We start from the raw sequence: 57,671 nt of genomic DNA, 5'->3' as shown, positions 1-57,671 counted from the left end.
ATAAAAACTGAACATCATCAATAATTAAAACGTCTATTAACTGGTAAAAGTGAATAAAATCATTACGATTATTTTTCTTGACCGAATCTATATATTGTTGTGTGAAAATTTCAGCAGAAATATATAAAACGGTTTTTTCAGGATATTTGTCTTTTACTTCAACACCAATAGCATGTGCTAAGTGTGTTTTTCCTAAACCAACTCCACCAAAAATCAATAAAGGATTAAATGAAGTCCCCCCAGGTTTGTTGGCAACAGCCATACCAGCAGAACGTGCCAGACGGTTCGAATCTCCTTCCAGAAAATTGTCAAAACTATAGTTAGCATTTAACTGCGATTCAATTTTTAAATTTCTGATTCCGGGAATTACAAACGGATTTTTAAGTTCAGGATTTAAGTTCTTAAACGGAGCGTCAACCTCTTGAGGTTTCATTGGCACTCTATTGGAACTTGGCAACTGTTCGGTAAAAGGTTGTTTGTTTCCATAAGTGTTCTCCATTTTAATTTTATAGAGTAACTTTGCGTTTTTTCCCAGTTCTTTGGTAAGCGCAACTTTCAATAATTTTACGTAATGCTCTTCGAGCCATTCGTAGAAAAATTTACTTGGAACCTGAATGTATAACGCGTTGTCGGTTAGCTCAACTGATTTGATTGGTTCAAACCAAGTTTTGTAAGCTTGATCTTGAATATTGTCTTTTATAAAGGACAAACAGTTTTCCCATACCGATTGAGCAGTTTTAGTCATAAATTCAGATAAATTTTTTTTATTATTGATAAAGATTCTCCTAATAAAAGGAGGTAATTTTATTCCTTATTTCGGGATAACAAATATGTGAACAAAATTCTGTAAAAAAAAATATTTTGAACTCTAATTTTATAAAATAATGTTGTAAGCATACTTTAAGAACTTAATTTTTTTAATATATAAATAATGAAAAATCATCAAACGCAAGTGCGCGTTCGTTACTCTGAAACTGATCAAATGGGGGTTGTTTATCACGGGAATTATGTCCCGTATTTTGAGATAGGTCGCGTGGAATGGCTTAGAAATAAAGGAGTTTCGTATAAAAGCATGGAAGAAAGCGGAATAGGATTGCCAATTGTTTCGATGCAGATAAATTATAAAAAATCGGCGCGTTATGATGAGCTTTTAACAATTCATACCACTTTTAAAAGTCAGTCTTCAGTCAAGATTGAATTTGACTGCGAAATCTACAATGAAGCAAATGAGTTATTAACAACGGCAGTGTTTATTTTAGTATTTATTTCGTTAAAAACGGGTCGGCCAATAGCTCCTCCGGATTATATTTTAGAATTATTTAAAACACTTGAATAATTGTTAAAATGACATGCGTTTTTATATCGATTTATATAATTTTTATATCGATTTCAAACATTAAATCAAAAGTGCTGAATATAGATTCAGCATTTTTTTTTCTGGTTTTGGTCATTATTTTTCCAATTGGCAAGTCGGAATCTTCGTCAATTTCCATTTCCTGAGAAGTTATTTCCAGCTTTTTTTCCTTAATTACCCGCATGACCTTATTCATGTTTTTATAATCAAAAGAGATTAAAAAATGTACATCAATCGTTTTTTCGACAATTTCACAAACTTCAAGTGTCATTTGTGCGGTAGTTTTATAAGCTGCTATTAATCCGCCAACCCCCAATTTTATTCCACCAAAAATTCGAACCACTACCACAAGAACGTTGGTCAGTCCAAAAGATTGTATCTGACCATAAATTGGGGCTCCTGCTGTATTGCTTGGTTCTCCGTCATCATTTGCACGATAAGATATTTTTGGAGCTGTACCTAATTGATAGGCATAACAATGATGGACAGCATGAGGGTGTTGTTTTTTTAAGTTTTCAATAATCGGTTTTACTTCATCTTCAGTTTCTATCGGAAAAGCATAGCCAAAGAACTTACTTCCCTTTTCCTTAAATAAGACTTCTTCAGATTCAAAAGCGATGGTCTGGTACGTATCGTTATATTCCAAAGTTAAATTCTAAAGTATTTTTTTCTCAAATAAATCAACAACATCTTCCTGGCCAACCTGCAAGTTCCAAACATTAAAACCTAAAGAGGCAGCAGAATCAGTATTTTCTTTTTTATCATCTACAAACAAAGTGCGTTTGGGTGACAGTTCGTGTTTGTTGATTAAATATTGAAAAGCATTGGCGTTTGGTTTTCGCATTCCGATTTCAAATGAAAAGTAAACTTTTTCAAAACATTGATAAAAATCGCTGTAAAACGAAATTCCGCTTTTATTTTCGAAAGTTTCAATATGAATAGAATCAGTATTACTCAATAAAAACAATCGGTATTTTTTAGAAAGCATTTGCAGGAATTCTAATCTGTATAAAGGGAAATCTGCCAAAACAGCATTCCAGGCTTCTAATATTTCTTCTGTTGAAGCATTTGGTAATTCTTTTTGAAAACCTGCTATAAATTCATCATGAGAAATATCTCCTGTTTCAAACAAAAGATTCAAACGGTCAAATTCCGAATTCCATTCTCTCATGCCTAGTTTCTCTAATCCGGAAATAGTGGCTTGTTTATCCAGATTGATAAAAATATCTCCAAAGTCAAAAATTATAGTATCAATCATGATTTCTAAGGTATATTAATTCGTCTTTTTGGATGTAAGTTCTCAATGCATTTTTTCTTGGTAAAACAGGGGCTTTTGTTCCTTTTTTTATAGAATTTTGTCCAGTAAAAATTCGTGCTTCGTCCCAAATATTTTCATCTATAAAAGATTGTAAAGTTTGTAAACCACCTTCAATAATAATAGACTGTATTTGATTTTGATACAAAACCGCCAAAATTTGCGGAATTATATTTTGATTAAAATTAATTACTTCAAAGGTAGTGTTTTCTGCTGATAAGCTAATTTCAGATTTTGTAAATATGATAGTTTTAACGCTGTCATCAAAAATAAAACTACTTTTTGAAATACGGCTATTTTGATCCAAAACCACTCTTGTAGGGTTATTGCCACTCCAATCACGAACATTTAATTTAGGATTGTCATCAATTACGGTCTGTGTTCCTGTAAAAATTGCTTGTTCTTCACTACGCCATTTATGAACCAGTTGCCGTGAATACTGATTGGTAATCCAAACGGGTTTACGTTCCTGATTAATGTGTTTTTCAGGTGACAGAAAACCATCTTGACTTTCTGCCCATTTTAATATAATATAAGGTCTTTTTTTATTGTGAAAAGTAAAAAAACGTTTATTGAGCTCGTAGCATTCGTTTTCTAAAATGCCTACTATAACGCTGGCACCTGATTCGATTATTTTTTTTATTCCTCTTCCAGCTACTTTTTCATTGGGATCAACGGTTCCTACTACTACAGTCGGAATTTTATGTTCAATAATCAAATCGCAACACGGAGGTGTTTTTCCAAAATGGCTGCAGGGCTCTAAACTTACATAGATAGTAGCGTTTTTAAGAAGCGATTTGTCTTTTACAGATCGAATCGCATTTACTTCGGCATGTGGTTCTCCGGCTTTTTTGTGCCAGCCTTCTCCGATAATTTTATCCTCATAAACGATTACACTTCCTACCATTGGATTTGGGTATGTGTTTCCAAAGCCATTTTGGGCCAGTTCTATGCATCGTTTTATGTATTTCTCATGTATGTTCACGATACAAAAGTAATTATTTTTGAGTTTTGTCCCCAGAGTTATTGGGATAGTTATGAAACTATCAAAAAAGTATTTCTATTTTTGTAATGTATCAGACTGTAATGTAAAATGGAAAATTGGTTTATCAGAAAAATTAAAAAAGAAGACAATCAGGCAGTTGCTCAATTAATAAGATCAGTTTTTGATGAAATGAAAATTCCAAAAACAGGAACAGCTTATGAAGATCCGTATTTAGATTTCATGTTTGAAGAATATAATAAATCGCAAGCGGTTTATTTTGTAGTTGAAAATGAGGGCGAAATTGTGGGATGTTGTGGAATTGCACCTTTAGAAAACGGTGATCCAAAGATTTGTGAACTACAAAAGATGTATTTTTTGCCTAAAACCCGCGGATTAGGAATAGGAAGTGAAATGATGAAAAAATGTTTGGAAGAAGCTAAAAACTTTGGTTTTGAAAAATGTTACATAGAAACAATGCCATTTATGCATGCCGCTCAAAAGTTATATAAAAAATCAGGATTTGAGTATTTAGATGCTCCATTGGGATGTACGGGACATAATTCCTGTCCAGTCTGGATGTTGAAAGGATTGTAAAATAACATTGTAACAAAATTTACTTTACGATACTTATCTGTAAAATGTAATTGCATTTAGTCTAAAAATACTGAAAAGCCCTTAAATGAAAATCAAACAATACAGAACTCAATTTATTAAGGAACTTTCTTCTTTATATGACGCATATGAAGCAGAGAGTTTTTTTTATTTGATATTAGAAAATAAACATAAGCTGAGGCAAATTGATTTGGCGCTGAATCATGAACTAACTTTTACAGATGCTGATTTGGTTGTTTGGAGTACTTTTTTAAATCGATTAAAAAAAGAAGTTCCGATTCAGTATTTACTAGGCAAAACGAATTTTTACGGTTTGGATTTTGAAGTAAATGAAAACGTTTTGATTCCGAGACCCGAAACGGAAGAATTAGTAGAATGGATTATTAATGAAAATAAGATTACTGATAAAACCAAGAAACTGAAAATTCTGGATATAGGAACAGGAAGTGGCTGCATTGCGGTTTCGCTTGCCAAAAATCTTCCTAATGCTGATGTTTATGCTATCGATGTTTCGAAAAGGGCAATAGAAACTGCAAAAAAAAATGCCAGAAGCAATAATGTAAAAGTAACTTTTATGTTTAAAAATATTTTAGAATTAGATATTTTAAAATATGATTATGATATTATTGTTTCGAATCCACCTTATGTTCGTAATTTAGAAAAACTGGAAATCAAAAAAAATGTCCTGGATTACGAACCCCATTTGGCTCTTTTTGTAGATGATAATGATGCCTTGGTTTTTTATAGAAAAATTGCAGGACTGGCTCATAAAAGTCTTTCAGAAAACGGGCAGTTGTACTTTGAAATCAATCAGTATTTAGGAAAGGAAATGACTGAATTATTAGAGAAAATGGATTTTAAGAATATTGAACTTCGAAAAGATATTTATGATAATGACAGGATGATGAAGGGAATAAAAGGTGATTTATAACATAAACTTCTAATCTAGCCCCGATAGAAGAGAAAACCTTTTGTGCCGGGGTTCGGCGCAAAAGTTTGAAACGGATAGCGGGACAATTGGTCTTTTGAGAGAAGTGAATTCTGCTTCTAATAAAACTACTCGTAACGCAAAGCCTCAATAGGATCTAATTTTGAGGCTTTAATAGCAGGGTACAATCCTGAAACAATGGCCACCATAAAGCTGGTTCCAAAAGCGATGATGATAGCAAACCACGGAACTACAAAAGCAAAACTCATGGCAGTTGCAATACCAAATCCTATTAACATTCCTAATATAATTCCAACTAATCCGCCAATTTGTCCAATTAATAAGGTTTCAATGAAAAATTGAAAGGCAACGGTTGCTCTTGTTGCTCCCAATGCTTTTCGGACACCAATTTCCCGGGTACGTTCTGTAACCGAAACTATCATAATATTCATTAAAGCGATCGATGATCCTAATATTGTAATTATACTAATAATAGCAGAAGCCCAATCTAAATATTGTGTAATTCCGAGAATTCTGTTAATTAAATCGTCACTTCGGCCAATACCGAAATTATTGTCACGAACAGGACTTAGTTTACGAACTCTCCGCATGGTGCTTGTCGCATTATCAATGGCCTGATCTAAAAGTTCTTTTTTAGAAACCATTACACTCATGGTGTAATTGATGTTTGGTGCGGTAAACAAAGAACGCGCTACCTGAATTGGAATCAGAACGCGTAAATCCTGGCTGTTTCCAAATGTTGATCCTTTTTCTTTTAAGACTCCGATAACTTTAAAACGAGCTCCGCGAATAGAGATTATTTTGTCAATTGGATTAATGTCTTTTAATAGCCCTTTTTCAAAATCTGAACCTACTACGCACGAATACGTATTGTTATCAATATCAAATTGATTAAAAGAACGTCCCAGGTTAATTTCTAAACCCGAATTAGAAATAAAATGCTCGTCGACCCCCAAAATTTTAATTTCAGGATCTGTTTTTTGGTCCAAATATTTAACTTCAGCGGTTGAAGTTGCCGTAAAAGAAAGAGAAGTTTCTGTAAAAGGGTATTTGTATTTATTTTTGAAAGCAACGGCCTCCGGATAGGAAATGATTGGATTTACGATTTCGCGCTCGTTTCCACCGCGGTTTTTAACGGAGTTTGCATATTGGTTAATGTTAAAAGTATTCGCACCCATGGAAGCAAAATTGGTCGAAACTGTATTCTCGAGTGCTGTTACAACTGTCAGGATTCCGACTAAAGCTGTGATTCCGATTGCAATAATTAATACAGTAAGAATCGTTCTCAACAATTGTGTTTTGATGGAGCCAAAAGCAATTCGGATATTTTCTTTAAATAATTTTAGCATCATAACCAATTTGACACGAAAATACGTTTTTTGTTACAAGTTTGTTTTCGAAGCTGTATTATTTATTTTAAAAAGTAAGATATTTGCAGACGATTAAAAAATTAAAGAAATAATGTCAAAAGGGTTTTAGAATTAGTAGCAATGAAAATCTAAATCTAACAATCCCGAAAATCTAAATAATCTAAAAAGATGGCTTCAAAACCAAGCGTGCCAAAAGGGACAAGAGATTTTTCACCTTCAGAGGTGTCAAAGCGCCAGTATATTATACAGACTATAAAAGCTAATTTCGAGAAATTTGGTTTTCAGCCAATTGAAACGCCTTCATTTGAAAATTCAGATACGCTGATGGGGAAATATGGCGAAGAGGGAGATCGTTTGATTTTTAAAATATTGAATTCAGGTAATTTTTTCTATGATAAAAAAGAAAAAATTGAATTACCGGAATCTATAGAAGCTCTGCAAGTTAATTCTGCTGAAACAATTGATGTTAAACAAAGAATTGAGTTGAATAAATTTACTGGAAAAATTTCAGAGAAGGCATTGCGATATGATTTGACAGTTCCGTTTGCAAGATATGTTGTACAGCACCAAAATGATATTGTATTTCCTTTTAAAAGATATCAAATCCAGCCGGTTTGGAGGGCAGACAATCCTCAAAACGGACGCTATAGAGAGTTTTACCAATGCGATGCAGATGTTGTAGGTTCAAAATCGTTATGGCAGGAAGTAGAATTGGTTCAATTGTACGATACTGTTTTTAGTTCTTTAGGTTTAGAAGGGGTGACCATCAAAATCAATAACAGAAAAATATTGTCTGGAATTGCTGAGGTAATTGGTGCTTCTGATAAGTTAATTGATTTTACAGTTGCTCTTGATAAATTAGATAAAATTGGAGAAGACGGTGTTAAAAAAGAAATGATTGAAAAAGGTATTTCTGAAGAAGCTTTGGTAAAAGTGCAGCCGCTTTTTAGCTTCTCAGGAACTTTTGCAGACAAAATTGCACAGCTTTCAGAATTATTAGTTTCTTCTGAAGAGGGAATGAAAGGTGTTGAGGAATTGAAATTTATATGTGACAATGTTGCAGATTTAGGATTGTCAACTGCAATTTTAGATTTAGATGTGACTTTAGCCCGAGGACTAAATTACTATACAGGAGCTATTTTTGAAGTTGCAGCGCCAAAAACTGTTTCCATAGGTTCTATTGGCGGCGGCGGAAGATACGACGATTTGACAGGTATTTTTGGTTTAAAAAATATGAGTGGTGTTGGAATTTCTTTTGGGTTGGACAGAATTTATCTGGTTTTAGAAAAATTACAATTATTCCCGGAAACTGTTGCTGCAACTTCGAAAGCTTTATTTGTGAATTATGGTGATAAAGAAGCTTTGTATGCTTCTCAGGCAATCCAGAAATTACGACAAGAGAACATAAAAGTAGAATTGTATCCTGATAATGTAAAAGTTGGAAAACAATTTCAATATGCAGACAAACGTTTGATTCCTTTTGCAGTAATTGCAGGCGATCAGGAAATAGCTTCCAATACTTATGCACTTAAAAATTTAGTTACAGGTGAGCAGATTTCTGTTGACTTAGAAGGATTGAAGAATGCTTTATTGGCATAATTTGAATGTAAAGTGTTTTGGCATAGATCAAAAAAAGCATTTTATAGATTTTTCTTTCACTCAGATTTTTGCAGATTTCAGTAGATTTAATTTGATTTTCTAATTTAAAAAATCTGAGCACATCTGCTTAAATCTGCAAAAATCAGAGGAAACAGCTTGATATAAATTTGCATTTTTTTTGTTACAGATTTAAAGATTAAATGATTTGTTTTATGCTGATTTTGCGAATTTTAGCAGATTTAGATTGTTTTTTTATTAAAATAATCTGCACTCATCAGGTTAAATCTTTTAAAATCGGCGTGAAATAATTTGCGGGGCAAGAAAAAAACCGTTTAATTTGCGGCCTTAAGTTACGGGCGTAGTTCAAGGGTAGAATAGCGGTCTCCAAAACCGTTGATGGGGGTTCGAATCCCTCCGCCCGTGCAAAATACTAAATTATTACCGAAGATTTCAATTGAAGTTAAAAAGGTAAAAAAAAGCATAAAAAAAGCTTCGTCAATTAGGCGAAGCTTTTTTTTAATATAAGGTAAACTTGAATTAATAATTTATATAAGCCGAGGCTAACCCTTAAATTCAAACTTTGATAGGTAATAATACTGATTTTGTTTTCAGGTTCAAATATAGGGCAAACGAAAACGTAATAGTCTTAAAATTATACTAAATTTTTCTTTAAGAATTTTTAGCCTGAAAATATTTGGTCATTTTCAAAAAAAAGTGACAATTTGACATTTTAGAAGATTTGGCAGTACTTTTGCAATCCAACAGAAAGAATTAAAAATGAAGTTTAAGAATATTTTTAAAAATATAAATAATATGACTACGGAAAATACAGAATTCGATCAGGAATTAGATGATGTAACGTTAGAGAACAATGCAAACGGAGAGCAGTTAATTGTTGAAGAATTAAGTGTTGAAGAGCAATTGACTCAAGACTTGGCAAAAGAAAAAGATAAGTTTTTGAGATTATTTGCTGAATTTGAAAATTACAAAAAAAGAACTTCAAAAGAGCGTATCGATTTATTCAAAACTGCCAATCAGGAAGTTTTGTTAGCAATGTTGCCAGTTTTGGACGATTTTGACAGAGCTGCTGTAGAAATTAACAAGTCTGAAGATGAAAATTTGAAAAAAGGGGTAGAGTTAATTCACGAAAAACTAAAAAGCACATTGGTTTCTAAAGGGTTAGAGCAGGTAGAAATACAGGCTGGTGATGCTTTTAATGCTGATTTTGCAGAGGCTATTACTCAAATCCCGGCGCCTTCTGATAAACTGAAAGGTAAAATAGTTGATGTTATTGAAAAAGGATACAAATTAGGAGACAAAATTATTCGTTTTCCTAAAGTGGTTATCGGAAACTAAAAAATGCAAACAGAAGTTTCAAACGCTAGTTTTAAAATTGGCTTTTGGAATTTTAAGATTTGGAATTTAACCTTAATTATGAAAAAAGATTTTTACGAAATACTTGGCATTTCAAAAAGTGCCGATGCTGCCGAAATTAAAAAAGCATACAGAAAAAGTGCGCTAAAATATCACCCTGATAAAAATCCGGGCGACAAAGAGGCAGAAGAAAACTTCAAATTGGCAGCAGAAGCTTATGAAGTTTTAAGTGATCCTCAGAAAAAAGCGAAATACGATCAATACGGGCATCAGGCATTTGACGGTTCCGGCGGATTTGGCGGTGGTCATGGCGGTATGAATATGGATGACATTTTCAGCCAGTTTGGGGATATTTTTGGTGGTGGATTTGGTGGATTTGGTGGTGGCGGAGGTGGTCCTCGTCGTGCTAAAGGAAGCAATCTTCGAATTAAAGTAAAACTAACTTTAGAAGAAATTGCAAATGGTGTTGAGAAAAAAGTAAAAGTAAAACGTAAAGTTCAGGCTAAAGGGGTTACCTACAAAACTTGTTCGACTTGTAATGGTCAAGGACAAGTAATGCGTGTAACTAACACTATCTTAGGACGAATGCAATCTGCATCAACATGCCCTGCTTGTGGTGGTTCTGGTCAGATTTTAGATAAAAAACCTTCTGAAGCAGATTCGCAAGGAATGGTTCAGGAAGATGAAACGGTATCAATCAAAATTCCTGCCGGAGTAGTTGATGGAATGCAGTTGAAAGTTTCTAATAAAGGAAATGATGCTCCCGGTAATAGTATTCCGGGTGACTTAATTGTTGCAATTGAAGAAATTGAGCACGAATTGTTAAAACGTGAAGGAGAAAATATTCACTATGATTTATACATAAGTTTTCCTGAAGCTGTTTTAGGCGTGTCTAAAGATATCGAAGCAATTAACGGAAAAGTTCGTATTAAACTTGAAGAAGGAATTCAGTCCGGAAAAATCTTAAGATTAAAAGGAAAAGGTATTCCAAGTATCAACGGTTATGGAAACGGGGATTTATTGGTTCACGTAAATGTCTGGACACCAAAAACGTTAAATAAAGAGCAAAAACAATTTTTTGAAAATGCTTTAAATGACGAACATTTTATTCCAAGTCCTGAGAAATCAGAAAAATCATTTTTTGAAAAAGTAAAAGATATGTTTTCATAATCTAAGCTTCTTTTTAAATGTAGAAATAAATCCAAACCCATTCTAATGTAAATTTTAGAATGGGTTTTTTATGTATTAACGCTTAGATTCGCTCCGAATTATTTACTTTTACAGTCGCAAAAACATAATGGTCAAACTGACGCAGAAAATCCTGAAAACAGCATGAGCAACTTACTCGAAGTACATAAAGTCGTAAAACAATACGGCGATTATGTAGCGCTTAACGAAGTTTCATTAAATGTGCCAAAAGGCAGTATATACGGATTATTAGGTCCGAATGGAGCCGGAAAAACTTCCTTAATCAGAATTATCAATCAAATCACGCTGCCAGATAGCGGTGAAATTATTCTGGATGGAGAAAAATTACAGGCAAAACATGTGCAGACTATTGGTTATCTTCCTGAAGAAAGAGGTTTGTACAGTTCGATGAAGGTGGGTGAACAGTGTTTGTATCTGGCTCAAATGAAAGGACTTTCGAAAGCTGAAGCTAAACGACAGTTAGACTACTGGTTCGATCGTTTGGGAATTCAGGGATGGTGGAACAAGAAAATCCAGGAACTTTCTAAAGGAATGGCACAGAAAATTCAGTTTGTAGTTTGTGTTTTGCACAAACCTAAATTACTAATTTTAGATGAACCTTTTTCAGGTTTTGATCCTGTAAATGCCAATGTAATCAAAGACGAAATTTTGGCTTTGAAAGAACAAGGTTCGACAATTATTTTCTCTACCCATCGAATGGAAAGTGTAGAAGAACTTTGTGATTATATTTCTTTGATCCATAAGTCAAATAAATTAATCGAAGGCAAGGTTGGTGATGTAAAACGTCAATTTAGAACAAACAGTTTTGAAGTCGGAATTTTAACGAATAATGTTGAAGGTCTGATGTATGACATCACACAAAAGTTTACTGTTTCTCCTGCAAACTTTAAATCGCTGAATGATGATTTAAAACTAAATATACAAATTGGAAATGCAACTCCAAATGAATTATTGAACATCTTAACGCAGCGTGGACAAGTCACTCATTTCGTAGAAAAAATACCAAGCATAAACGATATTTTTATTCAGACAGTAACAGATAAAAAATAAAATTTCAAAAAATAAATTTCAAATTCCGAATTAGAGCTTTTAAATTGGAATTTGGAATTTGAAAATTAAAATATTTATGAGCATCATTTCGTTGATTATTAAAAGAGAATTTATTGCAAAAGTGCGTAATAAATCTTTTGTTGTCATGACTTTTTTAAGTCCGTTATTGTTTGTAGCAATTGCGGGGTTTATTGGCTATCTGAGTTCAATGAAGGCTGAAACCAAACGAATTGCCATTCATGATGAAACGGGCTTATTTGTTGCAGATTTTTTAAAAGAAAATAAGAAGGGTGCTGAATTTAAATATCTTAATTTATCTGAAATTGATGTAAAAGCTTTAAAAGACAGTATTACAAAAGAAAATTTCAGCGGATTAATCGTTATTCCGAAAACCAGTGAAAACAAAGACTTAGAAAGTAAAATTGAATTTATTTCTAATAGCAGTCCCAGTATTTCTTTTATAGAAAACACTCAGGATATCATTGGTAATAAAATTACGAAACTAAATCTGGAAGAAGCCAAACTGGATACTTTGGCAATTCAAAAAGCACAATCAAAAGTTAATATTCATTTGGTTAAAGCTTCCGGAGAAGAAAGTTTAAAAGGCCTGAACGAAATTAAAATCGGAATTGGAGGTGCTTTCGGATACTTAATCATGATGTTCATTATCATTTATGGAAATATGGTCATGAGAAGCGTAATTGAAGAAAAAACAAGCCGGATTATTGAAATTATCATTTCATCGGTTAAGCCATTTCAATTGATGATCGGTAAAATTGTGGGGACTTCGCTTGCAGGATTGTTGCAATTTATAATCTGGGCTATAATTGGTTTAGGATTGATGTTTGCTGCATCGGTATTTTTTGGAGTAAATGTTGGACCAACGGCTAGAATTTCTCCTGAATTAATGCAATCAGCACAACACGAGCTCTCAGGCTCTGCGCAAATGTATATAACTGAATTATGGAATTTACCAATTGCCAGCATCTTAATTGGTTTTGTGATTTATTTCATTGGAGGCTATTTTCTATATAGTTCCTTTTATGCAGCAATTGGAGCAGCAGTCGACAATCAAACGGATTCACAGCAATTTCTTTTACCTATCATGATGCCATTGATTTTGAGTGTTTATATCGGTTTTTTTACCGTTGTAAATGACCCTCACGGAACTGTGGCAGTTGTATTTTCAATGATTCCGCTAACGTCTCCAATTGTTATGTTAATGAGACTTCCGTTTGGCGTGCCTTGGTGGCAAATCGCAATTTCGGTATCATTATTGTTTGCAACCTTTTTCTTTGTGGTTTGGTTTGCTGCAAAAATTTACCGTGTAGGGATTTTAATGTATGGTAAAAAACCAACATGGAAGGAATTGTACAGATGGCTTAAATATTAATTGAGGGCGCTAAGATACTAAGGTTCTGAGACGCTAAGATTTTAGCTGTCAGAAAAAAACTTAGAAACTTAGCAGCTTAGAATCTCAGAATCTTAAAAATATATGAGTAAAATACTAATTATAGAAGACGAAGCAGCTATCAGAAGAGTTTTGGTAAAGATTTTATCAGAAGAAAATGATACATATCAGGTTGAAGAGGCAGAAGATGGTGTTACCGGACTTGAGAAAATAAAAAACAATGACTATGATTTGGTTTTGTGTGATATCAAAATGCCAAAAATGGACGGTGTTGAGGTTTTAGAAGCGGTAAAAAAGATCAAACCTGAAATCCCGATGGTGATGATTTCCGGTCACGGCGATATGGAAACTGCGATTCAAACAATGCGTTTAGGCGCATTTGATTATATCTCGAAACCACCGGATTTAAATCGTTTGCTAAATACGGTCCGAAATGCTTTAGATAAAAAACAGCTCGTTGTTGAAAATAAAATTCTGAAGAAAAAGGTCAGTAAAAACTACGAAATGGTGGGAGAAAGCGAAGCTATTAATCATATAAAAGTAATGATTGATAAAGTAGCTCCAACTGAAGCCAGAGTTTTAATTACGGGACCTAACGGAACAGGAAAAGAATTGGTAGCCCATCAATTACACGAGAAGAGCGAACGTGCTAATTTTCCATTAATTGAAGTAAATTGTGCTGCGATTCCGAGTGAATTGATTGAAAGTGAATTATTTGGTCACGTAAAAGGTGCTTTTACATCAGCCGTGAAAGATCGTGCCGGAAAGTTTGAAGCAGCTGACAAAGGAACTATTTTCCTGGATGAAATTGGTGACATGAGTCTCTCGGCGCAAGCCAAAGTATTACGTGCTTTACAAGAAAGTATGATTACCAGAGTTGGAGCAGAAAAAGATATTAAAGTGGATGTTCGGGTAGTTGCAGCGACCAATAAAGATTTAAAAACAGAAATTGCAGAAGGTCGTTTCCGTGAGGATTTGTACCACCGTCTGGCTGTAATTTTAATTAAAGTTCCCGCATTAAATGACAGGCGTGATGATATTCCGGCCCTGATTAAACATTTTTCTGAGAAAATTGCTTCGGAACAAGGGAACGCCCTGAAAGTGTTTTCGGCGCAAGCCATAAAATTATTACAGGAATATGACTGGACAGGAAATATTCGTGAACTTCGAAATGTGGTTGAGAGACTTATTATTTTAGGTGGAAACGAAATCTCAGAAACCGATGTTAAAATGTTTGCAAGTAAATAAATTTAATGATTTAAAAATTTGAGAATTTGGCCTGAGCTGAAATTTTTTAATTTTTAAATCTTTTAATCATTAATAATGAAACTAAAAAAAATAAACGAAAAGCTACAAGATGCACTCATTGAAAATGGTTTGACAGAAGCAAATATATTGCAAATGGAAACTTTTTCAACAATCAAAAGTGGTGCGGACTGTATGGTTATTTCTCCGGCAGGAACTGGAAAATCGACAACAATTGTATTGAATGTAATTCAGCAATTGGCTGGGCAAACAGAAGAATCACCACGTGCTTTGATTATTGTTGAAGACAAGGAGAAAGTGCTGGCTATGGAAGCTCTTTTCGAAAAATACGGAAAGTATACTAATCTTGAAGTATATGGTGTGCATGATAAGGGAGATATGGATTATGATAAAAATTATATTTCAACGGGAATTGATGTTTTAATTGGAACACCAAATAAGTTAAGCGATATGTTTACTACGGCAGGTTATAATGTAAATCGTTTGAAAATGTTTATTCTTGACGATGCTGATCCAATTTTGAAATTACGAAATGAAACTAAAATCATGCGTATTTCGAATAGTATTGCAAAAACTCAACGTATCATTTTTGCTGAAACCTTAACTGAACGCATCGAAATTTTAGCAGATAAAATGCTGTTGGAACCTTATTTCTTTGATATGGATGAAGAGGGTGAAGAGGAGCTTGATGAAGAGGAAGATGATATAGAAGAGGAATAAGCTGTTTCGAAATTATATGGAAATCATAAAGACATTTAAATTTTTAGCAATCGTACTTTCAGTATTTTTTGTTGTCGTTTATGTAATTATTGTTTCTTATGTATATTTTAATCAGGTTGGAATGGTTTTTCAAAGTGCTGCTCTTTCTAAAGAATATCAGTTTGAATATCAAAGTCAATTTGAAGAGATAAACATTAAATCTTTTGATGGAGTAAATCTTAACGGAATTTTATTTAAAGCAGAGAATTCCAAAGGTTTGGTTTTTTATCTTCATGGAAATGCAGGAACACTTGAAACCTGGGGAAGTATTTCTAAAATTTATACTTCATTAGGATATGATATTTTTATTTTGGATTACCGAAGTTTCGGGAAAAGTGAAGGCGAAATAGAAAATGAAGAACAGTTAAATAAGGATGTTACGGTAGTCTATAAAAAAATAAAACAAAGATATTCAGAAGACAAAATTATCATTGCAGGTTATTCGATCGGTTCAGGTCTGGCCACAATTTTAGCTTCTGAAAATAAACCAAAAGCTTTAATTCTGCAATCTCCTTATTTTAGTTTTACAGAACTATCAAGTACGAAAGTTCCCTTGTTTCCTAATTTCATGAAGAAGTTTCGTCTGGATACCTTCATGTATTTACCAAAAGTAAAAGCACCGGTTTATATTTTTCACGGAACAGACGATCAACTAATTCCTTTTGATAATTCTGTTCGGTTAAAAAAGCTTTTAAAATCAAACGATCATTTTTATCCACTTAAAAATCAGGGACATGTTGGTGTGAATGATAATGATGATTTTCAAAATCAGCTAAAAATAATTTTACAATAAAATAATAATAAAAAATAAATGTCATGGGATTGATGAAAGCGTTTTCAGGAAGTGAAGTATTAGCAATTGCTTTGCAGGAGAGATTGGAAGAAGCCGGAGTAGAAACAGTAAAAAAAGATAATATTCAATCTGCGCGTTTAGGAGGTTTTGGAGGAACAGATCTGGCTGTTGAAATTTTCATTCAGGAGACTGATTTTGCAAAAGCAAATCCGGTAATTGAAAAGTTTAGAATGAGTATTTAATTCTGATTTTAATTATATTAAATATGCAATATAAAATGTTAGTACTCGACATGGATGATACCTTGTTGACAGACGATCATAAAATTTCGGAATTAAATAAAAAAGTACTTCTTGAGGCACAGACAAAAGGGGTTTATGTTGTTTTGGCTTCCGGGCGTCCAACATCTGCTATGACTGCTTATGCAAAGGAACTAGAATTAGATTTAAATGATTCTTATATAATTTCATTTAATGGTGCTGTTATAAGCCAGGCAAAGGATGATCTTGTTTTATTTGAGCAATGCTTAACTACTGCCCAAATTCATGATTTATACGATTATAGTGTAAAAATGAAAACCCATATTATTACCTATCTGGATGGCGAAATTATAAGCGAAACCGATTCCGAGTATATAGAAATTGAAAAAGAAATTACTGGACTGCCTCATAATAAAGTTTTCAGTTTTAAAGATTATGTAGGCAGACCTGCAGTAAAATGTATTTTGTTGGAACATCCTGATTATTTAAAAGAAATAGAGAAAGATTTGAAAACAGAAATGCCTCATTTAAGTATTGCGATGTCTAAACCTTTTTTTCTGGAAGCTGCTCAACACGGAATTGACAAGGCAGCAAGTATAAAGTTCCTTGCTGAAAAGTTAAACATTCATCAAAGCGAAATTATCGCAGTTGGAAATGCAGGTAACGATTTAACCATGATTGAATATGCCGGTTTAGGAGTTTGGGTTGATAATGTTACGCCTGAACTACGCGATAGGGCAAACGTAATTGTAGCATCAAATAATGATGATGGCGTGGCTGAAGTGGTACAGCGTTATATTCTGAATTAATAAGGTTTTTTAATGGGAAAACAAATAGAAACGGAACGTCTAATTTTGAGAGAATTGCTTCTCTCTGATGCAGAAGGAATGTTTGAATTAGATTCAAATCCAAATGTCCATCTTTTTTTGGGAAGTAAACCCGTTACAGTTATTGAGCAAAGTGTTGATATAATTAAAAATATCCAACAGCAATATAAAGAATTTGGAATCGGTCGCTGGGCTGTTATTCTAAAAGAAACTGGAGCGTTTATTGGTTGGTCGGGAATAAAATTCATCACAACTGAAATCAATAATAATAAGAATTTCTATGAAATAGGATATCGTTTTATTGAAAAGCATTGGGGAAAAGGGTATGCTACCGAAGCAGGAAAAGCTTTTGTTGATTATGCTTTTAACGAAATGAAAGTAGAAGCGCTTTATGCCTATGCCGATGCAGGAAACGAAAGTTCTAGAAAAATATTAGAGAAACTAGGTTTCCATTTTGTAAATTCCTTCGAATTCGATGAGGAGTTAGAAGTTTGGTACGAACTTAAAATTCCAAACTTGATATAAAAATGAATTCCAAATCTTTACATACTTAAAAGTCAGTAAAGATTTGGAATCAATTAAAGAAAATATTTTGAAATATTATTTTTTAGCTACAGAAACAAAATATTTATTTCCGTCACCCATTGTTAGTTTTACGCGCTCATCGCAAAGATCTATCGCAAAATTATCACTTTCATAACAGCTGCAGGTTGTATTTTTGTCTTTAGACATTTCGGTTTTGCAATTATTATTCTTAAAAGTTGCTAACTGAGGAGTATATAAACTTACCAAATCTGTAGAGGCAGTAACCAATGAAATGATACTTGCTGAGTTCGTGTTTGTAATTCTGTACACAATTCTGTCAGTATAATTAACTTCGTTAACAACAACCTTTCTTATATATGTATAAGCTGTAGAACCTTCACCTGGCTCTTTAACTTCAAATTTAAATCCAACGGCACGAATGGCAATGTCAAATTTTTGCTGAGAATTAAAACTGGCCCACGTAGTTAGGGTGCTGATCGTTGGAAACGGGTTTGCACTTGCTGCAGGAGCATTTGTCTGTGCCTGTGTATTAAAAATCGTTAAGAAAATTAAGCAGATCGTGGGGAAAAATGCTTTCATATGTTTTTTTAATTTTAAAGTTTGCCTACTCTAAATTGGTTTTCGGCGTTTCCCATTGTATCAAATATTTTGAAAATTTTAAAACGTTGTAAATCGAATAATCTTATGTTTCAGATTTAATTTTTTTATCAAATTTCGATGTGTGAATTTAGGTTTAATATTAATGTCAGCAAAGAAAAATGTAAGAAAATTTTAATTGTACAACTTATTTTATGTATTTAGTCGGATTTATTTGCTTTTTGTCGATTTTTTCTGTCATTTTTTAAAATTTTAATTTAAGATTCGCATCAAAAAACGATTCATTTTTCACCATCCTAATTTATTAAAATACTTTAATTTAAACAAAATAATTGACTGTTTAGTTCAATGTGTTGATTTATAATATATTATTGATTTTATTTTAAAGAAATTTGTGTGTAAATTTGCAAACTCTTTAATTAAAGATGTAAATATAATATCTTACTACTTAAAATGTAGTGTATTCTCATGGAAAATAGAAAAAAAGTTGCTTTTTATACGCTTGGCTGCAAACTGAATTTTTCAGAAACATCTACTATTGCCAGAAACTTTAATGATGAAGGTTTCGACAGAGTTGATTTTGAAGAAGTAGCAGACATTTATGTTATCAATACTTGCTCTGTAACTGAAAATGCTGATAAGCAATTCAAACAGGTTGTAAAAAAAGCTATGAAACTTAATGAGAAGGCTTTTGTTGCCGCTGTGGGCTGTTATGCACAATTAAAACCAGAGGAATTGGCAGCTGTTGATGGCGTCGATTTGGTTTTGGGAGCTACTGAAAAATTTAAAATTACAGATTATATTCATGACCTGAGCAAAAATGACATGGGGGAGGTTCATTCCTGCGAAATTGCCGAGGCTGATTTTTATGTAGGAAGTTATTCTATTGGTGATCGTACCCGTGCTTTCCTGAAAGTTCAGGATGGTTGTGATTATAAATGTACCTATTGCACAATTCCGTTGGCGAGAGGAATTTCAAGAAGCGATGCTTTAGAAAATGTATTGCAAAATGCCAAAGAGATTTCAGCACAAAACATAAAAGAAATTGTTTTAACCGGTGTCAATATTGGGGATTATGGCAAAGGTGAGTTTGGAAATAAAAAACACGAACATACTTTCCTGGACTTAGTGCAGGCTTTGGATAAAGTAGAAGGAATCGAGCGTTTGCGAATATCCTCTATCGAACCGAATTTATTGAAAAATGAAACTATTGAGTTCGTTTCTAAAAGCCGAACTTTCGTGCCCCATTTTCATATTCCACTGCAATCCGGGAGTAATGATATTTTAAAATTAATGAAACGTCGTTACTTGCGTGAAGTGTATACAGAGCGTGTCAATAAAATTCGCGAGGTAATGCCGCATGCCTGTATAGGTGTTGATGTAATTGTAGGGTTTCCAGGTGAAACAGATGAACATTTCTTAGAAACGTATCATTTTCTGAATGAAATGGATATTTCGTATTTGCATGTTTTTACCTATTCTGAAAGAGATAATACTGAAGCTGCTGATATGCCAGGGATTGTTCCTTCTAATGTAAGAGCAAAACGAAGTAAAATGCTGCGTGGATTATCGGTTAAAAAACGTCGCTCTTTTTACGAAAGTCAATTAGGATCTAACAGGACTGTTTTATTCGAAAGTGAAAATAAGGAAGGCTATATTCATGGTTTTACTGAAAACTATGTAAAAGTAAAAACACCGTGGAATCCCGAATTAGTTAATACTTTGCAGGAAATTAATTTAACCAAAATCGATGAAGACGGTAGTGTTCGATTGAAGTTTTTAAATAAGTTAACTGAAGCTTAATTCACAGAATATTGTCATCTCAACGTAAGGAGAAATCACATACGAAGCTCCGTAAAGTTTGGCTTCAATCTTTGTCGAATCCCGGATGTGATTTCTCCTTACGTTGAGATGACATAAAATTTAAAAAAGTCCTTGAAAAAGGACTTTTTTTATGCATTTATAAAATATTATTTCTCGTTTTCCTGCGAAACCAATTTCAAAGAATTGATATAATCCGAATCAAATTCAATAACCCTTATCTTATCGGGATTGAAATTAAGCTCTCCTCCAAATTGACCTCTGATATCTAAAAAATCAATCGTTAAAATTTCATCGTTTATCTCTATCAATTTTCCTAAATAAACCGATTTTGGGGATTTCTTTACAATCTGGAAAATGCCATATTTGTTGTTGATATAATGCAGTATGGTACTCAAATCCTTAATTGGAATAATGTCTTCGGCATTTGTTTTTAACCCTTTAAGGCGAATCACTTTTTCATTAAATACCAGTTCTTCATCTCTTTCGATTGCTTCTATATTTTTATTTTTTAAAATCACAAAACCATCAACTATAAAATCGATTGGATTGTTTTTAAGTAAAATCCAGTCATCCGAATAATCAATCAGAAATCCGGTAAAGATTTCTTTTTTATCAGTAAATGCAATTGAAACCAATTGTCTTAAATATTGTTCCATTTTGTTTGTTTTTTAAATTCCGTAAGTGTGATGTGCCAAATTCCATTTAAGTTAAGGAAAAGAATTGAAATTTGTAATAGCAATGATTGGAATTTATATTTTAATTTAAGGATTTGTAGACCAAATACTGCTGTTTTTTATAAACACCCTACGATTTAGTTTCAGTTGTGCAATAATTAACTCAGCAATATCTTCAGATTGCATCACTTTTTCAGGATTGCCGTCGGTCAGGTTTAAATCTTTTGCCATATCAGTTGCTACGGTACTTGGTGTTAAGGCTGTAACACGAATATTGTGTTTTCTAAGTTCCTGCATCAGGGAGTCAGTCAATCCCAAAACAGCAAATTTAGATGCACTATAGGCACTTGTCAGGGCATTTCCGTTTAGTCCCGCTGTAGAAGAAATGTTGATGATATCACCTGTTTGTCTTTCGATCATATTTGGCAGAACGGCACGGGTTGTATAATAAGTTCCCATTAAGTTTACCTGAATAATTTTTTCCCATTCGGCAGGTTCTAACTCCAGAAATTTCCCAAAAGAAGCAATTCCTGCATTATTGATTAAAATGTCGATGCTTTTAAATTTTGATAAAGCTGTCTCTACTGCCTTGTTAATTGAATTAATATCGGCCACATCAGCAGTCAGAGCCAATGATTTTACTCCAAAATTTTCAATTTTAACAGCCAGCTGCTCGACATCCAGTTGTGTTCTTGAAACTAAAATTACGTTTACACCTTCTTTTGCCAGAGCAATGGCAATAGCTTTTCCAATTCCTTTTCCGGCTCCTGTAATCAGGGCATTTTTATTTTTTAAATTAGTCATGAGTTTATTTTTTAGAAATGCAAAAAGCATCAGTTGAGTATTGCAAAAATACAGTTTTTGCTTACCAAAATGATGCTTTTATATTTTCTTAATCTAAGTTTAACAGCTTTTGTTTATTCCTTCAAAACCATGTCAATGCACATTACGGCTGCCAGGATTAATTGTCTGAGCGGAGAATCAGCTGGTACTGCTTCTTCAATTTGCAGGACATAATTATCAGCACTGGTAAAAAACTCTTTACCCATTCCTGCCCACTTTTTGTTTACCTGAGCAAGTTGTTTGTTTTCATGCGAAAATTTAAAATCCCAGCCGGTCCATTTTCCCTGAAGCGTTGCCACAGGCTTTTCATTTTTGTCTAAAATTTCAAATTTTCCTCCAATAGAAAAGAATTTTTGTTTAAAGGTTCCAATCAGTCTGTCTTTCTCATCAAATATTTCGACAGTAGATCGAAAGATTGCAATACCACGTTTTACTGAAATTAATTTTTCGCCACTTGCTGTAGTGATTTCAACATTGAAAGGAGTTGCTCTTTTGTAATCTGTAAAACGGAGTATTTTTGTAAAAAAGCCAAGATTGTTCTCACGGCAGTTCATGATAATCTGGTTGCTTTCAGGGTTATAAATATCGTAATTGTTTGAGGCTTTAAACATTCCGACATGTTCTTTTACTAAAAATAGGTTTTGACTTAAAATTGGGTTCATGAAATTTTACTTATAGTTGATTTATATAGAGCTAAATTAAATTATTCTATGAGAAATCTAACTTGAACTGTGCTTGAAATTTTAATTTTTTCAAATTCAATGTTAAATTCTTGAGGCATATTTTCGTTGCTGTTTCCGTAAATACGCGATTCATTTGTTGATAATTGATTTGGAATTTCATTGAGGTTACTCATCTGAAAAATATTTCCAACTTTTTGATTTAAAGGTTTTGTAAAACTTTCTGCCGTTTGTTTCGCATTTAAGATTGCATTTTTGTTAAGCAAAAGTCTTATTGTTTTTTCATCTGTGTTTTCAATCTTTTCAATTCGAACATTTGAAATGTCAATTTTTTCCAAATTAATAAAAACTTTTGAAGCATCCGAAGCATTTTTGACTAAAACGAAATATGATTTTGATTTGAAAATGTCATTTTGTTTTATGAAATGATATTTTAAATTACTGGACATGTCATTTATACTTAGATTTTTTTCTATGTCAATCCCAATGTTTTGCAATTTCAATATCATTTCTTTTTCTAAGTCTTCTATTGATTTTTTTCCTTTTGAGTCTTTTTCGGTTAAGAAAATACTGATCCATATTTTATTTGGAGCGACTAATGTATCAGCTTGACCGGAAACTTCAATAAAAGGCTTGTCAATTGAATTTTTAGTTTGGGAAAAGGAATTTATTGTTAACAGTGCAAATAATGCTAAAAGACTTTTTTTCATTGTTTTAAAAGTTAATTTTAAATGTAAATAAGAAATTAATTATACTCTTTAGCAGTTTCAACCAGACGAATAAATTCAGCTTTATAGCCTTCGCCGTCATTTGAATTTCCTTGTTTGGCTAATTTTACAATTTCTTCAGAAGATTTGTTTGATATTAATTTTGAATCTCTCAATTTTAACCCAAACCAGGCCACGGCCGAACTGAATTTAAAATCATCAGAAGCTTTTTCTAAAACAACAGATTTGTTTTCGATCACCTGAACCATTTCGATACTTTTATCGCCATCAGGTTTTTTATAGCGAAATTTTATCGTTGCAAGTTCATTGTTGAAATTGGTTGTAGTTTCCTGAACTTTTGTGTATTTTAAATCATCAGGAAGGTTTGTGATGTATTTACTGGAAACTCCTGCCGGAATGATTTCATACAAAGCCGTAACGATGTGGTTGCTCCCCAATTCACCCGCATCTATAGCATCATTTTTGAAATCTTCCGGACGAAGTTTTCTGTTTTCATATCCGATTAAACGGTAAGACTGCACTTGTTTAGGATTGAATTCAATCTGAATTTTGACATCTTTCGCAATCGCAAACATCGATCCTTTAAATTCTTTTCCTAAAAAACGATTTGCCTCCTGAATATTATCAATGTAAGCGTAATTTCCGTTTCCTTTATCGGTCAGGATTTCCATTTTGCTGTCTTTGTAATTGCCCATTCCGTAGCCTAAACAAGTCAGGAAAACACCGGTTTTTCTTTTCTCTTCAATTAGTTTTTCCATATCAGTATTCGAAGAATCTCCCACATTAAAATCGCCGTCAGTTGCAAGGATTACCCGGTTATTACCATTTTTAATAAAATTTTCAGAAGCAATTTTATAGGCCAGATTGATTCCGGCTCCTCCTGCAGTACTTCCTCCGGCGTTTAATTGATCCAAAGCATCAACAATAGTTTTTTTCTCGTCTCCCGAAGTTGGAGGCAAAACCAATCCGGCAGCCCCAGCGTAAACCACAATGGCAACTTTGTCTTTTGGTCGTAATTCGTTTACCAAAATTTTCATCGATTGTTTTAATAAAGGCAATTTGTTGATGTCGCTCATTGATCCGGAAACATCAATTAAGAAAACAAGATTAGAAGCCGGTAAATCATCGGTTGGAATGTTTTTTCCCTGTAAACCAATTTTAAGGATTTTATTTTTGGAATTCCATGGAGAATCACTTAATTCGGTATTGATAGAAAACGGATGCTGGTCTTTTGGCTGTGGATAATTGTATTTGAAGAAGTTTACCATTTCCTCGACACGCACAGCATCTTTTGGAACTTTCTGTCCGTTGTTTAGGAAACGTCTGATATTGGTATAAGAAGCATTGTCAACATCAATAGAAAATGTAGAAAGCGGTGCAGTTTTCGGACTTTCGAAAGCATTTTCTACAAATGTATCATAATCTTCCTGAGAAGGTTCTGCAGGGATTGGCGTAATTGTGTTTAATTTTTTGTCTAATTCTTTTTCAGAGAGATTTTTATAAAGGTCATTTTTCGTAGTGATGATAACAGTTCCATTATTATTAGTTCCGCTATGAATCGATGAATTTGGATCATTCTTTAGAATATGAACATCTTTAATATCATTTGGATTGATTTTTGCCATTTGGTCGGCTTTAATACGAACTCCGTCAACAATATACACAGGTTCATTTTTAGATGAAATTGAAGAAGATTCCAGAACTGTTGTAACACTTGCATTTGTAACTGGCTGAACTTGTTTTTTTGAAGTTTTTGCTCTGACTTCTGTCCCTTGAACTATTTGTACGGAAGCTGCTGTTTGGTGTTTTTTGCGTTTAATGGCATAACCTGTAACGACAACTTCTTCTAATGACTGGCTTTCTTCTTCGAGTTTTACATTAATAATGGTTTTGTCTCCAACAACTTTTGTTTGTGATCTCATGCCGATGAAACTAAAAACCAGCACATCTCGTTTTTGTGCCTGAATAGAATAGTTCCCATTATAATCTGTTTGAGTATTTTTTTTAGTGCCTTTAATCACTACATAAGCGCCAGGAAGAGGTATGTTAGATTGATCTGTCACAATTCCTGTAATTGTTCTTTCCTGTGCCATGGTTACGAAACATATAAGCATAGTAATGGCTAATGAAATAAGTTTTAGACTTTTCATGATAGTAAGTTTTAGAATTAATGTTTGGGTCTTGGCTATTTTTTCAGAGCCGGTTTTCCAGTTTTAGTAGTGATGATAACAACTCCTTTTCTGCCTTTTTCGCCATATTTTTCTGTGGCTTCCAGATCCTGAAGTATGGTAATGGTTTTGATTTCCTGTTTATTTAAAGGAGCATACGGACTCGTCGGGTTTTTTCCGAATAAATCATTTTCAGAGAAATAAATGCCGTCAATGATGTACAAAGGTTCATCGAGAATAACGAGTGATTCTACATTTTCCGGACTCATATTAGGAAGTTCGTCCTGCATCATTTTATCTCTTTTAGAATCGTCATTGTGTGCCATGGCATTTCCGTTCAGGACAATCAATGGTGCTGACTTTTTAGCCTTTTGTTCTTGTTTGTCGGCAAAAGCAGCTTTAGCAGCTTCTCTTTCTTTGAATTTTGAAGAGTAACCCATTTCTTCACTGGTTTCTTTTTTTGAAACTATAGTATTGTCTTCTTCAAAAAGGCCCTCTTTTTTTTGGGGAGCTGCAATAGCTTCGGGAGTCATTTCAGAAACAACCACCGGTTCAATAAGTTGAACACTAGATCCCATTCCGGTTGCTTGATGAATGGCGACACTCTCTTTGTTTTTTGCCTGATTTTCAAGAATTTTAATTGCTTCTTCCTTAGAGACAATTCCGGAGTCAGAAGAAAACGTTTCGTTTTTTGGATTTAAATCCGGTTTTTGAGATTTTTCAGTTTCCTGAATAACCACTTTTGGAATCTCATTTACTGGATTTTTGTCTGACTTTAAAAATTGAAATCCAAGAGAAAGTAATAACAGAAAGGAAGCTGCGACTGCAATTTTCTTCCATAAAGCAATGGTTTTTTTATCTTCTTTTTTATCCAGTTTATCTTCTACGCGCGACCAGATCTTTTCCATTCCCGGGAAATCTTTTTGTTCCGAGTTTTGCGCGGCTTCTTTAAATTTATCGAATATTTTATCGTGATTGTCCATGACTATTTTGCTTTTTGATAATACAATTTATTTACTAATTCCTTCAGCTTGGTTTTGGCCGCATTGAGCTGCGATTTTGAAGTGCCTTCAGAAATATTGAGCATTGCTGCAATTTCCTTGTGTCCGAAACCTTCAATGACAAAAAGATTGAAAACCGTTTTGCAGCCTTCGGGAATATGGTTTAATAAATTGAGTAAATCCTCTTCTTCTAATGTGTTAATCTCATCTGTAAAAGGCTGAGAAAGTACTTTTACATCATCAAGATACATGTTGAAATTGGTGCTCTTTTTAATAGTTGCCAAACAGTGATTTACGGTAATTTTTCTGGCCCAGGCTTCAAAGGCTTTTTCTTCTTTGAGCTGGTCGAGTTTTGTAAAGATGGTGTAGAAAGCATCGGCCAGGGCTTCTTCTATTTCTTCTTCCTTCTTGAGGTATCGTTTGCAAACACGATACAATTTTGGAGCCATGTGCTCATAAACCTGACGCTGGGCATCACGGTTCATTTTTTTGCAGTTAGAAATTAGCGTTTCGTTTATCACAATTTTGGTCTTTAATTATAAAGAGGGCGAAAAAGATAAAAAGGTTGGGACGAAGATGAAAATAAATGTAAAAATAATTCAAATTAGGTTTTAATTTGCTGATCCTTAATTTGTTATTTTGTTTTTAACATTAAAAGAAAAAGATCCCATAAAAAATGACAGATAATTACAATTTTGATGTTTCTGTATTTTTCATACTGCAAAGCCAATACCACCCCGATGACGATTGGGCCAATAATATTCACCAAAGTGCCATAGCCAAAGTGCATAAATCCAAAAACAGAACTGGAAATAAGTATAGCCAGCTTTTGATTTTTAACCAGTAATTCTAATCTGGGCAACAGATAGCCCCTGAAAATTAATTCTTCAGTAATACCAGCAGTTACACAGGTAAAAAAAAGTAATACATAACTTTTTTTTAAAATCCCTAAGGCTTTATTTAACACAGTACTTTGAGAATTCATTTTCAATAACATAAATAAAAGACCTGTTAAGACAACAGCCAGAAATAATTTTAAAAATGTTTTTAATATTGCTGTTGTTAAAAAAGAAAATGAATATTCAGTTTCTTTCCAATGCAGAAAGGGCTGTTTTTCTATTTTAAAAGAATAGAGGAATAAAAGCAGTAACGAAATCCAAATTGTAAATCTCGAAATATAGAATTGAGCTTCTTTACTAAGTCCTGAATCTTTGAATAATAAAGAAGAATAAATTGCCAGAAAAGGAAGGAGTATTGAAAGGATGATGCCGATAATTAAAGTTGGTTTCTTAGCTGCGTTTGTAATGTTGAGCATTTACTTAGTTTGTAGGGATTGATTATTATACCATTTTTCTATTTTTTTTATTGACTCTAAATCTGTTTTAGGATTACAATTTAATCCTAAATTGATTTTTGTTTGAGAAATATAAGAGTTTAGAAAAATTAAGGCAAAACCTCCAACTTCACCATTTTTACTTAGCATATGTGAAGAGAATAAATTCATATATCCACAGCATTTTTCTCTAGAATGCATAATTGAAATTAGATATTGAACATCATTTGGCTTAACCCAATTTTCTGGAAAATCTCCTATCATTGTTACAAAATTAAAACGGGAGTTTTTATTATATCTTTCAGTAAAAAGTGCGATAAATGATTTTGGATTTAAATCTTTTGGGCATAAAGTTTTGGGATATTCTTTTTGTATTAAATCTTCTATACTTGCAAATTCTATGTTATCTTTTTCTACATTGGTTATTTTGAAGTAATAAAATAGATAACCTCCAATTGAAAGAATAAAAAATAGTATTAGTGAGAGAATTATTTTTTTCATACAAATCATATTACTTAACCGGCAATGTCAATTTATAAATCTTAGTTTCCAAAAGCTCAGTGTCATTGTCCTCGCAAAGCAGAAACTCAATTTTATTGTTCTCTTTTTTGTAAAGTGTCAAACCTTCAAATTTATTGGTTGCCGTGATTTTTTGAGTAAAATCGATTTTCATGGTTTTAAGGTCGATTCGGCCAATGAAACTTCCTAAGACTTCGCCATCATCGTAGGTTGATTTGGTGTCTTCGGCGGTAGAAAGGAAATAGATTTTGTCTTCGACTAAAATGGCATCGGTAAAACTGGAACGAACGCCTTTTATTTTTGGCAGTTTGTAATTGACAGAAATCAGGGCAAATTCTTCCCCAAGATTTTTGGCATGGATGGTAAAAATGGTGTTTTTGTTCGAAATTCCGTTCCCGCGGTTGAATAAGTACCAGTTTTCACCATCAAAAATAGCACCTTCGATATTGAAATCTTCGGGTTTTATTTCACCGAAATTTTGCATCAGCGCATACAAATCGACCAGATTATTTTTTTGTATAACCGTTTTTGATTTAAGATCGAATTCAATCATTTTGTTTCGGTTTTCGGTGGATCCGGAACCAAAAACATACAGTGTGTCGTTGTGATGCGTGATCGATTCAAAATCCGGTTTTAAGTTTTTTGGAATGTTTTGCGTTGGATTTTCTATTAAAGGATGCTGGTTTAACTGCTTATTCTGCATGTTGTATTCGTATAAAAATCCGCTGTTGTCGCCAATAACATAAAGTGAATCATTATTTAAAAATAATCCGGAGGCAGAACCGATTCCGATGATTTGAAATAGTATTTCTAATGTGAATTTTTCCATGAATTGTTGTTTTGAGTACTGGTATTTTTGGTTTATTTTTTATTGATTAATTTTAATGTCTGCTGATTAATAATTTGTTTTATTTTTTGAAGTTCATTAGTGGAAACGCATCCTCCAACACTAATATATACTAAATTATTATCGTCAGTAATATTTTGGTTTTGCTTTTCAGCTTCATCTGAGCTATCCAATCCACTGATTAGATATACTGGAGTTCCTTCATCGTAAAGCAGATTAGTAATCTCAATAGCTCTCTTTAGTATAGCATCCTGAGTATCTTTCTTATTTTCCGAGTATTCAAAACCTATTGTACATTCTAAAAGACTGCAAAATGATAGTGCTTTTAATAGCAGTTGATTTTCTGTTTCAGGAATTTGTTTTAAGCTCTTGAAACATTTGCCGTAAACTTTATGGTGAAATTTTTGGTCAGGGTCATCATTTTGACTGAAGACCTGAATTCCTAATAAAAGTAAAAGTATTAGAAAGTTTTTTTTCATCACGTAGATATAAAATTATGAAAGTGAAAGTTGTTTTGAAAACCAATGCCTAGCCCTGATAGTAATGAAAATACTTTGAAAAGAAAATGTGTTTTTTCCTGACAGAACGAAGCGACCAGCGGAAGCTTTGTTATGGTTTTGGAAAAAAGCATTTTATTGAAAAGTATTGCAATGAATAGCAGGAATATGCTTCGTAAAAATAGTATATTTACTTGTATAAAACTTAGAAATATGAAATCGCCACTGATAGAATCTTTGTGTAAACAAAAACAATTAAAGGCGATAACATATGTGACCAATAATAATTAAAATTAACACATATGAAATCAATAGACCCGAATGATTTTAAAGTTACAGATAAAATAAAATTATCCAGGATTCCGACTTTGCTTAATATCGAAGCTAATGATGATGAAAAAGAAGAAAAATTGGATAAGGTTCAAGCGAAATTGAGTGATTTGCAGGATGTCATGTATTCACACAATAAATATGGGGTTTTAATTTGTCTGCAGGGAATGGATACTTCAGGAAAAGACAGTTTGATTAGAGAAGTTTTTAAGGAATTTAATCCGCGTGGTGTTGTGGTACATAGTTTTAAAACACCCAATTCGACTGAGTTGGAACACGATTATTTATGGAGACATTATATTGCTTTGCCGGAAAAAGGGAAGTTCGCTATTTTTAACAGAACGCATTATGAGAATGTTCTGGTAACACGTGTACATCCTGAGTATATTTTGGGAGAGAATTTACCCGGAATCAATTCGGTTGAAGATATTACACCAAAATTCTGGAAAAACAGAATTGAGCAAATCAATAATTTTGAAAAGCATATTACGCAAAATGGAACCATTGTGATGAAATTTTATATGCATTTGAGTAAAGAAGAGCAAAGAGAACGTTTGTTACGTCGTTTGGAAGAAGAAAAGCACCATTGGAAATTTTCGCCAGGAGATCTAAAAGAGCGTGAACACTGGAAAGAATACATGCAATATTATGAGAAAGCCATTAATAAAACTTCAACAGATTATGCACCCTGGTATGTAATTCCGGCAGATGACAAGGAAATGGCCCGTTATATTGTAGCGAAAATTATCTGGGAGGAAATGCAAAAATATACGGATATTAAAGAACCTGAACTTGATGATAAGATTAAAGCAAATATCGCAATGTATAAAAAAGAGCTTGGAGAGAAATAGAAAATATAATGATTGGATAATTCTATTTCTTTTTTATTGTACAAACAAAAAACTAAACCCGACAGATTATTAAAATCCATCGGGTTTACCAAAAAAAATAAAAATAACTTGAATTTAGTTTTACAATTCAAAACCATATGCTACTCGTAGTGCAACCTGATTGGTATTGAATTTGTCATAATCTTCATATCTTAAACTGATATCAATATGTTTTCCGGCATATCCAATACTTGGAGCCCATAAAATAGAGGTTTCATTATAATTATTAGTTACAGCAAAACCCGCACCAATTTCTCCCATAACATAAAACTGATCTTCCCATACGAATGCTTTAAAACCGGCTTTTGCAGGAATAAAACCTAAATCAGGAACATCGTCACCAACAAATAAGTTAGTAAAACCGGTTGTTAATGTTAGCGAGGTTCTTTTAGATAAATCATATTGAAGTCTTACATCTCCACCAAGAGCCCAGTCATAATCATCTCCATCGGTTGGGATTCCTCCACTTACTCCAAATCCTAATTTGAATTTCTGATCATAATTTTGTATTTCATCATTCTGCTGCGCAGTTGAGGTCGTCGTGTAAAGCATTGCAAAGACTGCAATAAATAAAATTCGGATGTTTTGTAAATTTTTCATGCGTGTATTTTTTTAATTACTATGTTGTAAAATTAGTTTTGAGGTACTGCTATGTCGTTATATAATTTTTCGAAATCGTTACATAATGTAAATATTGTTAAAATTCAGGCAATGCATTATTGGTTGTAATCCCTTGGTTTTACTGGTTTTTTCGGTTTTATTCAAAAATATACTGGAGCCTTTTTATTCTTTCATTTTTGATGAAATGTTAAAATTAAGTAAGTATTTTATTGCTTTTAGAAGAACAAATCTATTAAGCTAGCTTCGTATTTCGGCATAATCCAAAGCATCTGATTATCTTTGCAGGCTAAAAAGAGTAAAGATAAATTTAAAGCACATGGAAAGCCACAGGTGTTATGGATTGGACTTTTGTCGGGATTAACTTCTGCTGCAGTATTTTTATATATTCACTTTCATTATCTAACAAAAAAATTAATCAATAATTAAGATTCAAATACCTAAATTTGAACCATAAAAAATACACTAAACATGGAATTACCTAAATTTTTACTTGGAGACAATACAGATTTTCCAGACGATATTTTTATCATTCATCTTGATTATCCTCGATTTATTATCAATTTAAAAGATGATGAGGTTGAGTTTTTAGAAGAAGCCGAGGATCTTGATGAAGCCGAATTGAATGCAGAAATGGAAGGTTTAATTGAAAAGGCAAATAATTTTTACGACAGAGAAATAAATCGTTACGAAGAGTAGAGATGCACTGTTGTGCGTCTCTATCCGGGACCAATTAAAATTTTCCAATGAAAAAAATACGTTTTTTAAAACCCGTTTTAAATTTCATTTTAATCGGATTGCTGATTACTACTTTAAGTAGAATATTTTTATTTTTTATTTTTAAAGACAGAGTAGTTGAAACACCTAATTTCTGGTATATTTTCCCAATCGGTCTTCGAATGGATTTGATATTACTATGTTATTTGTCTTTCCTTCCGGCGCTTTTAATTACTTTTTTGCCTAATAAATGGTTAAAGTTTACTAACTCGTTTTTGGTAATTTATAGTTTTCTGTTTCTGTTTCTGATTCTTTTTGTAGAATTGGCTTCTCCGGATTTTGTAAAACAGTACGATACACGTCCGAATAAGATTTTCCTTGATTACCTGATTTATCCTAAGGAAGTTGTCGGAATGCTTTTAAAAAGTTATCTGACTTCTATTATTGTTACTTTCCTGATTTTAGGAGTAGTTATTTATTTGGCTTTCAAAAAAGGAAAAAAAATCTTCTATACAACCAGTACAGAATACAAATTCAAATTAATAGTTTTTCCGTTAGTGGCATTTTTATTGTTTTTCGGAGCCCGTTCAAGTCTGACTTCAAAACGCCCGATTAATGCCAGTAATGCTGTTTTTTCTACAGATCAGCTAACGAATACTTTAGGTTTAAATTCTTTTTACACCGTTGCTTTTGCCGCTTATTCGATTAAAAACGAAGGAAACACCAAGATGTATGGCAAAATGGAGGAAGCCGAAGCCATTGCTCGTGTAAAAAAATACATGATTGCGGGACCTAATGATTTTACAGATGCAGAGATCCCGTTTCTACATGTGCAGCAGCCTGATTCTGTTTTAAAGAAACCTTATAATCTGGTGATATTTCTTCAGGAAAGTTTAGGTGCAGAATATGTTGGAATCCTTGGAGGTAAACCTTTAACTCCGGAGTTTGATAAATTGTCTAAAGAAGGTTTGCTATTCACCAATTTATATTGCACAGGAACAAGAAGTGTCCGCGGAATTGAAGCGGTTGTAACCGGATTTTTGCCTTCACCTTCAGAAAGCGTAGTAAAACTTGGAAACTCGCAACAAGGTTTTTTTACTTTGGCGGATGCCTTAAAACATAAAGGTTACGATACAAGTTTCATTTATGGCGGAATGGCAAACTTTGATAATATGGCGTCGTTTTTCAACGGAAACGGATTTGAAGATATTGTAGATCAGGAAGATTTTGAATCCGATGGAAATAAATATGCTTTCAAAGGAACCTGGGGCTATTCTGATGAAGATTTGGTGATCAAAGCGAATAATTATTTTAAATCAAAAGGAGATAAACCTTTCTTTTCATTGATGTTTTCAACTTCAAATCATGAACCATTTGAATATCCTGCCGGAAGAATCAAACCTTATGACAAGAAACCTGCAACGGTTAATAATGCAATGAAATACGCTGATTTTTCGATTGGTAAATTCTTCGAAATGGCTAAAAAAGAAGCGTATTTCAAAAACACTATTTTCATTGTTATTGCCGATCATAATACAAGAACATACGGAAAAAATTTAGTACCAATCAATAAATTTCATATTCCCGCTCTAATCTTGGGTCCTGGAGTTCCAAAAGGAGTTTCGTATAGTAAATTGGCCAGTCAGATTGACATTCCGCCAACGTTATTAAGTTATTTGGGACTTTCGTTTGAAACGCCAATGGTGGGTAGAAATTTAAATCAGTTGGATGCAAAAACGCAGGGAAGATCGATTATGCAATTTAATGATATCAATGCATTCAGAGTCGAAAATCAGGTTGTAATTATGCAGCCAAATTTGAAACCGCTTCAATTTGAAATCAAAAATGATACAACTTTGATCCCTGTAAAATTAAACGAAGAATTAGCAAAAGATGCTTTGGCACATGTTATAACCGCTGGTAATTTGTATAAAGAGAATAAATATAAGCTGAGAGAGGTAAAAAAATAATTTGCAACTCATTTGATAATGAAAAGCTGCTAAGGAAGAATGTCTTCTTCTTTAGCAGCTTTTTTGTTTTAGCATCAGAATTTTAAATAATAACAAAATCATAATTTATATGAAATTGTTGTAACTTTAATGGTTTGATTTTTAGTTTCTTATAATTCGTTTGCCCTACAAGTAAAATGAGGTAACAAAAAATGAGTTTTGTTTATCTGTTTATAAATGATTAAAACTAAATCGATATGAAAAATCTTAAAACAATCACTTTTACAGCAGTATTTATAATATGTTGTTTAGCAAATGTAAAAGCACAGGAAGGTAAAGTTGTTAAGGAAAAAGCGATTAAATCCGGTTCGGTTTCAGAAAGCACTTTGGATGTATCTGCACAAAAAAGCAGTATAAATGGTATAAATAATGGAATGCCAAACAGGATTTCGATGAATGTTACGGTTGCCAAACAAACCCAGGGAGCAACTTTTGGAGAGAAAGTAAATTCAGGTAAAATAAATGTAACCTTAGTAGAAGGAGGATGTATCGTTCTATTTTCTTCAAATGAAGGATACAAAGTCAATACAGCAAATAAAAGTATAACCGAACTGAGCAAAAGTGAAGCCGCGACTTTTGGCGAAAAAGTCAATCAGGGTTTACACGCGGCTGGGAATGCTGTGTCTCAGGGAGCTTCTTTATTGGGAGGTGCTATGCCGGGTGGTTCTATTATTTCGGCTGCGGTTTCCAGTGTTGGCAATTTAGCTGGAGCTGGAGGAGGAGCGGCAGCAGCTTCTTATGCTCGTACTGGAAAGGCAGAAACACCTGATTCTGAAAATACTATTTTAAAAATTCAGGATAACCAAAATCAAACGGTGTTTGACCTGGCAGATGGCGAATATGAATTGAGTTTCGTTGTTGTCGAAAAAGCAACTTCGGGACTAAAAGATACTTTAAAAACTCAGGTTAGAATGGCTTTTACAATAGAAAAAGGTGTTTTGAAAACCAAACACGATACAGCTAAAAATTCCGTTGGCAATATTCGTTAAAACAAATAATCCTTGGAGCTGCAAAAGGTACTATTTTTCTTTTTGCAGCTTTTTTTATTTTAAAAACAAATATTTTTCTTCCAACAGGGGTAACAAAAAAGGAGCTTTGTTTATCTATTTTAAAATATTAAAACTTAATCATCATGAAAAATTTTAAAACAGTAATTTTTACAACAGCATTCGTATTGTGCTGCTTAACAAACGTAAAAGCTCAGGATACTAAAAATGTAAAAGAAAAAACAGTTAAATCAAATTCGGCTTCAGAGTTGAGAACTACATTAGAAACACAGACTCAAGCTGGTGTTGCATTAGATAAAAGACGTCTGAAAACCAAACACGATACTGCTAAAAATTCTGTAGGGAATATCCGTTGAAAAAATAAAATTTTCTATACGAAAAATAGAAAAGGTTACATTTTTTTATACTTGTCCAATAATAACTGAGCGGCTGCAAAAGGTGATATTTCATTATTTTGCACCGCTTTTTTAATTTGCTCTAATTGCGAAATAATTTCAGGCTGATTGTAAAAATTTGATTTCAACTGTTCATTGATGGTTTCCATCATCCAGAATTGATTTTGTTCTTTTCTTTTCTCCTGAAAGAAGCCATTTTTATGAGTTATTTCAAAATATTGCGAAATTGTTTCCCAAACTTCTGAAATACCATCTTTAGTTATGGCGCTGCAAGTAGTAACTTTTGGTTGCCAGGTTGATTTTTTAACAGGAAATAAATGCAAGGCTCTGCTAAATTCAACTTTGGCCAGATTTGCTTTTTTGATATTGTCTCCGTCAGCTTTGTTGATTACAATTGCATCAGCCATTTCCATAATACCGCGTTTGATTCCCTGAAGTTCATCACCGGCACCTGAAATTTTGAGTAATAAAAAGAAGTCAACCATACTGTGAACGGCTGTTTCGCTTTGACCAACACCAACCGTTTCAATAATAATAGTATCAAAACCTGCAGCTTCACAAAGGATAATAGACTCACGGGTTTTTCTGGCGACACCACCTAAAGTTTCGCCGGAAGCACTAGGTCTTATAAAAGCATTTTTATCTTTTACCAATTCTTCCATTCGGGTTTTATCCCCTAAAATACTGCCGTGAGAAAGAGAACTACTTGGATCTACCGCTAAAACGGCGACTTTTTTTCCTAATTGCGTCAGGAAAGTTCCAAAAGCCTCAATGAAAGTGCTTTTTCCAACACCCGGAACACCTGTAATTCCTATTCGGATGGATTTATTGGCTTGAGGCAGACATCCTTTAATAACTTCATTTGCTTTTTCAGTATGTTCTGGATTTGTGCTTTCGATTAAAGTAATAGCACGGCTTAGAGCTGTTCGGTTTCCAGAAAGTATTCCTGAAATCAATTCGTCAGCGGATGGCTGTTGCCTGCGTTTGTTTTTAATTTGGCTGATTGCCGAAGCATTGGTGATTTCGGGAGATGAAATTCCAGCCTTTTCGTTTAAACTGCCGGCCTGCTTATTTGAACTTGACAAAACACATTTTTTAGAATGGTAAAAGTACTGAAAACAAAAACAGTTTCAAAAGCAGAAAATTGCCTAGGAAACTGTTTTTTGTTAAAACACGAATTAATTGTCTCACTTTTAAATTCTGAGTTTTGATTAATATCCTGCAGTAAATCGAACCTGATGGTGTTTTGGAGTTTCGATTTCATCAGCAATTACAACCGCTAAATCTTCTACAGATAAAATGCTTCTTTGTTCGTCATTAAAAACTGGGTTTTCCAGCCCTAAACGGTATTTTCCGGTTCTTCCGGTTTTGGTTCCCTGATGCATTTCAAAAGCAGGACTAAAAAATGCCCAATCCAGTTCTTTTTCTTCTTTTATAATTTCTAAATAATGTCTCGCTGCATTTGCACCATCAAAAATTTCTTTCGGGAAATCAGGAGTGTCAATTGCTTGTAAACCAGGTGCCACAAACAAGCTGCCGGCACCTCCAATTGTGATGAAACGTTTTACGCCAGATTGTTTTACAGCAGTCTGGATTGCTTTTGATCCTCTAATGGAATCATCATAAATGTTTGGATTTGTCCAACCCGGATTAAAGGCATTCACTACAACATCATGACCTTTTAAAGTTTCTGCCAATGAGTCAATATCATAGACATCAGCAGCAATCCACGTCGCATTTGCAGTATCTTTTGGAGTTCTTGCTATGGCAGTAACTTCATGTTTTCTGTCTGCTAATTCATTTAAAATGGCTGTTCCAACGAAGCCCGTAGCTCCAATAATTGCGATTTTCATAGTATATAAATTTATTTAGTAATAAAAAAAGTTACAGTTTTGGTTAAAAAAATGGTTTTTTAAAATTGGGTCGAAAAATCTTCCAGAGAAATATTTTCTAATTGTTGACAGACTTTCTGATTCATTTCTACGTATAATGCATCGAGATTCTGATTTATTTTTTTTCCAACAGGACAATCCGGATTAGGCTGATTTTTAGCATAACCCAAACCGATGTTTTCAAAAGTCATTTCAAATATTTCTTTTAAAGTTATATTTGAAGCTGCTTTAGATAATTTTGTCCCTCCATTTTTGCCTTCTTTGCTTTCTACAATATGATGTGCTTTTAGGTTTGCAATTTCTTTTCGGACCAAAACAGGGTTCAGGTTCATACTTCCTGCAATAAACTCAGATGATAAATAATCATTGGGGAATTTAGTGAGCAAAGTAAGAATGTGAACCGAGATGGCAAATTTACCTGATAGCATACTGTAATAAATTATATTACAAATATAGGGCTTTTTTTAAATAAAAAATAAATTTAACTAAAAATTAGTTTTCGAATCTAGAAAAAGAAGGACATAATTAAAAGGAAAGAGTTCGGTTTGTACTTTTTTTTATTACTAAATTTGTGCAAATGCTACTTTATAAATTGGTAAAATGAGAAACAAATTGGTTTTCCTGTTTTTTTTAAGTCTGTCTGCTTTTATTCAGGCTCAAAATCATATTCGATTTGCTGATTCAATCCGTAAAGCAAATAATATTCCCGAAATAAGCTATGCTGTATTAACTGCAAATAAAGTTTTGGAGATTAAAGCTTTGGGTTTTCATTCAGTAGCTTTAAAAGATTCTGCGACTTTAAAGGATCGTTTTCATATTGGTTCAAATACAAAAGCCATGACAGCATTTATAGCTGCTAAATATGTTGAAAAAGGAAAGTTGAAATGGAATACAAAATTCTTCGATTTATTCCCTGATTTAAAAAAAACTTCCAAACCTCAATATTATAATATTACATTACAGGATTTATTGTCTCATAGAGCACGAGTTCAGGCTTTTCAGGGAGAAAATGATACAATAATTCCAGAGTTTAAAGGAAATGCTCAGGAAAAGAGAAATAAGTTTGGAGCATTTGTCCTGACTTTGAAACCGGTTGAACTTAATTTAGAAATGAAATATGTTTATTCTAATGCAGGATATACTTTGGCAGCAATGATGTTGGAGAATATTACGGGAAAAAGCTGGGAACAATTGGTTAATAAGGTTTATAATGATGATTTAAAAATGAAAGTAAAACTTTCGTGGCCGGAAAATCAGCTTGCTAATGATACCTGGGGGCATTCATTTGAAGATAATAAACTTGTCCCGGTTCCTTCAAATACAGATTATCATTTGGATTTTACAGAACCTGCAGGAGATATAAATCTTTCACTCGGGGATTATATAAAATTTATTCAGCTTAATATTCAGGGGCTTCAAGGGGAAAATAATTATTTGAAAGCCCGTACTTATGAAATGATTCATAAAGGTATCGAAGATTATGCATTTGGATGGTTTAACAGCTATGAGAATAATCAGGATTTCTCTACACATGCCGGAACTGCCGGAACATATTATTCCTTAGTTTCTATTGATAGAAAAAATAATATTGGGTATATCATATTTACCAATTCTTTTAACGAAGCTACAGTTAATGGGGTTAGGTTCTTAATGAGAAAATTAAAGAAAGATTATACAAATTAAAAATCCTAATACGAAGCGATGAGCTTTCTATAAAGTTTATGAACAACTTTATTTTAATATTCTTTTTTTTATTTTTAGGATTGCTTTTGCAAAAAGTGAAAGGTTTTCCGTCTAATACATACAAGGTTTTAAATAAAATTGTCATTTATTTATGTCTTCCTGCTATCACCTTATATCATATTCCGAAAATAAAATGGAGCAATGAATTATTGTTTCCAATAGGAGCGGGCTGGATTACTTTTATTCTGGCATTTGTGTTTTTTCATTTTTTAGGAAAGAAATTAAAATGGTCCAATAAACTCATTGGCTGTTTGATTTTAACTGCAGGATTAAGCAATTCATCATTTTTAGGTTATCCTATAATTGAAGCTTTGTTTGGAAAAAAAGGATTAGAAACAGCAGTTTTGGTAGATCAGCCCGGAACATTTGTAATGGTTTCAACATTAGGGGTTTTTGTAGCTGCATTTTATTCTAAAGGGAGTCCCGATACGTTGAGCATCATCAGGAAGATACTCTTATTTCCTCCGTTCATCATGTTTGTTCTGGCCTGTTTAATGAATGTATATGACTACGATTTAGATTTGAATATTCAATCTATTTTATTGAAAACAGGAAGTTTTGTAACCCCTCTTGCTTTATTATCGGTAGGATTACAGTTGAGTTTTGATCGTAAAAGCCAACATTGGAAATTTTTACGTCTGGGACTTTTCTTCAAACTTATTCTGGTTCCATTTGTCCTTTTAGTTATATATGTCTTTATTTTCAACCAGCATTCTGAGGCTATAAAAATCACGATAATGGAAACTGCTATGGCACCCATGATTACGGGTGCGATTCTGGCTTCGACTTATGGTTTGAAGCCAAAATTAAGCAGCATGATGATTGGTTTTGGGATTCCGGTTTCTTTCCTAACCCTTGCAATTTGGTACTTTATTGTCAGTTTAATTTGATTATGAATTAATTATATAGGGAAAATAGAATTTTAACTAATTTTTAAATAATGATTGTATTCTGAATGTATTTTTTAGTTAATTTTAGAGTAACTAAAAAATATAATTATGTCAACATTAAGATTAGGCGATATAGCTCCGGATTTTCAGGCAGAAACTACGCAGGGAACTATTAATTTTCATGAATGGTTGGGAGATTCATGGGGTGTTTTATTTTCGCATCCTGCAGATTTTACCCCTGTTTGTACAACTGAATTAGGAACAGTAGCGAATTATGTTCCGGAATTTACAAAAAGAAATACAAAGGTTATCGCTTTGAGTGTAGACGGTTTACAGTCACATTTAGAGTGGATCAAAGACATTAACGAAACTCAAAATACAACAGTTAATTTTCCAATTATTGCTGACGAGGATAAAAAGGTAGCGAATTTGTATGATATGCTTCACCCAAATGCAAGCGATAAATTTACAGTGCGCTCTGTTTTTGTAATTGGATCTGATAAAAAAATCAAACTTACCTTAACGTATCCGGCTTCTACAGGAAGGAATTTCGATGAGTTACTTCGTGTAATAGATAGTTTACAGTTAACGGCAAATTATAGCGTGGCAACTCCGGCTAACTGGAAAGATGGTCAGGATGTGGTGATTTCACCGGCAGTTCCGGATAGTGATATTCCGGCAAAATTCCCAAAAGGACATACACCAATCAAACCGTATTTACGTTTGACACCACAGCCAAATAAATAAGCTTTTTTTGAGCTTCTAAGATACTAAGGTGCTAATTTTCCAAGATCATAATATTGGAAAATTAGCACCTTATAAGTTTATTGTCATTAGGAAAAACTTAGCAACTTAGTATCTGAGCTTCTTAGTGGGTTTTTAGCAACTCAGCCATCTTCTTCTTGTCACCAACTACCCAGATAATATCATTTTGCTGTAAAATCAAACTGGACTCAGGATTTAGGATTCGGTTTCCGTTTCTTTCGATTCCAACCACCATTCCCCCTGTTTTTCCTCTAAACTGACCAATGCTTTTTTCCATAAAGTCTTCATTAGAAACTTCCAGCTGACGCAGTACGACTTCAGATTCTTCTATATTTTTAGCAGCTTCAATTTCATTCTGGTTCAAATAATTAGTAAACTCAGTAATTTGGGCATCGGTACCAATTACTGAAATTTCGTCTCCTGGAAATAAACGTTCGGTTTTAGTCGGAATCGAAATTGTGACTTCTCCACGTCTGATGTACGCAATATTAATTCCCATTGATTCTCTAATACGTAATTCTTCTAATGTTTTTCCGGCAAGGTTCGATTCTTTTCCAATATCAAAAATAGACATGTGACCGTCCCAGGGCATTAAGTTGGCATATCTTCTGTCTATCTTTTTGTTTTCGCGGTCATTTAAATTTTTCAAAAAGTGATTTTCGATTTTATGATATTGTTCGTTTAATTTTTTAGGAAAAATTTGATAAGCTCCAATCGCAATTATCAATGCAATAAAAGCGACTAGGGGAGAGAAGAAAATATTCAGTAAAAATCCAACGAAAAATAATCCCAAACTCATTCTAATTAAAATAAGCATCAGGAGAGCCCCGCGATATTTGCGTTCTTCCCATAATCTTTCAACCTCTTCAACTTTGACACGACGCAGGGAAAGTGCCCATAAAAACGGAGCGATTATAACCAAAGTTAATAAAGCTGCCAATGTATTTCCAAAACGTGTATCGGCTACTAAAGGCGCTACAAATTTGGATGATAATAAAACAATTGCAGTAATGATTATGGTATGAAGAATAATTTGGGTTATCGAAGAGCGCAACACAATCTGCCAGGTACTTACGGATTTAATTGCCTGAGCATTTACGCTGTAACGGTTAATGTTTTTTACCCATTTTTTCGGCATCTTTTGTTCTAAAGCTAACGCAAACGATTCAGAATATTTAATTAAAAAAGGTGTGGTAAAGGTTGTGATGGCAGAAACGGCTACAATTATAGGATACAGGAAACCACTTGTAACTTTAAGTGTCATACCAAGTGTGGCGATGATAAAAGAGAATTCTCCAATTTGCGCCAGACTCATTCCCGTTTGTACAGATTGTTTCAAAGGCTGGCCTGATAATAATGCGCCAAATGAAGAACTGAATGCTTTTCCAAAAATAGTTACCAGCGTGATAATCAAAACAGGAAGTGCAAAATCAACTAATGTTCCCGGATTAATTAACATCCCTACAGATACAAAGAAAACGGCTCCAAATAAGTCTTTTACAGGCTGAATCAAATGTTCAATTTTTTCTGCCTGAGTAGTTTCTGCAATAATAGAACCCATTATAAAAGCCCCAAGAGCAGGAGAAAATCCAACATTTGCAGCAAAAATCACCATCATCAAACACATGGCCAGTGAAATGATGAGCAGCATTTCATCTGTTAAAAGATGTTTGGCTTTTTTTAGAATGGTCGGAATAATAAAGATTCCGCCCAAAAACCAAATAATTAAAAAGAAAATTAGTTTTAAGACAGATTGTAATAGTTCTCCACCTGATACTTCATTACTTACAGCGATAGTAGATAACAAAACAAGCATTAAAATCGCAACAATATCCTCAACAATCAGAGCTCCGAAAACAATTCCAACGAATTTTTTTCCTTTAACACCTAATTCGTCAAACGCTCTGATAATAATAGTTGTGGAAGAAATCGAAAGCGTTGCCCCAAGAAAAATACTGTCCATTTTGTTCCAGCCCATCCATTGTCCGACACAATAACCAATGAGTGTCATGAATGCAATCTGCGTTATAGCAGTGACAGATGAGGTTCCGCCAACCTTCATTAGTTTCTTAAAACTAAATTCGAGTCCCAAACTAAAAAGCAGAAATATAACTCCAATTTCAGCCCAGACTTCAACACTTTTCATATCAGTTATCGAAGGAAAAAAATCAAAATGGTTTCCGGCTAAAAAACCTGCAATCAGGTAGCCCAAAACCAGAGGCTGTTTCATTTTTTTAAATAACAGAACGGCGATTCCTGCAGTCATCAGGATTAATCCCAGATCACTGATTAAAGGTTGTAAGTGGTGTGTACTTTCGGCAGTGGCGGTTAAGGCAATCATATAAAAAGGCGGTATTTTTTTCAGGATCTTAATTCAGATTTCCATTCGAAGCTTTTATTCAAAACACCTATTTTTAAATAGCGCCAGGAGTTTCCGTTGGGCGCTCTGTATCTAAAAAAAATATGTTTTTTTACAAAAAGCTTTTATTTCAAATGGAATTCACTTAACTGTTATAAAAATAAAAGTTAAGTGAAGTAATCTGCACTGGATTCCGTATTAAATAAAAAAAGCTATCCCGATAAAGATAGCTTTTTTTGACAAAATATTTTAGGTTTTCTTTAAATTCCTGTGTAATTACTAGGAGTTATCTGCATTAATTCTGCTCTGACAGCATCAGAAACTTCTAAAGTTGCGATAAAATTATGAATGGCATTCTTATCAATCGTTTCATTAGTTCTTGTTAAACCTTTTAACGCTTCATACGGATTTGGATATGCTTCGCGACGTAAAATAGTCTGAATCGCTTCTGCGACTACTGCCCAGTTTTTCTCTAAATCTTCCGCAAATTTAGCTTCATTCAAAAGTAATTTGTTCAAACCTTTTAAAGTAGCTTCAAAAGCAATAATAGTGTGTCCTACAGGAACTCCAATATTTCTTAAAACGGTACTGTCAGTCAAATCACGCTGTAATCTTGAGATTGGCAATTTAGCGGCTAAATGTTCAAAGATAGCATTTGCGATTCCTAAGTTTCCTTCTGAGTTTTCAAAATCAATAGGGTTTACTTTATGTGGCATTGCTGATGAGCCAATTTCACCTGCTTTGATTTTTTGTTTAAAATAATCCATTGAAACATACGTCCAGATATCACGGTCTAAATCGATAATGATATTGTTGATTCTTTTTAAGCCGTCAAAAAAAGCAGCAAAATGATCATAATGTTCAATTTGAGTAGTTGGAAATGAATGTTGTAGACCTAAACCAGTTTCAACAAATTTAGTTCCGAATTGTTTCCAGTCAATTTGTGGGTAAGCGACATGATGTGCGTTGAAGTTTCCTGTTGCACCGCCAAATTTTGCTGCAAACGGAATGTTGAACAACAAACGCATCTGCTCTTCTAAACGCTCTACAAAAACCAGAATCTCTTTTCCTAAACGGGTAGGAGAGGCAGGCTGCCCATGCGTACGTGCCAGCATCGGAATGTCTTTCCATTCAACACTTAATTCTTTCAATTTAGAAATCAAAGAAATTAAAGAAGGCATGTAAACCTTTTCAAAAGCTTCTTTTGTTGAAAGCGGGATAGCAGTATTGTTAATATCCTGAGATGTTAATCCGAAGTGAATGAACTCTTTGTATTGTGACAAACCTAATTTTTCAAAAGCATCTTTGATAAAATATTCAACCGCTTTTACGTCGTGGTTGGTTACTTTTTCAGTCTCCTTAATCCAAAGTGCATCTTCAGTAGAGAAATTTTTATAGATGTTTCGTAAACTGTCAAATAAATTTGGATCTACGTCTTTTAGCTGTGGTAAAGGAATTTCACATAAAGCAATAAAGTATTCAACTTCAACTAATACACGATATTTTATTAAAGCTTCTTCAGAGAAGAAAGGTGCTAAATTTTGGGTTTTACTTCTATATCTTCCGTCAATTGGGGATATAGCATTCAATTCGTTTAGAGTAGTCATCGTTATGTTGTTTTTCGAAAGGTGCAAATATAAGGTATTGTTAAAACTTCTGAAAATTACTGAAGCTATATTATGGTTTAAATTATGGTTTTGAAAATTTTATCCCAAATAGTGAAATAGAAACCATAATTACGGGATTCATTTTTATGATGGTCATTATGGAATTTTGTAGTCGAAATCCATTTTGTAAAAGCATTTCTGTACCAAAAATCCGGAAATACATCTGTCTTTAAATGACCAAATATTCCGTACGATAAATTTAAAATGAGGTAAATAATGATGCTCAAATAATTTAACTTTAAAATCGTAATTAAAAACAGCCAGATAAAACCGAATCCTAAAGTTTCAATTGGATGAAGGACATAAAGACTATAAACATTAGTGTCAACATGGGTGTGATGAAGCTTGTGAATAGGGTTGAACCATTTTAAACGATGTGCCAGAAAATGAAAGCAGAACATAAAAAAGTCCATTAAAATGATTAGGAGCAAAGTGTCAAAAAATAGTACCGGAATTGATGCTGAAAAATCTATTTTTAGTATCCCTAAACGATACAATTCGAAACCCAATATTGTTATAATCGTATTGCAAATCAGGGTCGAAAAGACCCATTTGCGGTCTGACTTTTTTAAAACGGTATTTTCAGGCTCAATTATTCTTCCGATTAAAACCGAAATATAGATTAAAACCAAGTTTTCAATCAGGAAGAAAACAGTCAGAGAAGCCAGATTAAATTGGGATAACTCTTGTAGACAGCTTTCAAAAATCATTTTGTCTTTTCTAAATTCAATAATTTTTCTCTCAAATCAGCTACTCCTTCTGAAGCAAATTTTGCGATTGTTTCAACCTTGTTTCTAATATTTGGAATTGCAATTGGCTTCGGATCAATGTAGAAAACCGGCGTAATGCTATAGGTGTAACTGATTAACCCTGCAGCAGGATAAACCTGAAGAGAAGTTCCGATTACGGCAAAATAATCAGCGGTCTCCGTTATGGCAATGGCTTCTTCAAGTGCTGGAACATCTTCGCCAAACCACACAATATGCGGACGGAGCTGGTGTCCGTTTTCATCCAGATCTCCGGTTGCTAAATCCTCTGTCCAGTCTAAAATCAAATCCCGATTTTTGGTACTTCTGACTTTTAGTAATTCTCCATGCAAATGTAAAACTTTGGAACTTCCGGCTCTTTCATGTAAATCATCAACATTTTGAGTAATGATGTAAACATCAAAATCTTTTTCTAATTCGGCTAAAATTTTGTGTCCTAAATTTGGCTCGACTTCTTTAAGCTGTTGTCGTCTTTTATTGTAAAAATCCAAAACCAGTTCCTGATTTTTATGCCATCCTTCGGGAGTTGCTACTTCCATTACGTCATGACCTTCCCATAATCCGTCACTGTCACGAAATGTTTTGATGCCGCTTTCAGCACTTATTCCGGCTCCGGTCAGAACCACTAATTTCTTTTTCATTTTGTTGTATTGCACTTATTTTGGTAATTGATTCACTTCTAGTATTCGCACCATTGTCGGTTCTGATTTTACCAGACCTTCGCCGTCAACCTGATTTACATTCTGAAGAAAGATATGAAGTTTTTTTTGCTTTTCCCAAAGTGAAATATCATAATTAGGTTCCCATTCGCCTATTGAGGTTGTGGTTAAATCTGTTACTTTCCAATTATTGTCTTCGTTTAAATTTGTGTAAGCCATTGAAACTTTGTTTTCTCTTTCGCTATCTCTAAAAAGAAGGTACAAATAACGATTTTTCCCTTCTTCTTTAATCAATAAATCGGGTCTGGAAATCGGGATTTTTTTGGTTCCCCCACCTCCCAAAGAAAAAGGAGTAGTTCGAAAAGCTGTGTTTGTTTTTTTCCAGATGCCATTTTCTAAATAAACAATCTGAAACTGCGGAATAGTATTTTCACTCCAATAGTTAGCAATATAAGGATTTCCATTTTCATCAGCTGTCATCGAAGTTTGGTTGATTAAACTCGATTTTTCCGGAATTTTCCAGGCAATTTCTGCAGATGCGAGAGTTATGGGTAAATTGTATTTTTCTCCATTTGATTTTTCCCAACTCAAACCGCCATCAAAAGAGCGGGCATAACAAATATCGTGATTCGTTGAAACATCCCAGCTTTCTCTCCAAACCCAGGACAGATGTATTGTGCCTTTTGTATCTACTTTTGCCTGCCAGTAAGCACTTCTTTTATCTTCGCCGTTTAATAGATTGCTCTGAATTTGCGACCATTTTTTGTCTTTTACAGAATAGGAATTAATAATCATATTACCTCTTCCGGAAGAACCGGATCGGTAAAAGAATAATAAATTCCCGTTAGGAAGATTGTAAAACTCAGGATACGTTACTTTTTGCTCGGCATTGCTGGTCATTGATTCTTCATTACCCAAATCTAAACTCAGGGGTGATTTACTTTTAGCATATCGAAGTCTGGTGTCATGATGATCCCAGCTTACATGTAAAAAGCCCTCTCCGTCTACAGTTATACTAATACTGTTATGAGCATCTTTTGAATTACCGGAGTAAGGGGTTTTTACGGTTTCCCAAGTGTTGGTATTAAGTTTTCTTTTGCCTAAAACTACTGCACCACTATCATCGTAATAGGCTGTAAACTGAAAGTTTTTAAAAGTAGTTACAGCATTTTTTCTGAATTTAACGGTATTGACAGAATTATTGCTCCATCCATATCCAACAGGAATTTCTTTGGAAGGTTTTGTTGCACAGGCAAAAAGGGTCATGCATAAAGCACACAAAAAGCTTTTGTAAAGATGCTTGATCATTAAGTTTATTTTATGAGGGAGTTAGTAATTAGTAAAAATAACCGATTTCAGGAATAGTACAAATCAAAGCATACCAGTTTTAGATTGGAAAAGCTTTTGAGGGTTCCTGATCATTTTGCCTGATGTTATAAAATATTATTATTTTTGCGCCAAACAAAACCAAAATGATTGATTTAGATTACCTCGTATTTCTTGAAAATATATTAACAGATAACCGCAAAGAGAGATTTTTGAATGTTTTGGCGAATCGTACCAAACATTTCACGATTGCTGTTGAAGATGTTTTTCAGATGCATAATACGAGTGCGGTAATGCGTAGCTGTGAGGTTTTCGGAATTCAGGAATTGAATGTTATTGAGCAGCGTTACGGAAAAAAGATCGATAAAGAAATTGCTATGGGAGCTCAAAAATGGGTTGATATCAATCAATTTGATTCGGTTGCTACTTGTATTTCAACTTTAAAAAATCAGGGATATCAAATTATCGCAACAACGCCTCATGAAAATGACTGCCTGTTGGAAGATTTTGATATAACCAAACCAAGTGCTTTGTTTTTTGGAACAGAAAGAGATGGTTTATCTGAAGAAATTCTGGAGAAAGCAGATGGTTTTCTCAAAATTCCGATGGTTGGTTTTACAGAGAGTCTGAATATTTCGGTTTCGGCAGCGATCATCATTCAGAATTTAACCAACAGATTACGAAATTCAGATATCAATTGGCAATTATCAGAACAAGAAATTTTAGAAAAACGTTTGTCCTGGGCAAGAAATTCGATTAAAGATATTAAACGGATTGAAGCTCGCTATTACGAGGAGCATTAGAAATGTATTTCGCTTAGTAATTTTACATCTTTTATGTTGTTGGAGTTTAATTCGTAATGATAAATTCCGTTATTGCCAATTGCAAATAGAGTATTATTTCTAATTATTACATCAAAACATTCTTTGTCTATCGAATGAACCAATACGGGTTCAGCAGGATTTTGAATATTAAATATTTTTATAACGTCGTCGCAAACCAATAAATAATCGGTATTAAAAAAGCCAATTCCTTTAGGGTGAGCTAATGTTCTGCTATGTATTAATTTTGGATTTTTAAGGTCTTTTGTGTCATAGACCTGTAAGACATTAATATTGTTTCCACAAAAAGTATTTGAATTTAGAGTTACAAAAGAATGAGTGTCGTTGGCTATTACCGGGTCGCAGGCAGTAAAATGCTGAACAGCTGATAATTTAGTAGGGTTCTCAGGGTTTTTGACAGAATAAATAAACATTCCATTTCTAGATCCAACATATAGATTTTCACCATAAGAAAATAAGGTTTCAATGTTAAAACCAATTGGAATTTCGTTAACTTTTACCGGTTTCTCTTTATCTATTAAAGAAAAAACGTTTAGTTTCATTTCATCCACACTATAAAGATAATTTCCTTTTATAGCAAAAACGGCAAGAGAACCTCCTTGCCCGACTTCTCCATTTCCTGATGAATCCGAATCGGAACAGCTAATTAAAAATAAAACAGTGAATACATATATAATTTTTCTCATTTTAAGGATAAGTTTAAAAATTAGCTATTTGAATTTTCAGAATAAAGGGATTAATAAATAAGGGGAATTAAATAAATTATTAAAAACAGCTTTGAATAAAACGTTGAAAGGTATTATTTGATTTCGTTCCAGTCAATTATAATTTCATTTTCACGTGGATTGCCAGAAAAACCATTAGGCGATTTTTTTTGCGGAAAGACATTTTTATTTCTGTTTTTGATGTCCATTTTTTTTGTAAGAGAATTGTATGTTATCGTTACCAGATCTACAGCCTGATTAATGTAAATAATATCATCAATTATAGCCAAATCTGTTGCTCCAGGCACTTTTATAAATTGTAAACGAACAGGATTTTTAGGATCTGAATAATCGTAAACATGAAATCCTTTGTTAACATCATTAATAAACATTAAGTCTCCTTTTATATAAATTTTTCCAGACTTATTAATTGTTTGGGGATTTTCTAATACAATAGATTTTTCAAAAACACTTCTTTGAAGGACTACTGGTTTATATTGATTTTCTTCCCAGGAATTGTTTTCAAGGCGTAAACAGGAAGTAAAGACAAAGGCAATTAACAATAGGAGTAATAATTTTTTCATATGAATTATTTTAATAAAGATAACTAAAATGAGTTATTTTTCTATCAATTTTAAAATTATTGATGTTTTTTTAATGTTAGTATCTGAATTAAACAAATAATTTAAATTTTATAAATTTTTGTAAAATAAAAATACCTACAACTTTTTTAAAATTGCAGGTGTTTGTTTTTGTTATCTTAAATTTTTTCAACTTGGTTTGGCATAAATTAAATCATCCTTTTCATCGCTCGATTTGTGTACTACTTCTTTAAAAACAAAATAAACCCAAGTATACTAACAATTAGTATGGTCAATGCCGCCAAAACCATGGTCAGATCCCGAATGTTTTTTCCTGCCCAGTCCATGAATAAAAATTTATGGAAAATTGCAAACGAATATCCTTCCACTTTATCAGCATTTTTAACAACAGCTGCCAATCTTGAAGTTGAAGTTTCGATGAAATAAGTTGTTTTTTCAGGTGTATCATAAGCCAGTTTTATTACCGGCAGTCTTTTGTTTACAAATCCATATTCCCTGCTTTCAAAATCAGTTAAAACTTTTGATTCTAATAGTTTTATATTTTCAAATGAAGGCTGAGAATCATCTTCGGAAGTATCAATCATTTCGCAACATGAAGCTTTTGGTGCACCATCTGTAAAATAATAAGCTAAAAATTCGGCATATTCTAAATCCAGATTTGGCGAAATTTTATTTGTAGTTGCGTTGATGTAAACGACTTCAGATTTTTGATCTTCACTTTTATTCCATTTAGAATCTGCTTTTGGTTTTTTGAATCTTTTTGTTTGTTTTTCGACTAATTGACAACGATAATAAGTAGTGTCGTTTAGTGTAATAATACTCATGTTTTGAAAACGGCTCCAGTCTAGATTTATGACATTGTTTGCAACAGGAATTTCCTTGGTTTCAAAAGTAGGTTCGTAAACCATTTGGGATAAAGTGTAGGGAGTCCATTTTGTAGTGGCATGATAAGCACCGCTAAAAGCAAAGGTTAATGTAAAAAGCGAAACCCAGATCCCGATTTGGCGATGGTATTTTCGAATTCCCTTTTTGGGTTGTACACTATCTGTTCTTTTGAATTGTTTCCATAATAAACCGTAAATTAAGATACCGCTCAGGGCAGAAAACCCAATGATTGATAACAGGAAAATCATGGTGATAATTCGTACACTGTTGTTTGAAATGGCATCTACAAAGGACCAGTTATGAAAAGTATCGAAAAACCAAATAAACCATTGTCGTGAAGCTGGATTGTAAGTTGCCAGTTTTCCTGAAGAAGTCTCTACATAAACTTCCATAGTGTCCGGGCGATCGAAACTCAATTTGTAAACCGGTAAATAGCGGTTTACATATTTGTATTGTGAAGTAAATTCGGTTACAATTTCACTCTTTTTTACAGTGCTTTTTTGATCATCCAAAAAATATCTCGAAAGCCACTCGGCATATTTCTGGTCTCCGTTTTCCAGCTTTTTTGCATTTGATGCATCAAAGTACAATAAATCACCGGGAATCATTTTTACCTGATAATAAGTGGCATTATTGAATTGAACGATTCTGAAATTTTTAAAATCATTAATAAAGTTTTGTTTCAGTACTTCCTGAATAGAAAAATGCAATTGATTTTTATCAATAGTTTGTTGTTCCAGTTTATCATGGGCAATTTCGGGTTTGAAAAAATGCGCCATGAATGGATGCATTAAACCCGATAATGTCCAGAAAATTACTGGAATAATTGTAATTAAACCAATCACACGATGCCATTTGTACATGTGCTGTTTGATTTTCTTTACGATTTTAGAATCCTTTTTTTTGGATTTTTTCTCTTTTATTTTTTTGCTCATTGTTCCGTTTTTTAGCCCCGATTACTTCACTTGACAATAATTTTAATCGGAGTTCAGTGAATTTCATTTGAAGCGATATCCTTTTGTGGCGGGGTTCGCCACAAAAGATATAGCGTAGAGCGGGATTAGCTAATTATTTTTTTAATGATAAATTATATTGTATTCCGAAAACAAAAGTTCTTGGAGCCGCTGCTGTGTAGGTTGGCTGAGCGTTTGTGATATTCGTTCTCGAAACGTTATACGCGTATAATTTATCGGTTAGGTTCATGACATTTCCATAAACTTCTATGCTTTTCCATTGGTAACCAATTCTGGCATTGAATAAATTATAACCGCCATATTTTACAGTATTGATCTGGTCCTGATAGTAACTGCCTACAAGCTGCCATTCGACAGAAGTCCTTAAATTAGGAAGCCAGTTTGGGTAATAACTTACTTCTGAATTTCCAGACCATCTTGGTGCAGCCGGCATTTCTTTTCCGTTTAAATTCTGTACCGGATCTGATGGTTTGTCTGAAAGTTTAAAATCGATGTAAGTGTGCTGTGCGTAAGTCCCGCCAAGACGAAAATTGAATTGTTGCGACGGTCTATATGAAGCTCCAAACTCAATTCCTTTATGGCGGGTTTCTCCGGCTGAACGATAATCGGTTGAATTATCAGCAAGTTTAATGCTTAAAAGTTCGTTTTTACCTTCCATATAATAAAAGGCATAGTCAAAGTTTAATTTATTTTGAAGGAAAGAAAGCCATCCGCCAATTTCAAAATTATCGAAATCTGCTGGTTTTAAGTTGTAATAAAATTCGGCAGGAACAGCTGTTGTACCACCTGTTCCCGGTTTAGCCCTGAAAATTGAAGTAATTCCGGGAGGAGCAAAACCTTGCGAATAGTTACCGTAAAAGCCTGCAAAATCAAAAGGGTTGTAATTTACTCCAGCCTTAAAAGTCATTTTGCCATAGACTTTGTTTCCTGTAGAATTGTCCAGGGAGTTTTCGTAATCTACTTTCATGTTGTCATAGCGACCGCCCAAAGTAATAACTAATTTTTCTATTGGATTAAAACTCAATTGAGCATAACCAGCTGTGTTGAAAATATCAGCAGAATAATCTGCTAATTTATAGTCAGGGTGTTCTGCAATAATTTCATAAGAATCTACCGTTTGTTTCCCTGCTTCTCCCGAATTTAGATTGGCTTTTAAATTGATTACATAAGACCAGTAAGTTACAGGAGAGTAATCATATAAAGCTCCGGCAACGATTTTAGTATTCAGAAATTCAATTTTTTGAGTATGCTGCCCAATAGCACCATAACTTTTGAAGTTGTTTGAATTGACTTCACCTTTTGCAGTTGTAGGATTGACAGTTGGGCTCCATTTAATTCCGTACGAAGGATTTTGGCCCAGTTTATTATCACGTAAATATCCTGTGATATAACTACTTGAATTGCTGTTCCATTCGTGTTCAAGGGTTAAACGTGTTCTTAAAGCGTCTGATTTTCTATAAGTAAAATCGGTTGTACTTTTGTAAGTTCTGTTATTGAATGCTTCTTCATTCACACTTCCGCTCATGTCAGAGTAATACTTTCCGTACATAGTATTACTAATCAATCGGGTAGAAGGAGAGATATTATAATCAATTCTCGCATTCAGATTGTCTTTATTGTAATCAGAATACGTCATCCATCCGTTTTCCTGTAAACTTGATATTCCGGCAATATGAAAACCAACTTTACCTATCGTTGCACCGCCGGCAGCCTGAATTCTTCTGTAACCGTAATTGTCTGCCTGAACTCCAAACTTAAATTCGGGATCTAAAGGTGGTTTTATTGAAATTAGATTGATAGTTCCGCCAACAGCTTCTGGCCCATACAAAGAAGAAACCGGACCTTTTACAACTTCAATACTTTGAAGGTTAAACTGATTGATCTCTAATAAAGCATTGTGATTGAAAATTCCCATTGGGCGAATTGGCAAGCCGTCTTCCAGATATAAATAATAAGCATTGGTTGTCATAGGCTGACGAATAGACATCATATGCTGTTCGTTTCCTAAATTCACCATTAAAACACCTGGCGTTTTATTTATGATTTCATAAACTGCAGTCGCTTTGGCTTCGTTAATAGTTTTAGCATTCAATTTGCTGATGGCAACAGGGGTTTCTTTTCGTAAAGTTGCCGTACGATTAGCAGTTATAAAGACATTTTCGAGTTCCTGAGATTTTGTTGTGTCTTGTTTCACTTCATTTTGTGCAAGAACACATTGCCCTAGGATGAGTAGGGTAAAGTATATTTTTTTCATTATAAATTATATAAATTTTAAAAGTAACATGCTTTTTTCCTGACGTTAAGACAAGAAAAATCTTTTCAGTTTTGAATTGAAAAGCGTGCTAAAATTTATATAAAATAGGATGGAGGGTGAAAAGTACTATTGGAAACCGAAATAGGTTTCGCATCAAAAGAAGCAAAAAATTCTGCTGCTGATGCGATAGGTATAACTAATTTAAAATTAGCTGTAGGTGTATTTTTAATGTAAACAACTTCTCCTTTTTCTTTCAGGTTGTTTTGCATCTTTTTTTCGTTGTCGGCATATTTCTTCAGACTTTTTTGAAGTTCACATCGGCCGTTGCAAGAATTAAAGATCATTTTTCGCTGTACACAAATCGTTTTTGAAATTTCTTCCTGATTTAATTTAAATGAAGTATAAACGAAGAAACTGCCAAATGATGGCACTAAAAGCATACAGGAAAGAAATATGATGAGTAACTTTTTCAAAAGTTGTTTCTTTGTTTTCGAATGCAAAAGTACAGTTTATTCGTTTTAGAAAGAACAAAGATTAGTTTTTTTGCAAAAAAAAATCCCCAACTGTTTTACAATTGGGGATTAGAAATGTATTGTTTAAAAATTTATTATTTAACCAAAACCCATGTGCCATTAGCAATTAAAGTTTCTGCTTTTTTAAATTTCATTGTTTCAGTTTTACCTGTAGCAACTTCCTGAACAGTTACAGTATCATTTCGATTGATTTTTGGCATATCTCTTACGATAGTTTCTGTAACCTGACGCTGTTGCGTTTCTCCGGCTTCACGGTTGATGTCTTCGCTATTCGGAATTTCATCTTTGCTTAATTTGAAGTTTTCTTTCTGACGAACTTCTCTTGCTTCGTGAATTTCTGAAGTAACATTTTGAGCCGGTAAATCACCTTTGAATAAGAATGAAATTACCTCTTTGTTAACGTTGTCCAACATTCCTCTAAACAAATTAAAAGCTTCTAATTTGTAAATAAGCAATGGATCTTTCTGTTCGTGAACAGCCAATTGAACAGATTGTTTCAATTCGTCCATTTTACGTAAGTGTTTTTTCCAGGCCTCATCAACAATAGAAAGTGTAATGTTTTTCTCAAAATCAGCAATTAACTGAGCCCCTTCGCTATCGTATGCTTTTTTCAGATCTGTAACAACATTCAAGGTTTTGATTCCGTCAGTAAACGGAACTACGATACGCTCAAAATGATTGTTTGGCTCTTCGTAAACTCCTTTAATAATAGGAAAAGCTTCTCTTGCGCTTCTTTCAGTTTTCTCTGTATAGAACGCTAAAGTTTCTTTGTAGATTTTTCCTGTAATTTCAATATCAGTTAATTTCGTAAAATCTGCTTCAGAAATTGGAGAAGTGATAGAGAAATAACGGATTAAATCAAATTCGAAATTTTTGAAATCATTAACTGGTTTAGTTTGGCTTACGATTAATTCGCAAGTATCATAAAGCATGTTTGCAATATCAAGTTTTAAACGCTCACCAAATAAGGCGTGACGACGACGTTTGTAAACTACTTCACGTTGCGAGTTCATAACGTCATCATATTCTAATAAACGTTTACGAACACCAAAGTTGTTTTCTTCTACTTTTTTCTGAGCACGCTCGATAGATTTGGTCATCATAGAATGCTGAATTACTTCTCCTTCCTGTAAGCCCATTCTATCCATTACTTTAGCAACTCTTTCAGAACCAAATAAACGCATTAAGTTATCTTCAAGAGAAACATAAAATTGAGAGCTTCCCGGATCTCCCTGACGTCCTGCACGACCACGTAACTGTCTGTCGACACGACGGGAATCATGACGTTCTGTACCCACGATTGCCAAACCTCCGGCAGCTTTTACTTCTGGAGATAATTTAATATCTGTACCACGACCAGCCATGTTGGTTGCAATAGTTACAACTCCGGCTTTACCTGCTTCTTCTACAATTTGTGCCTCTTGTTTGTGCATTTTTGCATTCAAAACGTTATGTGTAACGCCTCTCATTTTCAACATTCGGCTTAATAATTCTGAAATCTCGACAGACGTTGTTCCAATCAATACCGGTCTTCCTGATTTTGATAATTCTGTTACATCTTCAATAACAGCATTGAATTTCTCACGTGTAGTTTTGTAGATATAATCTTCTTTGTCTTGTCTTGAGATAGCGCGGTTGGTTGGAATTTCAACAACATCCAGTTTATAAATCTGCCATAACTCGCCAGCTTCTGTAACCGCTGTACCTGTCATACCTCCTAATTTGCTGTACATTCTGAAATAATTCTGTAATGTAACGGTTGCAAAAGTTTGTGTAGCAGCTTCAATCTTTACATTTTCTTTAGCCTCGATCGCCTGGTGTAAACCGTCTGAATAGCGACGGCCATCCATGATACGGCCAGTTTGCTCATCGACAATCATAATTTTGTTGTCCATGATGACATATTCCACATCTTTTTCGAATAAAGCGTATGCTTTTAAAAGTTGCGTTAAAGTGTGAATACGCTCGCTTTTTACACCAAAATCCTGAAATAATCTTTCTTTAGCTTCTGCTTCTGCGTCTTTATCTAATTTTTGTTTTTCGATAGCCGCAATTTCAGTTCCAATATCCGGAAGTACGAAAAAGTCAGCATCTGTATCACCAGAAAGGTATTTGATACCATTATCAGTCAATTCTACCTGATTGTTTTTTTCTTCAATTACAAAATACAAAGCTTCATCAACTTTATGCATTTCGCGATTGTTATCCTGCATGTATTGATTTTCAGTTTTTTGAAGTAATTGTTTAATTCCTTCTTCACTTAAAAATTTGATTAATGCTTTATTTTTAGGTAAACTTCTGTAAGCTCTTAATAATAAAAATCCGCCTTCTTTAGTATTTCCTTCTTTGATTAATTTTTTAGCCTCTGCTAAGAAACCATTCGCTAACTGACGTTGCTGTGCAACTAAGTTTTCAATTTTTGGTTTCAATTCGTTAAATTCATGACGATCTCCCTGTGGAACTGGTCCCGAAATAATAAGTGGCGTTCTTGCATCATCAATTAATACAGAATCGACCTCATCGACAATAGCGTAGTTATGTTTTCTTTGTACTAAATCACTTGGCGAGTGTGCCATGTTATCTCTTAAGTAGTCAAAACCAAATTCATTGTTGGTTCCGTAAGTGATATCAGCGTCGTATGCTTTTTTTCTTTGTTCTGTACTTGGCTGGTGATTATCGATACAATCAACAGTCAAACCATGAAATTCGAATAAAGGAGCTTTCCATGTACTATCGCGTTTTGCAAGGTAATCATTCACAGTTACTAAGTGAACTCCGTTTCCAGTCAAAGCATTTAAGTAAAGTGGAAGTGTAGCAACCAACGTTTTACCTTCACCTGTTTGCATTTCGGCAACTTTACCTTCGTGCAAAACCATACCACCAATTAACTGAACATCATAATGAATCATGTCCCATGTGATTTCTTTACCGGCAGCATTCCATTTATTGGCCCATGTTGCTTTGTCACCTTCAATAGTGATATATGTTTTAGTAGCCGAAAGTTCGCGGTCTTTTGGAGTTGCAGTAACTTCAATAAAAGAATTGTCTTTAAAACGGCGAGCCGTTTCTTTAACAACAGAAAAGGCTTCAGGAAGAATTTCTAATAAAGTCTTTTCGGAGATTTCGTAAGCTTCTTTTTCCAGAGCATCAATAGCATCATATAGATCTTCTCTTTTGTCGATGTCTTCGATGTTTTCTACTTCTGCTTTAAGCGAAGCAATTTTAGCATCTTTATCAGCTCTGGCTTCTTTTATTTTTTGTTTAAAATATTTAGTCCTGGCTCTCAATTCGTCGTGAGACAAACTCATTAAGCTGGTTTCGAATGTTTTAATTTTGTTTAAATAAGGTTGTAGAGCTTTAACATCTTTCTGTGATTTATCACCTACAAAGACTTTAATAATACTGTTTATGAAACTCATGATTTATTGTATTTCTATTTTGTGTAAATGTGTA

The 57,671-nt window shown here is 33.6% G+C and carries 56 protein-coding genes and 1 tRNA gene (1 of these 57 only partly in view); 25 read left to right on the top strand and 32 right to left on the bottom strand.

Annotated elements, in window-relative coordinates; genetic code table 11:
- On the bottom strand, positions 1-745 hold the 5' portion of the coding sequence (gene dnaA, locus JE46_RS15445) for a chromosomal replication initiator protein DnaA (protein ID WP_007809948.1). Its footprint begins 683 nt before the window's first position; the window shows 745 of its 1,428 coding nt (coding positions 1-745); its start codon is at positions 743-745; its stop codon lies beyond the left edge, outside the window.
- A 186-nt stretch (positions 746-931) separates the two neighbouring features.
- On the opposite strand from dnaA, the gene JE46_RS15440 reads away from it, so the two are divergent.
- Positions 932-1,336 carry an acyl-CoA thioesterase gene (locus JE46_RS15440; RefSeq protein ID WP_031456183.1) on the top strand — a complete coding sequence of 135 codons (405 nt, stop codon included), beginning with the start codon at positions 932-934 and terminating at the stop codon, positions 1,334-1,336.
- A gap of 31 nt (positions 1,337-1,367) precedes the next feature.
- Here the strand turns inward: JE46_RS15440 and JE46_RS15435 are convergent, their stop codons facing one another.
- Genes JE46_RS15435 through ribD form a run of 3 tightly spaced genes read right to left on the bottom strand, consistent with a single transcriptional unit; the run spans position 1,368 to position 3,654 of the window.
- Positions 1,368-2,000 carry an IMPACT family protein gene (locus JE46_RS15435; protein ID WP_031456182.1) on the bottom strand — a complete coding sequence of 211 codons (633 nt, stop codon included), beginning with the start codon at positions 1,998-2,000 and terminating at the stop codon, positions 1,368-1,370.
- A gap of 9 nt (positions 2,001-2,009) precedes the next feature.
- Complete coding sequence (locus JE46_RS15430; protein WP_031456181.1) at positions 2,010-2,612, bottom strand: HAD family hydrolase; 603 nt, start codon at positions 2,610-2,612, stop codon at positions 2,010-2,012.
- Positions 2,605-3,654 (bottom strand): bifunctional diaminohydroxyphosphoribosylaminopyrimidine deaminase/5-amino-6-(5-phosphoribosylamino)uracil reductase RibD, encoded by a 1,050-nt coding sequence (ribD, locus tag JE46_RS15425; protein ID WP_031456180.1) that lies wholly within the window; start codon positions 3,652-3,654, stop codon positions 2,605-2,607. Before ribD ends, JE46_RS15430 begins: the two co-directional genes overlap by 8 nt.
- A gap of 108 nt (positions 3,655-3,762) precedes the next feature.
- On the opposite strand from ribD, the gene JE46_RS15420 reads away from it, so the two are divergent.
- Both JE46_RS15420 and prmC read left to right on the top strand, forming a co-directional pair.
- Positions 3,763-4,248 (top strand): GNAT family N-acetyltransferase, encoded by a 486-nt coding sequence (locus tag JE46_RS15420; RefSeq protein WP_031456179.1) that lies wholly within the window; start codon positions 3,763-3,765, stop codon positions 4,246-4,248.
- 85 nt (positions 4,249-4,333) lie between these two features.
- Positions 4,334-5,197 carry a peptide chain release factor N(5)-glutamine methyltransferase gene (gene prmC, locus JE46_RS15415; RefSeq protein ID WP_031456178.1) on the top strand — a complete coding sequence of 288 codons (864 nt, stop codon included), beginning with the start codon at positions 4,334-4,336 and terminating at the stop codon, positions 5,195-5,197.
- Between the two features lie 125 nt (positions 5,198-5,322).
- Here the strand turns inward: prmC and JE46_RS15410 are convergent, their stop codons facing one another.
- Positions 5,323-6,567, bottom strand: coding sequence for an ABC transporter permease (locus tag JE46_RS15410; protein WP_035136646.1), 1,245 nt, complete (start codon positions 6,565-6,567; stop codon positions 5,323-5,325).
- 186 nt (positions 6,568-6,753) lie between these two features.
- Here JE46_RS15410 and hisS point away from each other — a divergent pair, with 186 nt between their 5' ends.
- The 12 genes from hisS to JE46_RS15350 all read left to right on the top strand — a co-directional run bounded on the left by hisS (position 6,754) and on the right by JE46_RS15350 (position 17,658).
- A complete protein-coding gene (gene hisS / locus JE46_RS15405) occupies positions 6,754-8,184 on the top strand; it encodes a histidine--tRNA ligase (protein WP_031456176.1) in 1,431 nt (476 codons plus the stop codon).
- A gap of 352 nt (positions 8,185-8,536) precedes the next feature.
- Positions 8,537-8,607, top strand: a tRNA-Trp gene (locus tag JE46_RS15400).
- A gap of 354 nt (positions 8,608-8,961) precedes the next feature.
- Entirely contained in the window at positions 8,962-9,540 is a 579-nt protein-coding gene (locus JE46_RS15395; protein WP_031456175.1) for a nucleotide exchange factor GrpE, read from the top strand.
- Positions 9,541-9,618: 78 nt separating this feature from the next.
- Complete coding sequence (gene dnaJ / locus JE46_RS15390; RefSeq protein WP_031456174.1) at positions 9,619-10,728, top strand: molecular chaperone DnaJ; 1,110 nt, start codon at positions 9,619-9,621, stop codon at positions 10,726-10,728.
- A 162-nt stretch (positions 10,729-10,890) separates the two neighbouring features.
- Positions 10,891-11,817 carry an ABC transporter ATP-binding protein gene (locus JE46_RS15385; RefSeq protein ID WP_031456173.1) on the top strand — a complete coding sequence of 309 codons (927 nt, stop codon included), beginning with the start codon at positions 10,891-10,893 and terminating at the stop codon, positions 11,815-11,817.
- Positions 11,818-11,893: 76 nt separating this feature from the next.
- Complete coding sequence (locus JE46_RS15380) at positions 11,894-13,210, top strand: ABC transporter permease (protein WP_031456172.1); 1,317 nt, start codon at positions 11,894-11,896, stop codon at positions 13,208-13,210.
- Positions 13,211-13,312: 102 nt separating this feature from the next.
- Positions 13,313-14,476, top strand: coding sequence for a sigma-54-dependent transcriptional regulator (locus JE46_RS15375; protein ID WP_031456171.1), 1,164 nt, complete (start codon positions 13,313-13,315; stop codon positions 14,474-14,476).
- A gap of 75 nt (positions 14,477-14,551) precedes the next feature.
- Complete coding sequence (locus tag JE46_RS15370) at positions 14,552-15,214, top strand: DEAD/DEAH box helicase (RefSeq protein WP_031456170.1); 663 nt, start codon at positions 14,552-14,554, stop codon at positions 15,212-15,214.
- A gap of 16 nt (positions 15,215-15,230) precedes the next feature.
- The gene (locus JE46_RS15365; RefSeq protein WP_031456169.1) at positions 15,231-16,046 is read left to right on the top strand and encodes an alpha/beta hydrolase; all 816 of its coding nucleotides are present in this window, start codon (positions 15,231-15,233) and stop codon (positions 16,044-16,046) included.
- Positions 16,047-16,069: 23 nt separating this feature from the next.
- A complete protein-coding gene (locus JE46_RS15360) occupies positions 16,070-16,288 on the top strand; it encodes a putative signal transducing protein (RefSeq protein ID WP_031456168.1) in 219 nt (72 codons plus the stop codon).
- 35 nt (positions 16,289-16,323) lie between these two features.
- Positions 16,324-17,115: a Cof-type HAD-IIB family hydrolase gene (locus JE46_RS15355; RefSeq protein WP_236010785.1), complete on the top strand. Its 792-nt coding sequence runs from the start codon at positions 16,324-16,326 to the stop codon at positions 17,113-17,115.
- A gap of 12 nt (positions 17,116-17,127) precedes the next feature.
- Positions 17,128-17,658, top strand: a complete 531-nt coding sequence (locus JE46_RS15350; protein WP_031456166.1) for a GNAT family N-acetyltransferase — start codon at positions 17,128-17,130, stop codon at positions 17,656-17,658.
- A 75-nt stretch (positions 17,659-17,733) separates the two neighbouring features.
- On the opposite strand, the gene JE46_RS15345 is transcribed toward JE46_RS15350, so the two are convergent.
- Entirely contained in the window at positions 17,734-18,258 is a 525-nt protein-coding gene (locus JE46_RS15345; RefSeq protein WP_031456165.1) for a hypothetical protein, read from the bottom strand.
- A gap of 486 nt (positions 18,259-18,744) precedes the next feature.
- Here JE46_RS15345 and mtaB point away from each other — a divergent pair, with 486 nt between their 5' ends.
- Positions 18,745-20,079, top strand: coding sequence for a tRNA (N(6)-L-threonylcarbamoyladenosine(37)-C(2))-methylthiotransferase MtaB (gene mtaB, locus JE46_RS15340; RefSeq protein ID WP_031456164.1), 1,335 nt, complete (start codon positions 18,745-18,747; stop codon positions 20,077-20,079).
- 167 nt (positions 20,080-20,246) lie between these two features.
- Here mtaB and JE46_RS15335 read toward each other — a convergent pair whose 3' ends face one another.
- The 11 genes from JE46_RS15335 to JE46_RS15285 all read right to left on the bottom strand — a co-directional run bounded on the left by JE46_RS15335 (position 20,247) and on the right by JE46_RS15285 (position 29,372).
- On the bottom strand, positions 20,247-20,756 hold the full coding sequence (locus JE46_RS15335) for a hypothetical protein (RefSeq protein ID WP_031456163.1): 510 nt from the start codon (positions 20,754-20,756) through the stop codon (positions 20,247-20,249).
- Positions 20,757-20,861: 105 nt separating this feature from the next.
- Positions 20,862-21,578, bottom strand: a complete 717-nt coding sequence (locus JE46_RS15330) for a 3-ketoacyl-ACP reductase (protein WP_031456162.1) — start codon at positions 21,576-21,578, stop codon at positions 20,862-20,864.
- Positions 21,579-21,691: 113 nt separating this feature from the next.
- Complete coding sequence (locus tag JE46_RS15325; RefSeq protein WP_031456161.1) at positions 21,692-22,279, bottom strand: LURP-one-related/scramblase family protein; 588 nt, start codon at positions 22,277-22,279, stop codon at positions 21,692-21,694.
- A 41-nt stretch (positions 22,280-22,320) separates the two neighbouring features.
- Positions 22,321-23,007, bottom strand: a complete 687-nt coding sequence (locus JE46_RS15320; protein WP_051872898.1) for an SIMPL domain-containing protein — start codon at positions 23,005-23,007, stop codon at positions 22,321-22,323.
- Positions 23,008-23,042: 35 nt separating this feature from the next.
- Positions 23,043-25,175: a vWA domain-containing protein gene (locus JE46_RS15315; protein ID WP_031456159.1), complete on the bottom strand. Its 2,133-nt coding sequence runs from the start codon at positions 25,173-25,175 to the stop codon at positions 23,043-23,045.
- Between the two features lie 35 nt (positions 25,176-25,210).
- The gene (locus JE46_RS15310; protein ID WP_031456158.1) at positions 25,211-26,176 is read right to left on the bottom strand and encodes a hypothetical protein; all 966 of its coding nucleotides are present in this window, start codon (positions 26,174-26,176) and stop codon (positions 25,211-25,213) included.
- A 2-nt stretch (positions 26,177-26,178) separates the two neighbouring features.
- Positions 26,179-26,679, bottom strand: coding sequence for an RNA polymerase sigma factor (locus JE46_RS15305; protein WP_031456157.1), 501 nt, complete (start codon positions 26,677-26,679; stop codon positions 26,179-26,181).
- 149 nt (positions 26,680-26,828) lie between these two features.
- Positions 26,829-27,509 (bottom strand): CPBP family intramembrane glutamic endopeptidase, encoded by a 681-nt coding sequence (locus tag JE46_RS15300; RefSeq protein ID WP_031456156.1) that lies wholly within the window; start codon positions 27,507-27,509, stop codon positions 26,829-26,831.
- Positions 27,510-28,028, bottom strand: a complete 519-nt coding sequence (locus tag JE46_RS15295; RefSeq protein WP_031456155.1) for a hypothetical protein — start codon at positions 28,026-28,028, stop codon at positions 27,510-27,512.
- Positions 28,029-28,038: 10 nt separating this feature from the next.
- A complete protein-coding gene (locus JE46_RS15290; protein ID WP_031456154.1) occupies positions 28,039-28,875 on the bottom strand; it encodes a DUF6929 family protein in 837 nt (278 codons plus the stop codon).
- Between the two features lie 32 nt (positions 28,876-28,907).
- Positions 28,908-29,372 carry a hypothetical protein gene (locus JE46_RS15285; protein ID WP_031456153.1) on the bottom strand — a complete coding sequence of 155 codons (465 nt, stop codon included), beginning with the start codon at positions 29,370-29,372 and terminating at the stop codon, positions 28,908-28,910.
- A 320-nt stretch (positions 29,373-29,692) separates the two neighbouring features.
- Between JE46_RS15285 and JE46_RS15280 the strand changes: the two genes are divergently transcribed.
- On the top strand, positions 29,693-30,571 hold the full coding sequence (locus tag JE46_RS15280) for a PPK2 family polyphosphate kinase (protein WP_031456152.1): 879 nt from the start codon (positions 29,693-29,695) through the stop codon (positions 30,569-30,571).
- Positions 30,572-30,691: 120 nt separating this feature from the next.
- On the opposite strand, the gene JE46_RS15275 is transcribed toward JE46_RS15280, so the two are convergent.
- The gene (locus tag JE46_RS15275) at positions 30,692-31,210 is read right to left on the bottom strand and encodes a hypothetical protein (RefSeq protein WP_031456151.1); all 519 of its coding nucleotides are present in this window, start codon (positions 31,208-31,210) and stop codon (positions 30,692-30,694) included.
- Between the two features lie 489 nt (positions 31,211-31,699).
- Between JE46_RS15275 and JE46_RS15270 the strand changes: the two genes are divergently transcribed.
- The 4 genes from JE46_RS15270 (at position 31,700) to JE46_RS15255 (ending at position 35,317) form a co-directional block, all read left to right on the top strand.
- Complete coding sequence (locus tag JE46_RS15270; protein WP_031456150.1) at positions 31,700-31,927, top strand: hypothetical protein; 228 nt, start codon at positions 31,700-31,702, stop codon at positions 31,925-31,927.
- Positions 31,928-31,974: 47 nt separating this feature from the next.
- Positions 31,975-33,915, top strand: a complete 1,941-nt coding sequence (locus tag JE46_RS15265) for an LTA synthase family protein (protein ID WP_031456149.1) — start codon at positions 31,975-31,977, stop codon at positions 33,913-33,915.
- 236 nt (positions 33,916-34,151) lie between these two features.
- Positions 34,152-34,943 carry a hypothetical protein gene (locus JE46_RS15260; protein ID WP_031456148.1) on the top strand — a complete coding sequence of 264 codons (792 nt, stop codon included), beginning with the start codon at positions 34,152-34,154 and terminating at the stop codon, positions 34,941-34,943.
- 143 nt (positions 34,944-35,086) lie between these two features.
- On the top strand, positions 35,087-35,317 hold the full coding sequence (locus tag JE46_RS15255; protein WP_031456147.1) for a hypothetical protein: 231 nt from the start codon (positions 35,087-35,089) through the stop codon (positions 35,315-35,317).
- A 35-nt stretch (positions 35,318-35,352) separates the two neighbouring features.
- On the opposite strand, the gene meaB is transcribed toward JE46_RS15255, so the two are convergent.
- From meaB to JE46_RS15240, 3 genes are all read right to left on the bottom strand, one after another.
- Entirely contained in the window at positions 35,353-36,441 is a 1,089-nt protein-coding gene (meaB, locus tag JE46_RS15250; RefSeq protein WP_031456146.1) for a methylmalonyl Co-A mutase-associated GTPase MeaB, read from the bottom strand.
- 126 nt (positions 36,442-36,567) lie between these two features.
- Positions 36,568-37,209: an NAD(P)-dependent oxidoreductase gene (locus JE46_RS15245; RefSeq protein ID WP_031456145.1), complete on the bottom strand. Its 642-nt coding sequence runs from the start codon at positions 37,207-37,209 to the stop codon at positions 36,568-36,570.
- A 59-nt stretch (positions 37,210-37,268) separates the two neighbouring features.
- The gene (locus JE46_RS15240; protein ID WP_031456144.1) at positions 37,269-37,676 is read right to left on the bottom strand and encodes an RrF2 family transcriptional regulator; all 408 of its coding nucleotides are present in this window, start codon (positions 37,674-37,676) and stop codon (positions 37,269-37,271) included.
- 172 nt (positions 37,677-37,848) lie between these two features.
- On the opposite strand from JE46_RS15240, the gene JE46_RS15235 reads away from it, so the two are divergent.
- The 3 genes from JE46_RS15235 (at position 37,849) to JE46_RS15225 (ending at position 40,628) form a co-directional block, all read left to right on the top strand.
- A complete protein-coding gene (locus tag JE46_RS15235) occupies positions 37,849-38,931 on the top strand; it encodes a serine hydrolase domain-containing protein (RefSeq protein ID WP_031456143.1) in 1,083 nt (360 codons plus the stop codon).
- Positions 38,932-38,969: 38 nt separating this feature from the next.
- Positions 38,970-39,881, top strand: a complete 912-nt coding sequence (locus JE46_RS15230) for an AEC family transporter (RefSeq protein ID WP_031456142.1) — start codon at positions 38,970-38,972, stop codon at positions 39,879-39,881.
- A gap of 108 nt (positions 39,882-39,989) precedes the next feature.
- Positions 39,990-40,628, top strand: a complete 639-nt coding sequence (locus JE46_RS15225; protein WP_031456141.1) for a peroxiredoxin — start codon at positions 39,990-39,992, stop codon at positions 40,626-40,628.
- A gap of 121 nt (positions 40,629-40,749) precedes the next feature.
- Here the strand turns inward: JE46_RS15225 and JE46_RS15220 are convergent, their stop codons facing one another.
- From JE46_RS15220 to JE46_RS15200, 5 genes are all read right to left on the bottom strand, one after another.
- Entirely contained in the window at positions 40,750-42,987 is a 2,238-nt protein-coding gene (locus tag JE46_RS15220) for a cation:proton antiporter domain-containing protein (protein WP_031456140.1), read from the bottom strand.
- Between the two features lie 278 nt (positions 42,988-43,265).
- The gene (gene purB, locus JE46_RS15215; protein ID WP_031456139.1) at positions 43,266-44,612 is read right to left on the bottom strand and encodes an adenylosuccinate lyase; all 1,347 of its coding nucleotides are present in this window, start codon (positions 44,610-44,612) and stop codon (positions 43,266-43,268) included.
- A 77-nt stretch (positions 44,613-44,689) separates the two neighbouring features.
- Positions 44,690-45,382: a sterol desaturase family protein gene (locus JE46_RS15210; RefSeq protein WP_031456138.1), complete on the bottom strand. Its 693-nt coding sequence runs from the start codon at positions 45,380-45,382 to the stop codon at positions 44,690-44,692.
- Entirely contained in the window at positions 45,379-46,080 is a 702-nt protein-coding gene (locus JE46_RS15205) for an SIR2 family NAD-dependent protein deacylase (protein WP_031456137.1), read from the bottom strand. Before JE46_RS15205 ends, JE46_RS15210 begins: the two co-directional genes overlap by 4 nt.
- Positions 46,081-46,095: 15 nt before the next feature.
- Positions 46,096-47,406 (bottom strand): BNR repeat-containing protein, encoded by a 1,311-nt coding sequence (locus tag JE46_RS15200; RefSeq protein ID WP_031456136.1) that lies wholly within the window; start codon positions 47,404-47,406, stop codon positions 46,096-46,098.
- A 164-nt stretch (positions 47,407-47,570) separates the two neighbouring features.
- Between JE46_RS15200 and JE46_RS15195 the strand changes: the two genes are divergently transcribed.
- Positions 47,571-48,227 (top strand): TrmH family RNA methyltransferase, encoded by a 657-nt coding sequence (locus JE46_RS15195; RefSeq protein WP_031456135.1) that lies wholly within the window; start codon positions 47,571-47,573, stop codon positions 48,225-48,227.
- Here JE46_RS15195 and JE46_RS15190 read toward each other — a convergent pair.
- The 6 genes from JE46_RS15190 to secA form a co-directional block, all read right to left on the bottom strand.
- Positions 48,224-48,952 (bottom strand): LVIVD repeat-containing protein, encoded by a 729-nt coding sequence (locus JE46_RS15190; RefSeq protein ID WP_031456134.1) that lies wholly within the window; start codon positions 48,950-48,952, stop codon positions 48,224-48,226. The genes JE46_RS15195 and JE46_RS15190 overlap by 4 nt on opposite strands.
- Before the next feature lie 113 nt (positions 48,953-49,065).
- Positions 49,066-49,554 (bottom strand): hypothetical protein, encoded by a 489-nt coding sequence (locus tag JE46_RS15185; RefSeq protein ID WP_031456133.1) that lies wholly within the window; start codon positions 49,552-49,554, stop codon positions 49,066-49,068.
- Between the two features lie 239 nt (positions 49,555-49,793).
- Complete coding sequence (locus tag JE46_RS15180; protein ID WP_031456132.1) at positions 49,794-51,392, bottom strand: PepSY-associated TM helix domain-containing protein; 1,599 nt, start codon at positions 51,390-51,392, stop codon at positions 49,794-49,796.
- A gap of 133 nt (positions 51,393-51,525) precedes the next feature.
- A complete protein-coding gene (locus JE46_RS15175; protein ID WP_031456131.1) occupies positions 51,526-53,685 on the bottom strand; it encodes a TonB-dependent receptor in 2,160 nt (719 codons plus the stop codon).
- Between the two features lie 95 nt (positions 53,686-53,780).
- The gene (locus JE46_RS15170) at positions 53,781-54,158 is read right to left on the bottom strand and encodes a hypothetical protein (protein ID WP_236010656.1); all 378 of its coding nucleotides are present in this window, start codon (positions 54,156-54,158) and stop codon (positions 53,781-53,783) included.
- Positions 54,159-54,292: 134 nt separating this feature from the next.
- Complete coding sequence (gene secA, locus JE46_RS15165; protein WP_031456129.1) at positions 54,293-57,637, bottom strand: preprotein translocase subunit SecA; 3,345 nt, start codon at positions 57,635-57,637, stop codon at positions 54,293-54,295.
- Positions 57,638-57,671: the final 34 nt, after the last annotated feature.

The organism is Flavobacterium chungangense LMG 26729, assembly GCF_000735715.2.
Lineage (GTDB): Bacteria > Bacteroidota > Bacteroidia > Flavobacteriales > Flavobacteriaceae > Flavobacterium > Flavobacterium chungangense.
This window is presented reverse-complemented; position numbering and strand designations above follow the sequence as displayed.

Bases quoted from the DNA above. Each gene is read 5' to 3' on its own strand.
- JE46_RS15440 (WP_031456183.1), top strand. From the start codon at position 932: ATGAAAAATCATCAAACGCAAGTGCGCGTTCGTTACTCTGAAACTGAT.
- JE46_RS15430 (WP_031456181.1), bottom strand. From the start codon at position 2,612: ATGATTGATACTATAATTTTTGACTTTGGAGATATTTTTATCAATCTG.
- JE46_RS15420 (WP_031456179.1), top strand. From the start codon at position 3,763: ATGGAAAATTGGTTTATCAGAAAAATTAAAAAAGAAGACAATCAGGCA.
- prmC (WP_031456178.1), top strand. From the start codon at position 4,334: ATGAAAATCAAACAATACAGAACTCAATTTATTAAGGAACTTTCTTCT.
- JE46_RS15410 (WP_035136646.1), bottom strand. From the start codon at position 6,567: ATGATGCTAAAATTATTTAAAGAAAATATCCGAATTGCTTTTGGCTCC.
- hisS (WP_031456176.1), top strand. From the start codon at position 6,754: ATGGCTTCAAAACCAAGCGTGCCAAAAGGGACAAGAGATTTTTCACCT.
- JE46_RS15395 (WP_031456175.1), top strand. From the start codon at position 8,962: ATGAAGTTTAAGAATATTTTTAAAAATATAAATAATATGACTACGGAA.
- dnaJ (WP_031456174.1), top strand. From the start codon at position 9,619: ATGAAAAAAGATTTTTACGAAATACTTGGCATTTCAAAAAGTGCCGAT.
- JE46_RS15385 (WP_031456173.1), top strand. From the start codon at position 10,891: ATGAGCAACTTACTCGAAGTACATAAAGTCGTAAAACAATACGGCGAT.
- JE46_RS15380 (WP_031456172.1), top strand. From the start codon at position 11,894: ATGAGCATCATTTCGTTGATTATTAAAAGAGAATTTATTGCAAAAGTG.
- JE46_RS15375 (WP_031456171.1), top strand. From the start codon at position 13,313: ATGAGTAAAATACTAATTATAGAAGACGAAGCAGCTATCAGAAGAGTT.
- JE46_RS15370 (WP_031456170.1), top strand. From the start codon at position 14,552: ATGAAACTAAAAAAAATAAACGAAAAGCTACAAGATGCACTCATTGAA.
- JE46_RS15365 (WP_031456169.1), top strand. From the start codon at position 15,231: ATGGAAATCATAAAGACATTTAAATTTTTAGCAATCGTACTTTCAGTA.
- JE46_RS15360 (WP_031456168.1), top strand. From the start codon at position 16,070: ATGGGATTGATGAAAGCGTTTTCAGGAAGTGAAGTATTAGCAATTGCT.
- JE46_RS15355 (WP_236010785.1), top strand. From the start codon at position 16,324: ATGTTAGTACTCGACATGGATGATACCTTGTTGACAGACGATCATAAA.
- JE46_RS15350 (WP_031456166.1), top strand. From the start codon at position 17,128: ATGGGAAAACAAATAGAAACGGAACGTCTAATTTTGAGAGAATTGCTT.
- JE46_RS15345 (WP_031456165.1), bottom strand. From the start codon at position 18,258: ATGAAAGCATTTTTCCCCACGATCTGCTTAATTTTCTTAACGATTTTT.
- mtaB (WP_031456164.1), top strand. From the start codon at position 18,745: ATGGAAAATAGAAAAAAAGTTGCTTTTTATACGCTTGGCTGCAAACTG.
- JE46_RS15335 (WP_031456163.1), bottom strand. From the start codon at position 20,756: ATGGAACAATATTTAAGACAATTGGTTTCAATTGCATTTACTGATAAA.
- JE46_RS15330 (WP_031456162.1), bottom strand. From the start codon at position 21,578: ATGACTAATTTAAAAAATAAAAATGCCCTGATTACAGGAGCCGGAAAA.
- JE46_RS15325 (WP_031456161.1), bottom strand. From the start codon at position 22,279: ATGAACCCAATTTTAAGTCAAAACCTATTTTTAGTAAAAGAACATGTC.
- JE46_RS15320 (WP_051872898.1), bottom strand. From the start codon at position 23,007: ATGAAAAAAAGTCTTTTAGCATTATTTGCACTGTTAACAATAAATTCC.
- JE46_RS15315 (WP_031456159.1), bottom strand. From the start codon at position 25,175: ATGAAAAGTCTAAAACTTATTTCATTAGCCATTACTATGCTTATATGT.
- JE46_RS15310 (WP_031456158.1), bottom strand. From the start codon at position 26,176: ATGGACAATCACGATAAAATATTCGATAAATTTAAAGAAGCCGCGCAA.
- JE46_RS15305 (WP_031456157.1), bottom strand. From the start codon at position 26,679: ATGAACCGTGATGCCCAGCGTCAGGTTTATGAGCACATGGCTCCAAAA.
- JE46_RS15300 (WP_031456156.1), bottom strand. From the start codon at position 27,509: ATGCTCAACATTACAAACGCAGCTAAGAAACCAACTTTAATTATCGGC.
- JE46_RS15295 (WP_031456155.1), bottom strand. From the start codon at position 28,028: ATGAAAAAAATAATTCTCTCACTAATACTATTTTTTATTCTTTCAATT.
- JE46_RS15290 (WP_031456154.1), bottom strand. From the start codon at position 28,875: ATGGAAAAATTCACATTAGAAATACTATTTCAAATCATCGGAATCGGT.
- JE46_RS15285 (WP_031456153.1), bottom strand. From the start codon at position 29,372: ATGAAAAAAAACTTTCTAATACTTTTACTTTTATTAGGAATTCAGGTC.
- JE46_RS15280 (WP_031456152.1), top strand. From the start codon at position 29,693: ATGAAATCAATAGACCCGAATGATTTTAAAGTTACAGATAAAATAAAA.
- JE46_RS15275 (WP_031456151.1), bottom strand. From the start codon at position 31,210: ATGAAAAATTTACAAAACATCCGAATTTTATTTATTGCAGTCTTTGCA.
- JE46_RS15270 (WP_031456150.1), top strand. From the start codon at position 31,700: ATGGAATTACCTAAATTTTTACTTGGAGACAATACAGATTTTCCAGAC.
- JE46_RS15265 (WP_031456149.1), top strand. From the start codon at position 31,975: ATGAAAAAAATACGTTTTTTAAAACCCGTTTTAAATTTCATTTTAATC.
- JE46_RS15260 (WP_031456148.1), top strand. From the start codon at position 34,152: ATGAAAAATCTTAAAACAATCACTTTTACAGCAGTATTTATAATATGT.
- JE46_RS15255 (WP_031456147.1), top strand. From the start codon at position 35,087: ATGAAAAATTTTAAAACAGTAATTTTTACAACAGCATTCGTATTGTGC.
- JE46_RS15245 (WP_031456145.1), bottom strand. From the start codon at position 37,209: ATGAAAATCGCAATTATTGGAGCTACGGGCTTCGTTGGAACAGCCATT.
- JE46_RS15240 (WP_031456144.1), bottom strand. From the start codon at position 37,676: ATGCTATCAGGTAAATTTGCCATCTCGGTTCACATTCTTACTTTGCTC.
- JE46_RS15235 (WP_031456143.1), top strand. From the start codon at position 37,849: ATGAGAAACAAATTGGTTTTCCTGTTTTTTTTAAGTCTGTCTGCTTTT.
- JE46_RS15230 (WP_031456142.1), top strand. From the start codon at position 38,970: ATGAACAACTTTATTTTAATATTCTTTTTTTTATTTTTAGGATTGCTT.
- JE46_RS15225 (WP_031456141.1), top strand. From the start codon at position 39,990: ATGTCAACATTAAGATTAGGCGATATAGCTCCGGATTTTCAGGCAGAA.
- JE46_RS15220 (WP_031456140.1), bottom strand. From the start codon at position 42,987: ATGATTGCCTTAACCGCCACTGCCGAAAGTACACACCACTTACAACCT.
- purB (WP_031456139.1), bottom strand. From the start codon at position 44,612: ATGACTACTCTAAACGAATTGAATGCTATATCCCCAATTGACGGAAGA.
- JE46_RS15210 (WP_031456138.1), bottom strand. From the start codon at position 45,382: ATGATTTTTGAAAGCTGTCTACAAGAGTTATCCCAATTTAATCTGGCT.
- JE46_RS15205 (WP_031456137.1), bottom strand. From the start codon at position 46,080: ATGAAAAAGAAATTAGTGGTTCTGACCGGAGCCGGAATAAGTGCTGAA.
- JE46_RS15200 (WP_031456136.1), bottom strand. From the start codon at position 47,406: ATGATCAAGCATCTTTACAAAAGCTTTTTGTGTGCTTTATGCATGACC.
- JE46_RS15195 (WP_031456135.1), top strand. From the start codon at position 47,571: ATGATTGATTTAGATTACCTCGTATTTCTTGAAAATATATTAACAGAT.
- JE46_RS15190 (WP_031456134.1), bottom strand. From the start codon at position 48,952: ATGAGAAAAATTATATATGTATTCACTGTTTTATTTTTAATTAGCTGT.
- JE46_RS15185 (WP_031456133.1), bottom strand. From the start codon at position 49,554: ATGAAAAAATTATTACTCCTATTGTTAATTGCCTTTGTCTTTACTTCC.
- JE46_RS15180 (WP_031456132.1), bottom strand. From the start codon at position 51,392: ATGAGCAAAAAAATAAAAGAGAAAAAATCCAAAAAAAAGGATTCTAAA.
- JE46_RS15175 (WP_031456131.1), bottom strand. From the start codon at position 53,685: ATGAAAAAAATATACTTTACCCTACTCATCCTAGGGCAATGTGTTCTT.
- secA (WP_031456129.1), bottom strand. From the start codon at position 57,637: ATGAGTTTCATAAACAGTATTATTAAAGTCTTTGTAGGTGATAAATCA.